55 protein-coding genes and 2 riboswitches (2 of these 57 only partly in view) are annotated in these 57,671 nt (G+C 33.1%); of the genes, 39 read left to right on the top strand and 16 right to left on the bottom strand.

Annotated features, from left to right (window positions below; genetic code table 11):
* The 8 genes from tcpF to mobT form a co-directional block, all read right to left on the bottom strand.
* Positions 1-586, bottom strand: the 5' end (the start) of a protein-coding gene (gene tcpF / locus AC4BB5_RS07380; protein WP_490458706.1) for a conjugal transfer ATPase TcpF. It extends 1,865 nt beyond the left edge of the window; only the first 586 of its 2,451 coding nucleotides appear in the window; its start codon is at positions 584-586; its stop codon lies off the left edge, out of view.
* Positions 570-962 (bottom strand): conjugal transfer protein, encoded by a 393-nt coding sequence (locus AC4BB5_RS07385; protein WP_490458707.1) that lies wholly within the window; start codon positions 960-962, stop codon positions 570-572. Before AC4BB5_RS07385 ends, tcpF begins: the two co-directional genes overlap by 17 nt.
* An 89-nt stretch (positions 963-1,051) precedes the next feature.
* Positions 1,052-2,884, bottom strand: coding sequence for an ATP-binding protein (locus AC4BB5_RS07390; RefSeq protein ID WP_490458708.1), 1,833 nt, complete (start codon positions 2,882-2,884; stop codon positions 1,052-1,054).
* A complete protein-coding gene (locus AC4BB5_RS07395) occupies positions 2,877-4,277 on the bottom strand; it encodes a hypothetical protein (protein ID WP_490458709.1) in 1,401 nt (466 codons plus the stop codon). The genes AC4BB5_RS07390 and AC4BB5_RS07395 overlap by 8 nt, the downstream gene beginning before the upstream one ends.
* A 90-nt stretch (positions 4,278-4,367) precedes the next feature.
* On the bottom strand, positions 4,368-4,868 hold the full coding sequence (locus AC4BB5_RS07400; protein WP_490458710.1) for an antirestriction protein ArdA: 501 nt from the start codon (positions 4,866-4,868) through the stop codon (positions 4,368-4,370).
* A 14-nt stretch (positions 4,869-4,882) separates the two neighbouring features.
* Positions 4,883-5,104, bottom strand: coding sequence for a hypothetical protein (locus AC4BB5_RS07405; protein ID WP_010818494.1), 222 nt, complete (start codon positions 5,102-5,104; stop codon positions 4,883-4,885).
* The gene (locus AC4BB5_RS07410; RefSeq protein WP_096922268.1) at positions 5,101-5,394 is read right to left on the bottom strand and encodes a hypothetical protein; all 294 of its coding nucleotides are present in this window, start codon (positions 5,392-5,394) and stop codon (positions 5,101-5,103) included. The genes AC4BB5_RS07405 and AC4BB5_RS07410 overlap by 4 nt, the downstream gene beginning before the upstream one ends.
* Positions 5,391-6,590: a MobT family relaxase gene (gene mobT / locus AC4BB5_RS07415; RefSeq protein WP_441007176.1), complete on the bottom strand. Its 1,200-nt coding sequence runs from the start codon at positions 6,588-6,590 to the stop codon at positions 5,391-5,393. Before mobT ends, AC4BB5_RS07410 begins: the two co-directional genes overlap by 4 nt.
* A gap of 304 nt (positions 6,591-6,894) precedes the next feature.
* Here mobT and AC4BB5_RS07420 point away from each other — a divergent pair, with 304 nt between their 5' ends.
* Positions 6,895-9,270, top strand: coding sequence for an ATP-dependent helicase (locus tag AC4BB5_RS07420; RefSeq protein ID WP_096922272.1), 2,376 nt, complete (start codon positions 6,895-6,897; stop codon positions 9,268-9,270).
* A gap of 19 nt (positions 9,271-9,289) precedes the next feature.
* Here the strand turns inward: AC4BB5_RS07420 and AC4BB5_RS07425 are convergent, their stop codons facing one another.
* The 5 genes from AC4BB5_RS07425 to AC4BB5_RS07445 form a co-directional block, all read right to left on the bottom strand.
* Complete coding sequence (locus AC4BB5_RS07425) at positions 9,290-10,642, bottom strand: FtsK/SpoIIIE domain-containing protein (RefSeq protein WP_096922273.1); 1,353 nt, start codon at positions 10,640-10,642, stop codon at positions 9,290-9,292.
* 18 nt (positions 10,643-10,660) lie between these two features.
* Positions 10,661-11,029, bottom strand: a complete 369-nt coding sequence (locus AC4BB5_RS07430; protein WP_490458711.1) for a YdcP family protein — start codon at positions 11,027-11,029, stop codon at positions 10,661-10,663.
* Between the two features lie 12 nt (positions 11,030-11,041).
* Positions 11,042-11,356 carry a YdcP family protein gene (locus AC4BB5_RS07435; RefSeq protein ID WP_490458712.1) on the bottom strand — a complete coding sequence of 105 codons (315 nt, stop codon included), beginning with the start codon at positions 11,354-11,356 and terminating at the stop codon, positions 11,042-11,044.
* Positions 11,357-11,508: 152 nt separating this feature from the next.
* A complete protein-coding gene (locus tag AC4BB5_RS07440) occupies positions 11,509-14,091 on the bottom strand; it encodes a SpaA isopeptide-forming pilin-related protein (protein WP_490458713.1) in 2,583 nt (860 codons plus the stop codon).
* A 102-nt stretch (positions 14,092-14,193) separates the two neighbouring features.
* Positions 14,194-15,885, bottom strand: a complete 1,692-nt coding sequence (locus AC4BB5_RS07445) for an AIPR family protein (RefSeq protein ID WP_490458714.1) — start codon at positions 15,883-15,885, stop codon at positions 14,194-14,196.
* A gap of 864 nt (positions 15,886-16,749) precedes the next feature.
* On the opposite strand from AC4BB5_RS07445, the gene AC4BB5_RS07450 reads away from it, so the two are divergent.
* The 9 genes from AC4BB5_RS07450 to AC4BB5_RS07490 all read left to right on the top strand — a co-directional run bounded on the left by AC4BB5_RS07450 (position 16,750) and on the right by AC4BB5_RS07490 (position 24,718).
* Positions 16,750-17,040: a TIGR04197 family type VII secretion effector gene (locus AC4BB5_RS07450; protein ID WP_490458715.1), complete on the top strand. Its 291-nt coding sequence runs from the start codon at positions 16,750-16,752 to the stop codon at positions 17,038-17,040.
* Positions 17,037-17,423, top strand: a complete 387-nt coding sequence (locus tag AC4BB5_RS07455) for a hypothetical protein (RefSeq protein WP_490458716.1) — start codon at positions 17,037-17,039, stop codon at positions 17,421-17,423. The genes AC4BB5_RS07450 and AC4BB5_RS07455 overlap by 4 nt, the downstream gene beginning before the upstream one ends.
* Positions 17,413-18,714, top strand: coding sequence for a T7SS effector LXG polymorphic toxin (locus AC4BB5_RS07460; protein ID WP_490458717.1), 1,302 nt, complete (start codon positions 17,413-17,415; stop codon positions 18,712-18,714). Before AC4BB5_RS07455 ends, AC4BB5_RS07460 begins: the two co-directional genes overlap by 11 nt.
* 14 nt (positions 18,715-18,728) lie before the next feature.
* On the top strand, positions 18,729-19,070 hold the full coding sequence (locus AC4BB5_RS07465) for a hypothetical protein (RefSeq protein ID WP_010765423.1): 342 nt from the start codon (positions 18,729-18,731) through the stop codon (positions 19,068-19,070).
* Positions 19,071-19,437: 367 nt separating this feature from the next.
* Positions 19,438-19,776, top strand: coding sequence for a hypothetical protein (locus AC4BB5_RS07470; protein ID WP_490458718.1), 339 nt, complete (start codon positions 19,438-19,440; stop codon positions 19,774-19,776).
* 514 nt (positions 19,777-20,290) lie between these two features.
* Positions 20,291-20,668, top strand: a complete 378-nt coding sequence (locus AC4BB5_RS07475) for a hypothetical protein (RefSeq protein WP_490458719.1) — start codon at positions 20,291-20,293, stop codon at positions 20,666-20,668.
* 425 nt (positions 20,669-21,093) lie between these two features.
* Positions 21,094-22,035, top strand: a complete 942-nt coding sequence (locus AC4BB5_RS07480; RefSeq protein ID WP_490458720.1) for a hypothetical protein — start codon at positions 21,094-21,096, stop codon at positions 22,033-22,035.
* Positions 22,036-22,488: 453 nt separating this feature from the next.
* Positions 22,489-23,502, top strand: coding sequence for a hypothetical protein (locus tag AC4BB5_RS07485; protein WP_490458721.1), 1,014 nt, complete (start codon positions 22,489-22,491; stop codon positions 23,500-23,502).
* The gene (locus AC4BB5_RS07490; RefSeq protein ID WP_490458722.1) at positions 23,495-24,718 is read left to right on the top strand and encodes a hypothetical protein; all 1,224 of its coding nucleotides are present in this window, start codon (positions 23,495-23,497) and stop codon (positions 24,716-24,718) included. The genes AC4BB5_RS07485 and AC4BB5_RS07490 overlap by 8 nt, the downstream gene beginning before the upstream one ends.
* Before the next feature lie 123 nt (positions 24,719-24,841).
* On the opposite strand, the gene AC4BB5_RS07495 is transcribed toward AC4BB5_RS07490, so the two are convergent.
* Positions 24,842-25,108, bottom strand: a complete 267-nt coding sequence (locus AC4BB5_RS07495) for a hypothetical protein (protein WP_490458723.1) — start codon at positions 25,106-25,108, stop codon at positions 24,842-24,844.
* Between the two features lie 891 nt (positions 25,109-25,999).
* Here AC4BB5_RS07495 and AC4BB5_RS07500 point away from each other — a divergent pair.
* The 23 genes from AC4BB5_RS07500 to AC4BB5_RS07610 all read left to right on the top strand — a co-directional run bounded on the left by AC4BB5_RS07500 (position 26,000) and on the right by AC4BB5_RS07610 (position 51,199).
* On the top strand, positions 26,000-26,539 hold the full coding sequence (locus tag AC4BB5_RS07500; RefSeq protein ID WP_490458724.1) for a hypothetical protein: 540 nt from the start codon (positions 26,000-26,002) through the stop codon (positions 26,537-26,539).
* Positions 26,536-26,943, top strand: coding sequence for a DUF2000 family protein (locus AC4BB5_RS07505; protein ID WP_490458725.1), 408 nt, complete (start codon positions 26,536-26,538; stop codon positions 26,941-26,943). Before AC4BB5_RS07500 ends, AC4BB5_RS07505 begins: the two co-directional genes overlap by 4 nt.
* Before the next feature lie 6 nt (positions 26,944-26,949).
* Positions 26,950-28,212 carry an ATP-grasp domain-containing protein gene (locus AC4BB5_RS07510; protein WP_490458726.1) on the top strand — a complete coding sequence of 421 codons (1,263 nt, stop codon included), beginning with the start codon at positions 26,950-26,952 and terminating at the stop codon, positions 28,210-28,212.
* Complete coding sequence (locus AC4BB5_RS07515; RefSeq protein WP_490458727.1) at positions 28,209-29,414, top strand: MFS transporter; 1,206 nt, start codon at positions 28,209-28,211, stop codon at positions 29,412-29,414. The genes AC4BB5_RS07510 and AC4BB5_RS07515 overlap by 4 nt, the downstream gene beginning before the upstream one ends.
* An 851-nt stretch (positions 29,415-30,265) precedes the next feature.
* Entirely contained in the window at positions 30,266-30,934 is a 669-nt protein-coding gene (locus tag AC4BB5_RS07520) for a TetR/AcrR family transcriptional regulator (protein WP_490458728.1), read from the top strand.
* Entirely contained in the window at positions 30,912-31,868 is a 957-nt protein-coding gene (locus tag AC4BB5_RS07525) for an alpha/beta fold hydrolase (RefSeq protein WP_490458729.1), read from the top strand. Before AC4BB5_RS07520 ends, AC4BB5_RS07525 begins: the two co-directional genes overlap by 23 nt.
* 152 nt (positions 31,869-32,020) lie before the next feature.
* Complete coding sequence (locus AC4BB5_RS07530) at positions 32,021-32,389, top strand: DUF2620 domain-containing protein (protein ID WP_490458730.1); 369 nt, start codon at positions 32,021-32,023, stop codon at positions 32,387-32,389.
* Between the two features lie 4 nt (positions 32,390-32,393).
* Positions 32,394-33,701, top strand: a complete 1,308-nt coding sequence (locus AC4BB5_RS07535; RefSeq protein ID WP_490458731.1) for a YhfT family protein — start codon at positions 32,394-32,396, stop codon at positions 33,699-33,701.
* A gap of 22 nt (positions 33,702-33,723) precedes the next feature.
* The gene (locus AC4BB5_RS07540) at positions 33,724-34,611 is read left to right on the top strand and encodes a phosphotriesterase family protein (protein WP_490458732.1); all 888 of its coding nucleotides are present in this window, start codon (positions 33,724-33,726) and stop codon (positions 34,609-34,611) included.
* A gap of 2 nt (positions 34,612-34,613) precedes the next feature.
* Positions 34,614-35,708 (top strand): aminotransferase class V-fold PLP-dependent enzyme, encoded by a 1,095-nt coding sequence (locus AC4BB5_RS07545; RefSeq protein ID WP_490458733.1) that lies wholly within the window; start codon positions 34,614-34,616, stop codon positions 35,706-35,708.
* A 5-nt stretch (positions 35,709-35,713) separates the two neighbouring features.
* Entirely contained in the window at positions 35,714-36,637 is a 924-nt protein-coding gene (gene yhfZ / locus AC4BB5_RS07550; RefSeq protein ID WP_490458734.1) for a GntR family transcriptional regulator YhfZ, read from the top strand.
* Positions 36,638-36,650: 13 nt separating this feature from the next.
* On the top strand, positions 36,651-37,004 hold the full coding sequence (locus tag AC4BB5_RS07555) for a PRD domain-containing protein (protein ID WP_490458735.1): 354 nt from the start codon (positions 36,651-36,653) through the stop codon (positions 37,002-37,004).
* A gap of 13 nt (positions 37,005-37,017) precedes the next feature.
* Complete coding sequence (locus AC4BB5_RS07560) at positions 37,018-38,169, top strand: YhfX family PLP-dependent enzyme (RefSeq protein ID WP_490458736.1); 1,152 nt, start codon at positions 37,018-37,020, stop codon at positions 38,167-38,169.
* Between the two features lie 3 nt (positions 38,170-38,172).
* Positions 38,173-39,384 (top strand): phosphopentomutase, encoded by a 1,212-nt coding sequence (locus tag AC4BB5_RS07565; protein WP_490458737.1) that lies wholly within the window; start codon positions 38,173-38,175, stop codon positions 39,382-39,384.
* A 443-nt stretch (positions 39,385-39,827) separates the two neighbouring features.
* Positions 39,828-41,525, top strand: a complete 1,698-nt coding sequence (locus AC4BB5_RS07570; RefSeq protein WP_490458738.1) for a metallophosphoesterase — start codon at positions 39,828-39,830, stop codon at positions 41,523-41,525.
* Between the two features lie 148 nt (positions 41,526-41,673).
* Positions 41,674-42,057 carry a DoxX family protein gene (locus tag AC4BB5_RS07575; protein ID WP_490458739.1) on the top strand — a complete coding sequence of 128 codons (384 nt, stop codon included), beginning with the start codon at positions 41,674-41,676 and terminating at the stop codon, positions 42,055-42,057.
* A gap of 291 nt (positions 42,058-42,348) precedes the next feature.
* The gene (locus tag AC4BB5_RS07580) at positions 42,349-42,795 is read left to right on the top strand and encodes a MarR family winged helix-turn-helix transcriptional regulator (protein WP_490458740.1); all 447 of its coding nucleotides are present in this window, start codon (positions 42,349-42,351) and stop codon (positions 42,793-42,795) included.
* On the top strand, positions 42,795-45,176 hold the full coding sequence (locus AC4BB5_RS07585; protein WP_490458741.1) for an ABC transporter ATP-binding protein: 2,382 nt from the start codon (positions 42,795-42,797) through the stop codon (positions 45,174-45,176). The genes AC4BB5_RS07580 and AC4BB5_RS07585 overlap by 1 nt, the downstream gene beginning before the upstream one ends.
* Before the next feature lie 16 nt (positions 45,177-45,192).
* Positions 45,193-47,034, top strand: a complete 1,842-nt coding sequence (locus AC4BB5_RS07590) for an ABC transporter ATP-binding protein (RefSeq protein WP_490458742.1) — start codon at positions 45,193-45,195, stop codon at positions 47,032-47,034.
* Positions 47,035-47,290: 256 nt separating this feature from the next.
* Positions 47,291-47,458, top strand: a riboswitch (M-box (ykoK) riboswitch).
* A 281-nt stretch (positions 47,459-47,739) separates the two neighbouring features.
* A complete protein-coding gene (locus AC4BB5_RS07595) occupies positions 47,740-49,314 on the top strand; it encodes a phosphatase PAP2/LCP family protein (protein WP_490458743.1) in 1,575 nt (524 codons plus the stop codon).
* A gap of 89 nt (positions 49,315-49,403) precedes the next feature.
* Positions 49,404-50,375 (top strand): diaminopimelate dehydrogenase, encoded by a 972-nt coding sequence (locus tag AC4BB5_RS07600; protein ID WP_490458744.1) that lies wholly within the window; start codon positions 49,404-49,406, stop codon positions 50,373-50,375.
* Positions 50,376-50,679: 304 nt separating this feature from the next.
* Positions 50,680-50,841, top strand: a complete 162-nt coding sequence (locus AC4BB5_RS07605) for a hypothetical protein (protein WP_490458745.1) — start codon at positions 50,680-50,682, stop codon at positions 50,839-50,841.
* Positions 50,831-51,199: a hypothetical protein gene (locus tag AC4BB5_RS07610; RefSeq protein WP_490458746.1), complete on the top strand. Its 369-nt coding sequence runs from the start codon at positions 50,831-50,833 to the stop codon at positions 51,197-51,199. The genes AC4BB5_RS07605 and AC4BB5_RS07610 overlap by 11 nt, the downstream gene beginning before the upstream one ends.
* Before the next feature lie 56 nt (positions 51,200-51,255).
* Here the strand turns inward: AC4BB5_RS07610 and nrdI are convergent, their stop codons facing one another.
* Positions 51,256-51,702, bottom strand: coding sequence for a class Ib ribonucleoside-diphosphate reductase assembly flavoprotein NrdI (gene nrdI / locus AC4BB5_RS07615; RefSeq protein ID WP_490458747.1), 447 nt, complete (start codon positions 51,700-51,702; stop codon positions 51,256-51,258).
* Between the two features lie 222 nt (positions 51,703-51,924).
* Between nrdI and AC4BB5_RS07620 the strand changes: the two genes are divergently transcribed.
* On the top strand, positions 51,925-52,386 hold the full coding sequence (locus AC4BB5_RS07620) for a DUF8821 family protein (RefSeq protein WP_490458748.1): 462 nt from the start codon (positions 51,925-51,927) through the stop codon (positions 52,384-52,386).
* Positions 52,387-52,525: 139 nt separating this feature from the next.
* On the opposite strand, the gene AC4BB5_RS07625 is transcribed toward AC4BB5_RS07620, so the two are convergent.
* The gene (locus AC4BB5_RS07625) at positions 52,526-53,605 is read right to left on the bottom strand and encodes a hypothetical protein (protein ID WP_490458749.1); all 1,080 of its coding nucleotides are present in this window, start codon (positions 53,603-53,605) and stop codon (positions 52,526-52,528) included.
* A 203-nt stretch (positions 53,606-53,808) separates the two neighbouring features.
* Positions 53,809-53,907: riboswitch (TPP riboswitch) on the top strand.
* Between the two features lie 54 nt (positions 53,908-53,961).
* Here AC4BB5_RS07625 and thiT point away from each other — a divergent pair.
* From thiT to AC4BB5_RS07650, 5 genes are all read left to right on the top strand, one after another.
* Positions 53,962-54,564, top strand: coding sequence for an energy-coupled thiamine transporter ThiT (gene thiT / locus AC4BB5_RS07630; RefSeq protein ID WP_490458750.1), 603 nt, complete (start codon positions 53,962-53,964; stop codon positions 54,562-54,564).
* A 141-nt stretch (positions 54,565-54,705) separates the two neighbouring features.
* Complete coding sequence (locus AC4BB5_RS07635) at positions 54,706-55,245, top strand: sigma-70 family RNA polymerase sigma factor (protein WP_490458751.1); 540 nt, start codon at positions 54,706-54,708, stop codon at positions 55,243-55,245.
* Positions 55,238-56,155 carry a hypothetical protein gene (locus AC4BB5_RS07640; protein WP_490458752.1) on the top strand — a complete coding sequence of 306 codons (918 nt, stop codon included), beginning with the start codon at positions 55,238-55,240 and terminating at the stop codon, positions 56,153-56,155. The genes AC4BB5_RS07635 and AC4BB5_RS07640 overlap by 8 nt, the downstream gene beginning before the upstream one ends.
* A gap of 44 nt (positions 56,156-56,199) precedes the next feature.
* Entirely contained in the window at positions 56,200-56,853 is a 654-nt protein-coding gene (locus AC4BB5_RS07645) for a hypothetical protein (protein WP_490458753.1), read from the top strand.
* 558 nt (positions 56,854-57,411) lie between these two features.
* Positions 57,412-57,671 carry the 5' end (the start) of an MFS transporter gene (locus AC4BB5_RS07650; RefSeq protein ID WP_490458754.1) on the top strand. The gene runs 1,048 nt beyond the window's last position, so the window shows 260 of its 1,308 coding nt (coding positions 1-260); its start codon is at positions 57,412-57,414; the stop codon falls past the right edge of the window.

Genomic DNA, 57,671 nt, shown 5'->3' on the forward strand with positions numbered 1-57,671 from the left:
TGTGTTCAATGATATAACCAAAATCATCTTTAGATGCGCGACGAATCTTAAAGCGTTTTGATATCTTATTTTCAAGAAGGTGTTCCATTTTTGAAAAACGATCAATCTCATCATTACTCATAGAGACAAAATCTCCCATAAGCTTATGATTCACATCGTGAAAAAAATCTTGTAAAGAAATCCAAAACTCGTTGGATACATTCTTAATTGTCACTTCTTGATCATTGAGGGATAATTTAAAGCCAATAAAAAAGCGATAGTCAACTTGATTGTCTCCAATCATTTCAACTAACGCATCGGTTTGTTCGTCTATTTTTTTAGTTGCGACTTCTTTTAATTTACCTGTGATTTCATTTTTAGATCGTTCCTGTGTGGCCCGAATACTGGATTCGGTACTAAGCTGCAAGGCATGAATTTTTCCATCACGATTTTGAGCAATCAATTGACGGAAGCTATCATGTACTTGAAACTTTTCTTCTGGACTCAGGAAACTGTAATTATAAGGGATCAATTCATAGTAGGCAAAACACTCACCATCATGATTGAATACCAGGTTATTTTCGACATATTTAATCGGATACTTCATAAAGTTCACTCCTTACAATTGTAATAGATTCATTTAGTTTTTGAGTATTTAATTTTATGGGCTTGTAGGCATACGTTAGTTTAGAACGGAAAAAATAAGAGAGGATGGATTTTAAGAATCCATAAGGTTTCTTTCCATCGAATGTCTTTTGGCTCATAAACCATGTAAAGGCAACGGGCAAGCCGAGATATTTTAGAAACGCCCCATCAATGAATGAGAGAGGGGGAATATGACTAAATAGAATGACAAATAGAATGGATACCACAAACCATGTCATTTGAGAAAAGGTAATAGGGAAGGGAAGTTGTAAATCGTTGATAGCATAGATAACTTTTTCTACATTCCAGATGCTGGTGTAGCTTTTTATTTTTTTCATCAAATCAAATCCTTTCTTAAAAAGCAAAAAAGAGCAATCTACACTATAAATATAGATTACTCTTCAATAACTTAATTATTTAAAATATTTTACTTCCAAGTGTCAGTTAGAGTAATAGTATCACTGTTTGGTCTTAAATTAATATCTTCAATAAAGTCTATTTTGACCGTAATCGGCATAGAAACTGCTGTCCCTGATATGATACATACTCCTTGAGATAGTATTGGCAGCATTGACTTTGAAATCTTATCTAGGGTAGAGATAGAGTTATCAATTATTTGTAAGTCTCTCTCATTAACCAATTTATGCAGAAAAAAGTTATGAACTTGAGAAAGAATAGTTGGTGATATATCAGCTGGTCGTTGACTGGATAATGTCAGGAAAAAAGAGAATTTACGTCCTTCTTTGATGATTTCCTCAAACATTTCTAATCGATAATCTTTCCAGCTATCATGTTCACTAGCAGATTGACCCGATAAAATATTATGAGCTTCGTCAATAATAAGATGAAAGCTCCTACCTTCATTAATGTTTTTATGATAATCGAAATACATTTTTGATATTATTAATGAACAAACTTTTTTTGCTTCCTGATTTAAATTTTTTAAAGAAATAATTTGTAAAAATGTTTGTTCAGGGAATGAATCCTTTAATTCGATATAGTTAGAGATAGATTTTAAGCGAGCTTCTATTCTTTTGATTAAAGGATCAATATGTTCTGAAACTACATTTCCATATAGTAGATCATTTAGCAATTGAAGTTTGCACCTTATCTCAAATTCTTCAAAAGCATCCAATTCTATGGAAATTAAAAAAACTCTAAGTTCTTTGATTTTAAGAGTGGATGAATATGTGTCGTTCCAATCACTGTTAAAGTAAATTGTTGTAAAACCTGCTCGTTCCATTATAAAACAATTTTTTACAGAATGTATTGAAGTTCTTTTTATTTCTTGTAGATAAAAATCAACATCCTCAAAATAATGCTCTAAAATCTCAACAAGTTTATTTCTAATATTTGCATCAGGGTTACCTTTATAAACTTGTTTTATTAAATATATAATCCAATTGCTAATAGGAATTATCCCAGTACCATATTTCTTTTGACCATTGACAACTCTAGATAAAAAAGGCTTCTGAGTCTGAGTTGTTGCTTGAAATAAAAGTGCTAACATTTCATCGTTATAGAAAACTGATTGTTTTACTGGGAATTTATCTGAATTACTTGACCTTGAGCTTAATTCATAGACTACTTTATCATGACCTACAGGAATTCCAAATGAATGATCTTGAATATATTCTCCATTGAAATCTAGTATCAAAAAATTACTCTGTTCTCTAATTTTTGTTAAACTTTCTATAGAAAATAACTCATAGTGTAATTTGTGAAGGGTATTTGATTTTCCACTACCGGTATTTCCAAATATTCCAATGTGAGAAGCGAAAAACGAATTTATAGGAAGAGCAATATTATTTTGCTCAATTAAACTTTCTCCAATATTTATAGTAACGTTATCAACTTCTTCTACATAGTTATTTATATATATTTTGTTAATGTCATCACTATTTGGTATTGAGCATATATTTCCAATCATTGGTAAAAAGGACGCTCCACTATGGAATTTGTTATTTTTTATATACCCAATTGTTTGAACTTCTAAAATTCGCTTAATATTATTTTTAGAAAACCTTCTATCTAATTTATAATCATTAATACCATTTTGAGTATCCCAAATAGACTCTGAGTTAATTCTTGCAACAATTTTTACAAATCCTTGTGAAATAACAATAAAACTATTAACACTTACATTTTTTATCAATTCTCCATTTTGAATAAAAGTAGCATGATTGGTGTTGTCAAATGTTGCAATTCTATTTATGAAGCCTTTAACCTCAACTACTACGCCTATTTCTAAATTATTCAATTTCTTCACCTTCTTCATTCAGAAAAATAGATTGATATTTATTAGTGAACTCTTCTTCCAATAAGGAATTAAAAGATGAAAAATTTAAAACTGGAACTTCAGTTTTATTGTAGAAAGATTTATTAACATCGTTACTAAATAATTTTACATTACCTTTATTTTTTATAATAGTATATAGAGAAAGGTCAGTATCTTCGTATTTTATGATAAATTCTTCTTCACTCATTTCTTCTTTAAGAAAATCTTTTGGCTCAATAAACACTATGTTACTAGGTATTGCTTGTGTTGAAAAATTGAATCTTGATATTATATCTTCTTTATTTCCATCTTGGTAGCACATGATTAAAATTAAAAGATTGGGATTATTTAAGGATCTTTGAACAATGTCAGAAATATGCTCATCATAGAATGAAAAGCCAAAAACTATAAGAGCTGATTGCTCTTTTTCCAGTTCATAACTTAATAAACGTAGCATATTAAAATAGTGTTCTTCAATTAAAGTTGTTTGAAACTTTCTTTTTGATGGTAATACTATTTGTAGTTTTTCTATTTCTGCAATGGTCTGTTCTATTTGTATTTTTGATAATTTAGCTAGTTCATTAATGTCTTCAATAAGATTTTCTGTAACTTCGGTATTTAGGAGATGTAAAAAGTCTTCAACTGTACTAAAATCATTATTCAGTAAAAATTCAGATTCAGCTATATCTAGTTTCAATTTATCTATAAAAGAGGAGAGTAGTTCATTTATTTTGGAAATTAACTTGGAATGTGGAGTAATTATTATCTTCGATTTTGAACTATTACTTTTATTATACTCTTCCCAGTTGATTGAACCATGGCATTTAATTAAATTAATTACAGGCATTTCACTAGAATAATTATCAAAAATACCTGAATATAGAAGCGTTTTATTGAAATTATCTGTGTTTAAAATTCTTTTCATGTATCCATTAGCACCATCGTTAAAAAAAATTCGAGGATTATTTTCTATATTTTTTTCTATCGCAGATTCAAGAAATAAATCATAATTTGTAGTAACTATATTCATTCTCTTAGGGGATACTCTGCTATTTCGTACTTTTAAAAACTCTAAAGAATTGTGCACAAAACGAATATACTCATCTAGTATTTGCTCCATTTGTTTTGCTTTCTCTCCACAATAACAAATATTTCCTAAATAATTTAATAAATAAGAGTTGTCAGCTATAGATTGTTCATAGAAAAATATTTTAATTAGGTTTTTGCCATTTGAACTAATTGAAGGATGTGATAGTATAAGTTCAAAATTTCCTAAAGATGAAAAAAAAGGAGCAGAAGCACCTGCTCCAAGAAGAAAAGTAGTGTTTTTTTCTAATAAGACATTGGTTAATAATTCTTTTTTTGTTATTTTCATGGATAAATTTTTCTCCTAAGGTTTTTCTTACATTATAACACCTTAAAAGAATATATTCTGTACATATTTTTTTATAGTACAAATGATAAATTATCCAATATATTCAAATATTCCATTAGAAGTAATTAAAAAACTCCCTTCAATTTCCAGGTCTCGTCCAAGAGCCTGATAGTCAATGTAGTTCTGTAAATTACTTGGAATCTCACCAAGGCTTCCTGTTTCTTCTACATAGTAACGAGCCACATCCTCCATACTATCGCAATCTGGATAACAAATAATATCATCTTTATTTTCTATTAATTCTTCAATATCATTAAACCAGTAATTCATAAATTCTGAGATGTTGTCATAAAATTCTGTTCCTTCTAGTTCTTCAATTAATGCGCATTTTCGATTGATTTCTGATATGGGTGTATATTCACCGACATCAAATGGAAGCTCATAATCGTGGATGGCGTATTCTTCATATTCATCGTTTAATCCAATTTGTTCTTTGACTGTATCGAAATCAATAGGAGGTGTGAACCAGTTGCCGACCAGTTCACCCTCGTTGTATTTGCCAAGATTGGCAATATAAACTTGCATTTCCATTGTACGAATTCCTCCTAGGCACCAATAATTTTATTAAAAATATTCAATAATACATCCTTGACGCCAGCTGCATTGAAAACCAATCCAACCGCAATCAGTGCGATGATTAAAAACCCAATGAGTTTTGAAAATTCACGTTTAAAGCCTAAATAAATCCCAATCACAACAATGGCCATTAAAACGAGCGATTGTGCATTGGATAAAAACCAGGTATATAAATTTTGTCCAAAGTTCATAATTCTATTTTGCTCCTTCCATTTAAATAAGTTGTTCTGTTCGATAAATAGATGCGCACACGTTCTAGTAATTTTGCAGGAGTTAATTGTTTTCCATAAGTTGTGACACTATTAGAGCGGTACTTATGAAAAGTTTGTTTGTAAAAGGTGTATCGATAGTAAATACTGTTTGGTTTCTTGTATCCTTCAATGACTAAAGAAGTGTACTTTCCTGTATCTAACATATATAGTTCATTTTCTTTGAAACAAAAAAATCCAAGTAGTTTTAATTCTTTTGTTAGACGATTCATAAAATGACGTCCTCCATACTATAAGATTGTTGTTCTATTATTTTTTCATGTCGCTCATTTAAACGAGCCTCACGAATAAGTTCATCCACAATATCTGTTTTATTTAAGGTATCCAACATTTTTGCTACTTTTAATGTCGGGGCAACTTGATGCCGTAACCAATTTAAGGTTCGTTCAAACGAGTACGGTTCAGGTTCTGTTGTTAATCTTAGCGCTCCACGATTTTTGCCAACAAACCATTCCCAACGTTCATTGGTTTTCCAATCTGTTCGCCGTTTTGTCTCGTCTTTATCTACAAAGCGTAAATAACGGTTAATGATATCAAAGGCTGTTTTTTCAGCATTGTTAAAAGCTAGTAAATCCTGAACGGCATGTATGGCTCTATCATTTTTTAAACGAATTTCAAAACGATTTTTGATAGCCGCTTCTTCAATAGGGACAGCGTTTTTGGCGTATTGTTCATAGTCTTTTTCGTAGATACAAAAATAGACTTCACTTTTCAGTGAGCCTATATATAAGGTGTTTCCCATATCTGCTTTTTCATCACGATGAACCAATTCTCCAGAACGATAATTTTTAAAGCTACGAAAAACTGAAATACATTCTTCTTGTTTACATTTTCGGGTCAGTTCAGGAATATCTAAGATGCCAACTTTGTCATTAATTGCTAGATCCAGTCGTTTAAAGACTGCTTTTTCTTCCAAGCAAGTCCGAAAAAAATCAAACCAACTACGATGTTGAGCCAATAAAAAGCTTTCGAATTGACGACAACCTTTTCCTTTGAGTTCAAGTAGTGTGCCTTTCGTAATATCATAAGAAATCATGACGACAATATCACCAAAACGAAAATGCTCTTGGTAACCGTAAAAAGCAAAATCTTCATGAAGCATATAATCTATGTTGATTCGTAAAATATGTTCAATTACATGATCTACCTTATCGGTGGGGAATCGAATTCGGACATAATCGAAAAGCATCTCCAAAGGATTATCTGGATTAAAACGTTCTAAAGCACTATTTAGAGTTTCTTTTAGATTAAGTGTAGGTAATGCTTTTCCAGTTTCTATATCACTTATATAAGAACGAGTAATGCCAGACGCTAGGGCGAGCTTATTTTGTGAGAGACCGTAAGTTAACCGTTTGTTTTTTAGTTCTTTTCTCCAAGTTTCATTTGTGTTCAATCGCAAACCTCCAATAAAAAATACAGATGTAAACTTTTGGTGCTTAGTTTACATCTGCATAGTATGTTAATAATCCTTGTGAGTAAGGGCTTTAGGATATTTTAGGAACTGTTTCCAGTTGCTTTTGTGCCCCCCTGTTAGGTATAGGGGGGCTAACGAGTTGTTGTGGCTAACGCCACAACAAACTCTACAAACAAAAGCAGCCGTCTTTCGCGTTGCACGACGGAAGCTTTTGTTTTCTTCATGTTTGGTTTATTTAAAAAGGGTTTAGCTTAAATTATATTTTCATTGTATAATGTGAAGTGAGAGGATGAGTTTAATGACATTTTTAGAAATTATGCAACGTATTAGTAATTATTTTTTCTCTTTTAGTGACAAAAAAAAGGATTTAGATAATAAATTAACTGAGAAAGACAATGCAATAAAAATGATAAATACTCAAAAAGTAGAATTACAGAATCTAATGTTTGAGAGAGATGCTGAATTAAAAAATTTAAATAGTAAGATGAATGAATTAAAAAATAAAAATATATACTTAGAGGCGACACTGAAAGAATATAGAATTCGTTTTGGTACTTTAGATGCTTTAAAAACAACTAATATTGAAGAGATATTGCCTACAGATGCCGATGCTAATATTTTTAATCAGTTAGTAAAATTAAATGGTGGTAATCCTTTTAGTTGGGATCAGATTAAAGCAATTCGTTTTGACATGCATAATCATTTAAGAATTATTGCAGGAGCTGGAAGTGGGAAAACACAAACAATTTGCGCGAAAGCTGCATATCTTGTCCTTAAAGAAAATGTAAAAGAATCCTCAATTATGATGTGTACTTTTTCAAAAAAAGCTAAATTAGAAATGCAAGATCGTGTAATTGAATATCTACAAGGGAAAAGCAAGATACCTGTGCAAACTTTTCATGGTTGGTTTTTAGCTGAGTACAACTTGCTTATAAAAGACTATCCACATATTGCTTCTATTGGCATACCTGGAATTATTGATAAAATAAAATATAAAAATATTGTTTGGAGTCTCATTAGGAAATATAATCTCTACAATTTTGATAAACATGGGGATAAAACAATAATTGAACGCCTGAGTTACTGGTTAAATATGGGGTTTGAAGATGAAGATATTATAGCCTTTGTTGAAAAACATTTTGATGATAATGATTTTTTGAAAAATACACAACTTAGTGAGGTTTTTGCTAACTTTATTCTGGATCTGAATAAGCAAAAGAAAGCTGAGGGCGTTATTACTTTTGATGATATGTTGTGTAATTTAAAATTAGTTTTACAAAATGATAATCAAGCACTGAACGATATCCAAAACAGATATAAATATATATTTATTGATGAGTTTCAGGATATAAATCCATTACAAAAACAAATTGTAGAACTAATTTGTCCCCCGGATAAGGATCAGGAATCTACTAATGAGTGTAAATTAATAATAGTTGGGGACGATGACCAAAGTATTTATTATTTCCGCGGTGCAGAGCCTAAATATATAAAAGAATTTGATAAACAATATCAACAAACTTCTATTGAATTAATGAAAAATTACCGATCAGATGCTCCAATTGTTCAAGCTGGAAATACAATAATTGTGAATAATTCTCATGATCGATTGGAAAAATCTATGGTCCCAAATAAAAACATTATGCATAACGACTGTTACGTTAAAGCTTTTGATAATGAAGAAGAAGAGGCAAATTGGATTACTTCTAAAGCTATTGAATTGGCTGTCAAAGAGAAACCTTTTCAGAAAAACGTTAATGAACCCAATTATACAGAGACACTAGTCCTTTATCCTACAAGGTTACAACTGCGATCACTTATTCGCTCATTAGAAGAGAAGTCTATTCCTTTTGTCACAAAACCTGATGATGATCTGTTAGGAATTTTTGGGTTACCATTCTTTAAGCAATTTTTCAAATTATTAATAGAAATTTCTGAAACAAAAGATAGAGCTAAACAATTAATAATATACAAACGACTTATTCAAAATTTTTGCTCTTATTATTATATTCCGTTCGCAGATAGCACCTCTTTTACTGAAATTAATAGTTCGTGTACCGCAGAAAAAATCGCTCAATTTGTTACAGATAGAAAATCGATTAAAGAAAAAGATCAAAAAAGCATTAAATTATTTTTTGATGAGCTCATGAATTTTATAAAAACAGATGAGCTTAATTTAACAACGTTTGTAGGATGTTTAATTTCTACACCTAAATTTGTAAAAGAACTTAGTGAAGAAGAAAGGACTTGGTTGGAAAGAGAGCTCAACTCTGCCGGAAAATGGGGTAAGCTTCTAAAACAATATGAAAAATCAATCACTCTAAAAATGACTATGGAAAAGAAATTAAAAGAGTATGATGAAAACAAATATAATGCACTGTACTTATTAACAATTCATGCAAGTAAAGGATTGGGAAAAAAGAATGTTTTTGTAAAGGGAGTATATAATAACTCTCTTCCAGACTACAGAGCTCAAAAGAAGTGTACTTTTGATGTAGATTCTCTTGTCGAACAAGCATCTCCCCCAACAACAATTGAGGAGCAAAGACGTTTAATGTATGTTGCTATTACTCGGGCTAAAGAAAATTTATATATAACATACCCTAGGATGGTTAATAATAAACCAACTATAATGTCTCCATTTGTTAAGGAATCTAATATAAAAATTGTTTAAAATAGCGAAAATGACTTTTTTAAAAGTTGTTTTCGCTATTATTTTTAATTGCTGTAAGAAAGTCATGTTCTTCTGGAACAAGAGGCGTATAAAATTCACTAATGATACTTGTTCCAACATCTACATAACCACGACCTTTGATAGGTTTTAAGAAAAAGTCTTTATCATTTTCACCGAACATCATGTTATAGCCAAGCTCTGACATTCTGCCTAAAGCTACTCTGAAATTAAAGTTATCACGGATGCCATCACCTAAATATTTTGCATCAGGTCTTTGGCAAGCCAAAATCAAGAAGAATCCAGATTGTCGTCCTAACATCACGATTTGTTTAAGCTTACTCATGACTTCTATACTGTCACGTCCAATCATTTCCATGAAAGAAGTATACTCATCGAAAACTAAAAAGTGAGCAGGTAAATTTAAATAGGCATAATTTTTACCAGTTTTATATCCATCCATTAATTTCATGTTTTCATTTCGTAGCATCATTTCATCATAAAATTGGTTTAGGCAGTCAATCATGTCTTCTTTCTTATAATAGACATTTGGCATAACCGTTTCTAAGTCAGCCAAGTCAGCATTCTTTGGATCAAGGACATAAATAGTGGCATTGGTTTGAAGAAGGGCTTCAATAATCGTTAGGATAAAATAAGTTTTTCCTCCGCCTGTTCCACCAGCAATTAACATATGAGGTAGAGAGTCATAAGCCCACCAAACATTATCCATTAATTTTAGTTGTCCATTTTGAGCTTGAACGTCATCAATGGTAATCCGACTGTTAATCGTATCGTAAAGAAGGATGTATTCCACATAAGAGTCTTTAAGAATCTTATCAGTAAGTTCACAATACAATCCTGTTTCTAATTTGTTTTCCAATCGTAAGAGTTGATCTTGATATTTCCCCATTGTAATCTCTACGTGAATATGAATTAAACCATCTTTCAAACGATAATAAACTTTTGGAAAATAACGGATTTTTTCTTTCGCTTTACTACTACCTAAATCTTTAAAAAAGCTGTCTGATTGTACTTGTTCGGATTCATACCAACCATTTTCTAGAATCATTCGTGCTAATTTTTGACGGTGCTGCAATTGTTTAATATGATCAATTTGGTAGTGATAGTAAAGATAAGTTACTAAAAGGCAAACAAAAAGAGCAGTGAAGAGACTGCTCATTAAATAGGGGATATTTAAGTGTATGTTTGCATTTATAAGACTTACATTTTCCCAGTTCGTTTGAAGAAGTTGTTTATGATAGAACAACAAGAGAACAGAAAGGAAAAGAGGAGGTAGTGTAGCGAGGATAAAATGATAAAGGAGATTTTTATCATTCGATCTAATCCGTTTTCCGCGATAAGTCCAATTCATCATTAAATCTCCTTTATAAGATTATTTTTTTAATGGGATCTCTGGCTTTGGTGAAGATGTTTTTTTATCTTTTAGAATCAAGTCATCAGCTTTAATATACCAGTCTACATCAGCACCTTGATAAGTGGCATTAGCGACTGTATCTGCAATTGGATTCATTAATTCCACTTCTGCGTTGTACTCAAATTCTTTTAGTGGAACAGAAGCAGGGATACTTACTTGAATCATACGACCTTGACTGGTTGATTTTAAATCGTAAGTGCGCTCTTTGATATCGTTTGAAGCAGTTCCATCTTCATTTTGGATACGAACTTCTCGACGCAAAGCCGAAAATTTTAATGTACCAAATGTTTCTTCTTTTTCAATGACAATTCCTTCAGCTAATCTCATATTTTTTTCCTCCTATAATTTCACAATATCATCAGCGTTCATGATGTAATTTGTGAATCCTCTCGTTCCAATTTTGTATCCTTCAGCTGTGATTTTGGGATTCACAAGCTTCACTTTATCGTCTACTTCAAAATGCTTTTCACCAGCATCCGCAGGTAAAATGACTTCAATATCATCTGCGCGTTGAATCGTTGAGTAAAGATTGTAACTACGAGAGAGTACAGTCGGTTTTCCATTGATTCGTCTTTGTTCGACTGTTCCTTCACCAGCATATTCCAGCTGACCGAATGTTTTTTCCATATTGGGGATAATGTGTTTTAATTCCATATTTAATTACCTCTTTCTTTTAGTTGATTTAATTACGTTTGATTTTCATGCTCTGTTGTTGGCGAGCGAATGGGATTCATATTAACCCTCCTAGAAGACATAAAAAACACAAGAATCTTTTAGAAAGTAGATTCTTGTGTTTAGTCGTCAGTTTATTTTGATTTTTTTACTTTCTTTACGCCAATAAAAGCTAGCGCACTAAGAGATAAGGCAATACCAATGCCAAGTAGAAGAGAACTGCGTGATTCTCCTGTTTGTGGCAATGGAGTTGATTCCGTTCTTTTATTCGTCATTTCACATTTCACCACCTTTCCGTGTTCTGTGATTTCAAATTGTATTGGTGTTTCATCTAATTGGTAGCCATGTGGCGCACCAAATTCTTGGAAGTAATAGATTCCTTTTGGTAACTCTTTAAAGGTGAAGGTTCCTTTTTCATCCGTTTTTCCTTCAATAATACAGTTTTTATCTTCATCAAGAATTCTAATATCTGTGTTTGGAAGAATTTCACCAGTAGAAACATCTTTCTTAGTTAGTTCAGCACTTCCTTTTATTAAATCATTTTTGATTTCTAATAGAATAGGAGTTTCTTCATTATCAGAAAGCTGTTCTCCTATCACTTTTCCATCCGTATCTGTCGCTTTAATGCCTTCTTTAGTAGAAGTTATTTGAATAATAGAATCAAGAGGGAGGTAATAATCGGAAGAAGGGGACTTTTCTTTCAGATAGAACGTCCCTACAGGAATGTTTGAAAAGGTTCCTATGGATTCCTTGTCGATAGAAACGGTTTGTAAAACTTTTCCATCTTCATCTTCAAGTGTAAATTCAGCACCTGTTCCTAGGCCGTCATAATTAAATTCATACCCATTTTTATTTTTTACTGTCGCTTGCTCATTGATTTTTTTGATACGAAATTCATTAAAATGTAGTTTGTTTAAGATTGGAATATCAGAACCTTCTTCGGTAGGAGACTCATAGATCGTAATTTCTTTCAGTGAATCATTGTCTTCAGTTTTAAAGCTAAAAGGGTACTTGTTGGGATTTAAGTCGTGATCAGTACCTGAATCTAGCTCTTTAAAGTGATAGTCGCCTTCTGGATATTGAAGCTCATCCAGCGTTAAAAGACCTTCTTCGACTGTTCCATAATTAATTAAAGAGTCTTGAGGGATTTCTTGATCAGCAAATTCCATTGATTGATCTGTGTACAAACCAAATACTTTATCATTTGCTTCTTGGACATCAAGAATAGGGAGGTTTTCTTTCCAATCTTTGATGATCTCTTCAGATTTGTGAAGGGTTAATTTTATTTTTTGAAATTCATTGGTAGCGGATAAGGATTCAGAGACTAACTCAATGGTTTGCCCTTGATAAGTGAATTCAAAAGGAATCGGAGTGGAATCAATAATGAATCCATCAGGTGCAGATTTTTCAATAGCTTGGTATTTACCAAGGTAGAGAAGAGGCATATTAATCAATTCTCCATCATCACCAGTTACAACAGTAGCAACTGTGTCACCTTTTTTAGCATGAGTGGTACTGCCTACTTTGATGTCTTCAGTCGTTTGAATATCGTAGGTCACACCTGCAAGAGGTTGATAATCAAATTTGAACTCATATAAATCACCGTATTTTGTTTCTTTCTTTTCAATTCCTTCAGGTACTTTTCCTTTTTTTATGAGGGAAAGTTGTCCTTTTTGAGGTGCATTATCTAAAGTTACTTCAATGGTTTTATTTGGTTCTACTACCACTTTTTTTAGTTCGCCTTGATTGAAGAAACCATCTGGTGCAGTCACTTCACTAATCGTTACAGTTGTACCTTGAGTAATATCATTTATTTGAGCAAGTCCGTTAGAATCTGTCATCACTTCTTTGCTTTGATTATTGTACTCAAATTTCAATTTAGCATTTGGTAGAGGTTTTCCAGTATCTTTATCGATTTTCTTTACTTTGATATTGCCATTTAGTTTCACTTTGACATTCAGATTGAATTCACCCGCATTTGAAAGTTTAAAAGTGGCCACTTTTTGTTCATTAGGCTTTGCATAAACAAAGCTTTGACCCACTGAATTGGAATCAGCAATACCATATTTAATAGTTCCAGATTCCTTAGAATCTTTGGTAGCAGTCAATGTTAATTTATTTCCGTTTTTCTCAATTTTGAGGTTAGCAGAATTACTAAGTTGCTTAACATATTTGGATAAGACATTGTTTTTGTCTTCTAAAGTAACGGACTCACCAACTTTTAGAGTGATGGTTTGGTTATTAAAAGTCGGTTTAGTATTATGATTTTTGACTTGATTTAATATCTCATTTCTTCGCTTCTCAAAATTTGGAATATTTGTGGTTAGTAATTCATCACCAAATTCAAGCCAAACTAAGTTTTGAGTAATCCCATAATTATCAATAGTGGGGTTTATTTGGTAACCATAGTACGCAATTAATGAAAGTCGTTCTTTTTCTGCAATAGTCAGTTCTGAGGGAGTGAACCCAGAACCACCAGTAAGAAGTGTTCCATGTTCAATGCAAAATGCAGGTTGATTGTCCGCTTTAATCATATGGATGCCTTCATCGGTCCAGTGTAAGCCACCTAATGATTTGACGTGCCATGTGGAAATATAGTTCGCTACTTTTTCATAATTTACTGTAGCTGCGAATGTAGTAATAGGGGAAATAAAAAAAGCGATTAGGACTGTTAGTAGACTAAACAGTGTAATCGCTTGGATTCTTATTTTATTCATTTGTTTTTTCTCCATTCTTTATTGAATAAAAAAATAGAGGCTCCTAATTTTAGGAACCTCATTAAATTAATTTATTTAATTAAAATTTATAAAAGTAATTGATTAAAGTTTTAAATCTCGATCATGTTTAAGTTTTTTTGATTCAAGTAACTTATCTTTAAAACCTTTTTGTATTAGTTTCCTTGCTGGTGAAAGATCTTCGCCTTTTCTATATTTGGTAATTGTTTCATTCAAAAGCTTATAAGAATCTTCAAAGCTTATACCGAAATTATTATTTAGGTATAATAGATATAGGTTTTCTTGTTTTGTACAATTAAATTTTTCTTCATTATTAAAGAAATCTTGAGCAAGGCTCAATGCATCTTCTAATTTTAAATTTTTTTCTGAAAAAATATTATCATATTCTTTATCAAAAATTCTGCTTTTCTGATTGGTAACTTTTTCAGGATTACCTTGTACAGAGTATAATATTTGTCCCATTGTTTCCATAGGCATCCGCTTCATGTCAGTAGAGAAGGTCCTACCAGTATCGCCAACTTTTCGGATATAATTAATACCTGCTGATTCAAAATATCTTTCTAAGGCTAATTGCATAGGATCTACAGATCTTAGAACAATTGGTGAAATACTATTTTGGCTATTTGTGAATTGGGCGATTTTATTATTAGTACTATTGTCTACTCCTGTAGTAAACAAACGAACTAATGTAAACACCTCTTCTAATCTTTCGTCATCAAAATATTCTTTATTAGCTTTAAACATACTTCTAACTGTTTGACCACCATTAACAATTTGAAATCCATCTAAATGGAGTATACATTTTTTCTTCCCATTGGTCATTTCACTATCAATTTTATCAGAGACGATAGTAATTCCATTATTATAAAAGAAAAATTTTGTTGGTTCATTTGTAATTGTTTTAATTATTTCATCATTATATTTGCTTCGCTCAATAAAGCCTCTTACATTTTCAAATAATAGCGATAAGTCCAAATTAGCATCTTGTAATTTATCAAAATCAATTAAGGTGTAATCTTCTTTTAGTGACATACTGTCAGAACAAATTCTTAGAATATCAGCCATCGACATTTTTGCTATATATGATGTATCTGACGACAACCCTTGTTCTCTAAAAGATAGCACAGAGTCTGCATCTAATATAACCTTGGCTTTGGAAGGTTTTGGGGTTCCCTTTAGTATATCTGATAAATCTTTTAAAATTATTGATTCTACCTCAAAATCAAATTTTTCTAAAACAAATGAAATTTTTTCGATACTTGAAGTTTTAAGTTCGTGACATTCGTTAGATACCATGTACAACTTAGATTTCCAATTCCCTTTTGAGTCATATTTTTCAAGTATCTGTTGTATAAATTCATTTGTTTTACCTGTAGTTGAATTTCCACCAGCATTTATAGCTCCAATAAATTTTGCACTGGTAGTTGCATCATTTTCTGAAAGCCTAGATTCTCTTTTATACTTATTTCGATATTTAAAGTTAAAAAGTTGAATCTCTTGATTTTCTTCATCAATATTAATTGCGTCTATTCCATGGTCATCATTTGAGACGTCTTCAACTAAGGATAGATATTCTGTGTCATTCATCATTTTTGATAGCTCTTTTAAATCAGAGTTTCCTGTAATACATTCGAGAGATAAAAAATAAAATCCTAAACGACTTTTCATGTCATCTGCTATTGTTTTTTTTGGTGAGATGATATTTTGTTCTATACAAATTTCGTAGTAATATTTAGAAATTTTTTCTATTAAATCAAAATCACTTTGTTTACCCACATGATCCCTCTTCTCATCTTTTAATTGATAGTTTTATTACTGAAATTCTAGACATATATGCTTATTTAGTTTTAGAATGGTAAAATTAAGCTATAAAATTTGTTCTTTTCAAGAAGAGTTAATATTCGGTATTATATATATATAAATCAAACCCCCTAAATGACAAATAATGAAGATATATTTAATTATATCATAAAGATCGTTAAGTTAGACATGTAAAATGAATAGTGTGTACACAATACTTACTAGATAATATCTGCTATGAATGAAATATGATGACTGTCCTTCTAAGTTCCTACTTATTAATAAATTGTAAATTTGAGATCAGTGGAATGATTCAGTCACTCTAAATGTAAAGCGATAAAAAATGTGTACCTTGATCCTAATTAATTATAGTATTCTATTCTGCTCGCAATAATATTTTTTTCTGAAAATCAAAAATATCCTTATTTTTCTTATTAAAATAATTTGAAACTAACTCAAAACTAACTACAATTGATAAAAATTAACGGGATACAACAGTATTCACTAGAAAAACAGAATGCTGTTATATCAACGTTTAGAACCCATTAGAGCCTTCAGAAAAAGCTAACTTTCTGCTGGAAGGGTCTGTGGGTTAATCCTTTAATATGTGCTAGGAACACTGTTAAATCAGTATTCCTAGCCTTTTTAATTTTAGGCGAATCATTAGAGGGTCTGTATTTTCACTCATTCAATATTTTATGTACATTATTATTTATAATTTCTTTATATTTATATATAAGTATTCATTTATAGTTCCTTTTTAATCCATTTTTCATATTTATAATTTGTCTGTTATATGATAAACTAAATTAGACAATATGATAAATAAGGAGGGACAAAATGGCTATTAATAGTAATTCAAGTATTGCCGGTGGTATTTCGGCTTCTTTTAGTCAATCTGCTAGCGCATTAAATAGTATAAGTGTTTCTGTATCATCTTCTAGCACCAATGTTTCAGGCAACGCCCCAGCTGTACAATCGCTCAATAACTACCAACAAGGATTAGCAGCTTTATCTACAAGTGTTGTTTCAGCTGGTGACAATATACATTCTGTCGCGAAAGAGTTTGAACGAATCGATCAGAATATTGCACAATTGACGAAATTTAATTTTCCAGGAGGTTTGTCATGAGTGAAGTCCAGAAACAACAAGAATTTGATCAAAAAAATTATCAGTTCAGGATTCGTTTGGAACAACTTCAAGAGGATCAGTTAGCGATTAGAAAAGAGCAACGTTACATAGAAGAGCAACAAGAAGAATTTTTTCAGCTACAACAACAAGAACAGGCTGCTTATGATTTTGTCTTAGGAAACTGTGAAGCAGACGAGCGAGCTTTCTTTGAAGAAAGAGGAGATGAGAGTCTTTATCTTGCTAAAAAAGCCCAACGAGAATTTGATGAACAACTCATTCAGCTAAAAAAAGACGAACGGACGTTGTTTGATCAAGAAGAAAATCTAAAGGCGGAACTACAAGCTTTTTGGAAGAAGCCGGAGGCAAAAGAAAATGGGGCTTAAATTTTACGTTAGTGAAGCACAGGCACGATCATCACAAGCTTCTCAATTGACCAATCAAGCGAATCAGGCAATCACGTCGTTACAAGCGAGTATCCAACTGTTTTTATCTGCACCACTTTCTAGTAAGGCCTATGATTCGGCGAAAAGCTATTTTATGGTCGCTTATACACCGTTATGTCAATCTGCTATAATGACAGGTGAAGCGTTGGAAAGTGCGCATAAAAAGTTTCTTAGTGAATATCAAGGAACTGTTAGTGGGATTGATACGGATGAGGACTTGATCTTGGAAGAAATCAATCAGTTTGAGCAGTTGAAACAACGTTTAGACCACCAAATGAGTACCGCTAAAACATCGCGACCAGATTTGGAACGGAGATATATCAATGCCTGCGAAAGTATTGATAAACGTCGGGAAAAATTAGAAAAGTTTCATGCCTACGATGGTCAATCAGCAAGTTTCTTTTCAGATTATGAAGCGAGTCAACAAGAATTTAATGCAGGTTTGGCGCAAGTAGCCAATTCTAAAGCGTGGAATCCAGCAACAGGTACTTTTGATTTGAAAGGTTTAGACATGACATGGGCAAAACCTATTCATACACGTTGGAAGCAACGTGAAAAAATGAAACAACAAGTGAAAGATGCACGAGTAAAACAAGCAATTGGTCAATTAGATGGGTATGAAATCGTAAAAAATGAATTAGGTCACTGGTATCTAATGAAAAATGGCAAAATTGTTTCCCCAGATAAATATCCAGAACTATATGCACAATTGGAAATATGTAAGGATTCTTTAAAGGAAGACCAGTACAGAATCCAACAAATAAAAATAATGAAAAATGAAATGCCCCTTGCTCCTGGATTTGGAGGAATATTAGGAAATCTTGGAAAAGTTGGAAAAATAGCGGATGCTATTAAAAAAGGGACTGGGGTACTCAAAGCTGGACAGTCCATTTCGGATATAATAAATAATGCACCTAGCATTTCATTGAGTGGTTCTAGTACTGATGAAGTAGAGATTGAAATACCTAAAAATGTGCAAAGAAAAATTAAAAAGCTTTCTCCAGAACAAAAAAAAGCATTAGATGATGCTTTAGATAAATTGAAAAAGGGAGAACTTGATGGTTCTGGTTTGAATGATCACGCTTTAGGACACAACAGAAGTGGTGAAAGAGCTATTGATTTAAAAGGTGTGGGGAAAGGAAGAGGTCAAGGCAGAATAACATACGAACGAGATAGCAATGGAAATATTAAAATTACTGATATTACGACGAAACATGATTATAAAAAATAAGGATGGATTATAAAATGAAGATGGAACATATATTAATAGAACTCTTTTTGGACGATGATGTGGACTTGAATCAAGATTTGGAAAAAGGCGCAAAACTTAAAGATCTAATTGAATCAAGTAAAGGATGCACTATTGTAGAACATGAAATAGCATACGCTGGAAGAAATGGCTTTGTCCATGGTGTGGAAGATTGTATAGGATTTGGAGGAGAGATGGATATCGATTCAAATGTTGAGAATGCTAGTGAAAAGAGGAAATTCTTAGTCAGCTTATGGGAGAAAATATGTAAAGAAAAAATAGATGAAGCTTATGAAGAATATATGGATTTGAAAAGTAAGTATCTTAAGGAAAATTGATTTTGTAAAGGATGTTTTTTATTATTTTATCATTAAATTTATTAATGACTCTGAGCCTGAAATTACAATTTTGAATAAATAATGAAAGTTAACCAAGCTAAAATAGAAAAAACCAGAAATCTTAAGTTAACAAGATTTCTGGTTTTTACATATATGGCGTTAAGTATTCAGATTTGTATTAGATACGATAATGTGTGTTCAAAAGTGAGCCATAAAGCAACGGAGATTTGAGCTTGTTGCGCAGGGAATAAGGTATCGGACAGACAAAATGAAAGGACAGTTCTAAGAAAATAGATATTTTATAAAAAAATCAATATAGCTATTTTTTCTTACTCTTGGTATGATTAGGTAAAAAGGAGAATTAAAATTGATTGAACCCATTTTAACTGCAATAAGCGCAATCATAACTTTAGTTACAACAATTTTAGGCATTTTTGAAGAAAAGAAAGTCATAGAAAAGACAGAAAAATCAATAAATAATCAAGATCAAAAATTCAACAATATAACAACTCATGGTGATAATTCAGCTATAAATATTAATGCAACTCAAATTCAACAATCAGTAGTTGTAAAAAATCATCAAGAATATAAAATAAAAGATGAAAAATTTAAGGAAAACCTTACAAGATTAAAAGGGTATAACAAATTCTTTTTAATAATGTTTCCGGTAGTGATGTTTGGTTTAGCTTATCTTAAGAAAATTTAATCAATTGATTATGCTATTCGTATCAGTATAATAGTTGTTTGCTCGTATTCAATTTCACTTTATTTGAGATATGTATACCAAAAATATGTAAGAAAAATAAAAAATAGAGGTCATGAAGAAGATGTTCTAAGTAAAATAATAAGAGGGATTGAATTCTTTTTATTTCCTTTAGCTATTTTTGTGATATCTGTAATAAATGTAGGAGGCTCTATACTCCAAAGTTCTACAGAGACAAGTAATTTGGATTCTATTTGTATTTTCATAATTTTGTATTTAATTTCAGCTTATGTGGAATCTTTAATATTTCAATTTGTAATAGGCAATAATATTTGGAAAATTTCATTTTTTATAAGAAGAATGCTTGTGGTCGTATTACTATTATTTTTTAGTTTTTTAATGTTGCTTCAACTGTTAATCCAGGCTCTTTGATATGTAATTTTAACTCAACATTTCCACATAGGCATCAGTGGGATTGGAATAAAAAACCACCTAGACAAAAAGGAGAGTAGTAGATATGAACAATGTGCATGATTATATAATAAAAAGTTATACTGTAAACTTCGAAGAAAAAAAGATAACTTTAGAAGTAAGTAATGACATAAAGGAAAAACAAGTAGTATTTCATAATATTTTTACTTATAAATTTTATGATGAAATGCCATATAGTGTGATTTTAGATTTAGAGGAAAGACCACTCGATGATTTTTTTACAGAAAATGAAGAGTTATTACAGCAAGGAGAAAAAAGTGCGTGGCCCATAATGTATGATTCCTTCGACGAATTGGAAAATGAAATCAGAAATGCAAATGTAGCTTATCAAGTTTTATATTCTTCATATGGAATGAATGGATGGGTTTTAGCAGAGCGAGTAGAACTTATTGATGTTAAGTAATTTTTATTAGCAGCTCTGGCAATACGATAGAACATAATTTAAATAGAAAAAACCAGAAATCTTATATTAACAATATTTCTGGTTTTTACATAAATAGTGCTAAATATTCATAATTGTATATATACGATGACGAGAGTGCAAAAGTACGCCGCCAACTAGCGAAGATTTTCGCTTGCTGAGTGCACCTTACTATATAGAATGTTTTAGAGAGAAAGAGCGTGGGGTATCTACGCAGAAAACTCCTTTTATTCAGACTTTTAGATAGTCAAAAATGATGCACAAGACTAACTAGTTTATTTCTATTCAGCTTGAAAAGATAATAGACAGACAATTTAAAGGGATGTTCTAAGGAAAGAGATATCTATAAAAAAATCTAAACGAGATTTATACTTACTTTTAGTATTATTTAGAAAAAGGAGTATTTGATGATGAAAAAAATAAGAAATAGGATAGGAATTTGTTTATCAATATTTATGTACGGAATATTGATAAGCTTCAAATTGTTCTTTAAAAATATGAATGATATTATACAAAACATTCTAGTAATAGTTCTTTCAATTATTGTGATATTGTACTTGATATGGTATTTGACCTATTTAAAGAACACTAATAAAGAAAAATATAGAGACAGTAAGAAATTAAAGATTTATAGATTGTTTTATAATTTTATATTGGTTAGTGCAATTAACTTTATAATACCGTTATTAACTTTAGTGTTTTATAGATTTTTTTCTGTCCGATTATCGGACGTCATTACAGATTCTCTATATCAAATTATTTTAATGTGTAGTGTTATGCTTTTTTATATAAGCGTAATAAACATTGGCATGAAGATAGCAGGAATGAAATGGTACTTTATAATTATAAGTACCACTATAATAATCTTTATGGGTTTTTTTGATACACAGTGGTGGACTGTTTTTCCTCTTCTAACTGCTATTACACTGTACTATAGTTCAGAAGATGTTTATTTCAATCTCAGTAATGGTAATGATTCAGGAGAAAATATTCAAAAGAGTGTAAAACTAAAATGGAATAGTAACAAAGAATTGATTTTTAGTGGTAGTTTTTACTTATATCTATCATTAATAATAGGTTCTCTTATAAAAGAGACACCTCTATTTTTAAAATTGATGTACGCAATGTTTAATAATTCAAATGAAAATTCATATATAGAACCAATATTTACTTTGGGAATAATCAGAGTTATTGTTTTTAGTATGTTATTTATGGTTGGTACATTAGGTATATATTTTTTAAGAGAAAAGACTAGATATTTTCAACTATATAAAGAAGGAATAGCAATGAATAAGAGGAAAAGAAAATCTGTTTTAAAATATAAGCAGTATAGAAAAAGGAAACATTGATATATATAGCGCCCCAAACTAATGTCTGTATTTATAAATAGAAGTATCTAAGTTTGTTACTATATCTTTTAATTGAAAAACTAGAATTCTTTAGTAAAATGAACCTAATTCAATCTATATAAATGTAATAATTTAAATGGACGGGTCTATGGGTTAATCCTACAAATATAATTAGGAAAGTTATCAGATTCATTTTGATCTAAAAGTATTTTTATAATGATATGTTTATAGAGAAAAGAATATTATTCTTAATGTTCTTTTCTTTATTTTTAGCTAAATTTAGTTCAGGAGATTTTTTTAGCTATGTATTATCTTTTGTCATATCTGATATTTTTGAATATTGAAAATTATATGTAATATTTTTTCTAAAATTATAGTTTTTCTTATTTTTAAATCGATATATCGTTTATTTTGTAGTATAATGATTATAAAATGTTTGTCGGGGAGGTTTTTATGAAGGTTTATAAGGCATACGATATTGCTGATGAAGTTTCAAGTAGACCTGCATTAAGTAATGATCAAATTGAAAATATAGAATTAGTGATTAAAATGATTCTTGATAATCTAGCTTCAAATAAAATATATTATCAAGTTCCTAATGAAAGAGTCAGTGATAAAAAACATCCTGTTATTGGATATAATCAAAAGGTATTTGAGAAAAGAAACGTAAAGGAAAGTGATATCAACAAAGAACTAGATAATTTGGCTAAAAAATTATTATTTGAAGAACAAATAGAAGAAAATGATGGAACAAGACGTAGAAATAGAAAGATAAAAGAAGGGTTACTTTTTGCAAAGCACACTTCAGAAAATCTAATTTTATTAAAATTTGAAGAAATTAAAATCATGGATAGAATAACATTTAAACCTATTGAGGGGCTCAGTGTTGATAAACAGTATTACAAAATTGTAGTATTCAATAAGAATTCTTTTGATGGTATTACTGTTGTTGATAGGAATAAAGTAATAGCCAAATATTGGGCTTCTGGATTCTTGGAATTGGAGAGACAAAGAGATTCTTATGTGAATACAACGGATTTAGTGAACTATTTAGAAGATGATAGATTAATTAATCCTGATATTGGTTTTACTTATGAAGATTATCAAGATATTAAAGGACAGGTTAAAGATTTTATTTTTGATAATAAAACATTTGATAGAGAAGAAGTTTTTTCTACTTTAAAATTTGATTCAAAAAAATATGTGATAGATTCTAATGATTTATTTTCTAAAGATTTATTCAATGTATTAGATGCAGAATTTAGCATTAGCGCAGATGCATTATTGGAAAAATACAGAAGAACAATAAAAATTTCAAGTTCTGCTAAAGTTATGGTAGATAATTTGTATAAGGAATTAAAGCGAAAAAACATTGAACTTAAAGGCAATAAATTAACCTTAACTGTAGATAAGGATTACAAAGAAAAAGTCAGAAAGATGCTAGAAATTGAGGCAGAAAATGGATAAGAATATTTTTGACAATTGTGATTGGCAAGGAACTTCTGCTATTATTAGTATAGATGAAATAGGAAAAAGTCAACTAGTAAAACTTTTAAAAATATCAAATAGTGATTATGATTATAATAATAATGAACTAGAAATATATAATCATAAGAATATTTTATTCTTAGATAGGCAATTCATATATTCTGAAATAGAGTTTGAAGATTTTTTAAAATATTATATTGATAAAGATTTTAGTAATTTAAGGTATTTTTCAAGAAATCGATTTGCTATATATAAGTTAAATACGGATCTTGGAAAAGATAAAAAAATCTATTCTAGTATTATTGAAAATAACAATATTGTTACAGATGGTATTGTTGAAGAAAAAATAATTATTCCGCCTACCCTTTTTGATGAACTTAATAATTTTTATAAGGAATATGAAGCAGAGTCGGTAGAATCGTTAAATTACTTAAGAGAACTATTCTCTCTCTTTTTAATTGCGGAAAAGAGTAAAATATTTGTCGGTGAAGAGTCTACATATTTTGAGTTCACCTTTTTTTGTGAAAATTCAAAAAATCATGTTCTAAAAATTTTATGGAATGAATGGGACTCTTTTGAAAACAATATATTTTTTGAATGCTATAAGTGGATTTTATCTAAACATGAAGAGAGTTTTAAAATAGAAACTGTTTTAAAAGTAGTTAGACAATATTTAGGCTCCTTAAATGATATTGAAAGTATTGAAGATCCAGTTGCAAGCCTAGATTCCATACTCAACAGAATAATGTTAAATGAAACAAAATTGTATTTTGAACAGCAAAATAAATTGAAAGATGAGTTTATTGATTATCATAAAATGGAATTGGATTCCAAAAGTACTTTGATGAAGAGTTTATTGGGCTTAATAACAACAGTTGGCTTGGCTTATTATGGAAAAGTAATTCTCATAAAAAATTTTGATTTTACTGATAAAAATAAAGGAATAGCAATTATTTTTATTTTTGCGCTATTTGCAATTATATTCTTTATTTTCATATTCTTGGTAAATTACTTTGAAAGAAAAAGGTATTTTTTGTCATTAAAAAAGATATATGTAGAAAAATTTGGATTTTCTGATAAAGACTTTAAAAGCATTGTAACAAAGCCTTCATTATATAGAGATCAGTGGATATATTGGCTAACACTAATAATTTTTCTGGTTATTATTATAATTCTCATTAAAATATATTGGTAATTCTTTTGTTTAAATGGTTTAAATAAACAACAGAGGAATGACTCAATAATCTTACTTTACTGGAAATGTGTAACCACAAAGAAAGAGCTGAGAATTTGTTTTCAGCTCCTCTTATGACTATTGTTAAATTTTCCCTCTCTGAACCATCCTCGCTATAATCTCCTCACTCTCCTTCAAAACCCCCTCAAAATCCCCAGAAAATACCTGATACAACTGCTGACAAGAATAATACCGCATCCGCATATCCTTCTTATTCCTCGTAACATTCCCATCAAAAAACTCATCCAAATAAGCCAACGACTTCTGCCAAGACCGAAGCTTGATCAACTCACTCCGCACATCCAAAATATCCTGATAAGGTACCGCCTTCAAATTCTGTTCTTTACTCATCACTACACATCCATTCCTATTTTTTTGAAAAACCAACAGGAAAATAAAAAACGATCAGACCTATCTGTGCCTCATCGTGTGCAATAGTTCGCCAAAGAACACATGAAATCGCCAAAAAGATGAAAGAATCCAGTAAAGAGACTAGTAAAATCAATCAAAATTAAGTACAATAAAACATGCGAGTACTTCGGTACGCGCTATCGGCAACTCGGATAAGCAGCGTGAGGCTGTTTATTCGGGGCCTTGCAACATGATTCCAGTCAGGTTGTAAGGTGCCGTTTTTTATTTTTCTATTTTTTAACTTGTACATCGTTACGTTTCATTATCACCACCATCGATAAAAATCAGACCTAGAATAGAAACAAAAAAGGCATTGACGCAATGTCCAATACCTGAATAAGTCAATAGTACCTTAAAGAAACCTAGCAATCCTTTCTAGTGGTGGCTCAAAAAGAGACACGACAAATAAGCTAGTGATTCATTTACTATTGGCAAACTTGTGAGGACAGTTTTTGAAGATTTCAAGACCATTTCCGTTCGGTTCCAGCCAAACAAAAAGGTGCCAAGGATTAAATTGTCATAAAGTTGAGTGATGTTCTGAATCAGGACTTACTCAGCTTTTTTATTTCCATTCTATACACTAAGTATAAATAAATCGACAGAGAGAATCAAGGCGAACAGAGAAAAAAACGAACAAAAATTCGGTTTATTCAGAAAGTTTTAAACAGAAAGTAACTTTGATTAAATAGCTTATTCAAGAAAGGCTATACTTATCTTGGGAAAAGCAGAAAGTTATTGACTTATTAGAATTAAATTGTTATATTTAGTGAAAAATAAAAATTTGATGTGAATATGCAGAATTTTCTGTAATAAAAGGGGAGTTAAAGAATAATGATTTTAGGAACGTTGGGAAATGAAATGAGTCAATTGACATGTAGTATGCATATCGCTAAAGAATTAAGTACACGTGATGAATTAAAAGGATTTTCAAGCTTTGAACGAGCAATTGAATCGTTAAAGAAAAATACAATTCAAAAGGTTTTGATTCCAGGCGCATATCCAGACATTAATAAATTTATTATGGATAATGATTTAGAAGTACACAAAAGTTTTGTCGAAAAAATACCCAGCTTAGTATTTGCAAGCAATTCCAAGAAACCAAAAGAGTGTAGCGAGTTATTTTTGCATAAAGCAACTAAAAACTTAGTGACAGATATTACAAGTATTTCATCTGTCGCAAAGTTAACGTATGTGGATTCAAATGAGGAAGCATGTGAAAAACTTATTAAGAATAATCAAGACCAAAGCTTTACAGCGTGTATTACAAACTCGTTATGTGCCGAGTATTTTAATTTAAAAATCCATGCAATTCTTAGAGAAGGAATTTCCATGCCCTGGGTAATTTTTAAAAAAAAGGAGAATAATAAATGAAGCGAACAGCAATAATAATTAATAAAAATCTTCCATTTGGAGAACAAGCCAATGTGATTGCTATTGTATCAGCCGCATTAGCAAATGTTACTGAAGATATGATTGATTCAGAAAAAATAATTGATTTAAATGGTAACAAGCATGCAGCTATAAAGAACAGTTTAGTTATTTTAAAATCTAATCCAACAGCACTGTTGACACTTACTGAGACAGTGAATGAGCTAGACTCGGTTGAATCTGTCGTGTTTACAAGTAAGGGACAACGTTTAAACAATCAATTTTCTGACTATAAAATAGAAATCTCTACTAATGAATTGAAGGACTTAGAGCCAGTCGTTGTTGCATTGTATGGAGAAGATGAACAGATCAGAACGTTAACCAAAAAATTTAGTTTATTGAGGTGAGAATATATGGAGCAAGCTATTGTTTATCTGAGTGATATTCCAATCAGTGATAAAAACGGGACTAGGTGGGTACAAAAGCTAAACGATTATAACTATAAAAAAATACTAATTTCCAGCGTAGAAGAATTTGATGATCAAGTAGGAAGTTATTTTGACAGTTGTATAAGAGTAAAGGACATACTCGATTTTGAAAACTTATCTGAAATTATCGCTGATGTTAAAAGTAAGTACGAGATTGTTGCATTGTATGCCCCAAAGGAAAATTTGATTGCAATTGGTGGGGATTTGAGAAGTAAGTTTGGAATACCTGGTATTCAAAAAAATCAAGCGTTAGCGGTAAGAGATAAATGGATAATGAAAGAAATGCTTCACCAAAGAGAACTAAACACAAGTAAAAATGCAATTGCTGTATCTGAAAATGAAGCAATATTGTTTGCTAAGAAAGTCGGTTTTCCAATCGTAGCGAAACCACTAAATGGATTTGCTACATTGAATACTCAAAAACTTTTATCAAATAAGGATATTTCAGAATATTTTTCTAATTTAGCAATAGAAAATGAATTATTATTAGCAATTTCGGATAATAGAATTCTATTAGAGAGTTTTATAGATGGAGAAGAATATCATTGTGATTGTGTTGTCCAAAATGGACAAGTCGTTTTTTCTTCTGTAAGTAAATATTTATATAACTGCATGGATATTGCAACGAAAGGTAGTCCTCCTGCTAGCATCATATTTCCAAAAGCAGAGAGTGAAAAAAATGTTGCTACTAGAAAAATAAGTGAATTAAATGAAAAAGTAATTTCTGCGTTAGGAATAAATAATACAGTTACCCATGGAGAATATTTTGTTACAAAAGATGGGGATGTGTATTTTGGTGAAATAGGTGCCCGCATTGGCGGTGCAGATGTTATGCCCCCAATTATCAAGAATACATTTAATGTAGATATGTTTGAAGCGATGATTGATGTTGAGTTACAAAAATTTGTTTCTCCAAAACAGTCAAAAGATATCTTTACCGGCATGATTTGTCTACCACAAAAAGCAGGAGAAATAGTTGCTCTTGCGACTTTAAAAGATTTTGAGGACATTGATGGGATTATTACCTTTGAAGTTCAAAGATCAATTGGAGACCGTTTATTAGATGTTAAGGATACGATGACTAGATCAGGCTTTGCCATTATTGAAGATGCAAACCATGATTCGTTAAGAGAAAAACTGTTGACTGTGTATCATCGTTTTTTTGATTTAATGGTGGTAGAAGAATGATCATAAAAAAGTATTTATCTGTATATAAAGGACTACCTCAAAATGTTTATCTCATATGTTTAGCGAGATTTGTTTCGAGTTTGATAATATTTGTTTATCCGTTACTAACTAATTATATAACGTTAAAGCTTAATAAAACAGACATAGAAGCTGCCTCTTTTGTATCAATTGCTTTATTAGTAAACCTAGCGTGTATCTTTTTAGGCGGGTATTTGAGTGATAAGTTTTCAAAGAGAACGCTATTTTTATTTAGTCAATATTTATTAGTTGTTTGTTCCTTTTTATGTGCTTTGTTTTTAGGATCATTTGTGGTTGTTTATTTGTTGGTTATAATCAGTGGTATTTTTGGGTTTACTAATCCAATATACAATGTGTTTATTTTAGAAAATTCCAATGATAACTTAAACACAAAGAAAAGTGGTTTTTCTTTACTATATCTATTTTTAAATTTAGGTGTTGCGATCGGTCCTTTTTTAAACGGGCTTTGGTTTGATCAATATCTTGCCTTGTATTTTTTATTGGTCGCAGGACTTAATTTAATAGCCACGGTTTGTATTCAACTAAAGTATAAGGAAGAGCGGATGATTTATCCTAAACAGAAAGATAAAAAAGTTAAGTTTTCATTGGCTGAGCTATGGGGACAAAATCATTTAGCAATAAAAGCGATTGTCTTTTCAATTTTAAACTTTATGATTTATATACAAGTTTCATTTAGTGTACCGTTACAATTTAATACATGGTTTACCAATGGGCCAAAAGTATATGGAACAATGATGTTAATAAATGCTTCGATGGTGTTGCTAATCACCCCAGTGATCTTACGATTCACTAAAAGTACAAATCCAATTCTATTGATTATAATAGGTAGTTTTTTCTATTTGGCTAGCTTTTTGTGTCTGTTGCTTTTTTCAAATTTAGTTGGAATGATTTTATTTATATTCTTTTTGACGATAGGTGAAATTGTTGTTCAAACAAATATTAGTGTCGTTGTATCTATGCTGGCAGGCAAAGAGTATGAAGGACGAATGAATTCTTTTCTACTATTGATTGGTGCTTTTGGGAATATTTTAGGGACAAGTATCGTTGGTGGTTTAATTGTTAATTATTCATTTTCATTGGTTTGGCTTGTCATTATGACGTTATCTTTGACCTATGCTATTTTAATGTTCTTAGTTTATCGAAAATATAGATTGGATAAATAAAAAAACGTCGTAAAGAGGATATCGGTCTTTGAATTAGCTAGCAATTCTATTTTAGATTTCTCAAAAAGATTGTTGATTCTAAAGATTGACATAAAAATCTTATGAACTATCATTCTTCGGTAATAAATTAATCTGACTATTATATTTAAAAAAAGTTGAGTAACGTTCTAAACCAGAACTTACTCAGCTTTTTTTCTTATCCATCAAAAAAATTACGTATTAGCATTTTTGGTTTAATCCATAATAATTTTTGCTAATATATTATGTGATTTAATTGGTAATGAATAATCTAACAAAAAATAAAGCACTTCAAATTTCTTTTCAAGACGATCTTTCATGGGCTGTTAAAGAGTTAGAATGTGAGACAATAGATCACTTATTTTAAGATAATGAGGAAAAAATTTAAGTTTTTCTGTTTTCAATTCAAATGCAATCTAGATCTGGTAAATCTAAAAAGAGATTGAACCCTTCAATTATACTAGCAAGTCTGTCCAAAAATGAAGAGCTGAAATAAAATACTTATGGTATTCCTTGGATATCATCAAGAATATTGATTGTATCGTTGAAGAATTCAAAGTTATCTGTAATTGAAGAGAAAACTGTAGGAGTGGCACGAATATAATGATCGTGAATATCCTATTTCATGTTTTGAGTGATTCAGTTAGCTAAATGAAAATTAGATACATAATTAATGGTAAATTAATGTATTTTAAAAGACAAGGTGAATTTGTATATGATATAAAACCCAACGAAATCAGAGTATAAAATCAATATAATTTGACATTCCCTCAAAAAAGCGTATGATAAAAACATACCGATTGAATGTTTTTTTATTAGAAGGAGAGATCACGATGGCTAAAAAATATACAGCAGAGGAAGCTAAATCATTAATTCTAGATGTTTCAACACAACTATTTATAAAAAAAGGCTACGAAAAAACGTCTATTTCCGATATCGTCAAAGGTTTAGACGGTTTAACCAAAGGAGCCGTTTATCACCACTTTGCATCTAAAGATGAGATCATAGATGCCGTCGTCAGACGATTTATTCCTAATGAAGCTGCCTTAACAGCAATCATGGAAAAAGATAAATTAAATGGATTAGAAAAAATTCAGGCTCTGTTATTTGAAGGAATGTTCAATAGCGAGGCCAGTCAATCTCGAATCCTTAGTTTTACGTTATTAGATAATCCTAAATTCTTTTCAATGTATATTCGGACGACGAATGAAATTATGGCACCATTGGTAGAAACCTGTTTGATCGAAGGAAATAGTGATGGATCAGTCACAGTTGAGCAACCGAAGCAAATGGCTGAATTAGCGATCTTGATTTTAAGTACGTGGTTTATTCAAGCCTTGTTTCCAAATACAGTAGAGACCTTTTTTGAAAAATTGATGGCTGCCAAAACGATGCTTGAAAATGCTGGAATGCCAATTATCAGTGATGCATTTTTAGAGAAACTTGATCAACAAATTATGATAAAGGCGGCAGAAATAAATGACCAAACAACTGAAAACTAAATCACTAGGCGTCAGACTATTAAAAGGACTGGGTAAAGTAATCTTAGGTATAATCACTATCCTAATTGTGTCCTTAGTGATTACCTTTACGATTCACCAGATAAGTTTGAAAAGTGAAGCAAAACGAATTGAGTCGTATGGGGAGAAATTAAAAGTCTTTGATGGTGAGATGAATGTTGTCGATGAAGGTGAAGGAAAGAAAACTATTTTACTTTTACCAGGGCAGGGAACAGCTAGTCCTTATTTAGATTTTAAACCGATGATCGAGGAGTTGAAGAAAGAGTATCGTGTGGTTACGATTGAGCCATTTGGCTATGGATTAAGTAGCCAAACGAATCGACGTCGTAGCGTTGAAAACATCGTGGAAGAAATCCATCAAGTAGCCAAAGAATTGAATATTTCTAAATACACATTGATGGGACACTCGATTGCAGGTCTTTATGCGGTGAATTATGCCCAAGTTTACCCAAGTGAAATGGAAGGCTTTGTGGGAATTGATTCTAGCACACCAGAACAACCTTGGCCTGGCATTGATATGTCAGTCTTTGACTTCTTAAAGACATCGGGTGTTTTTCGAGCGTTGATCAAAGTGAATCCAGAAACGGGTTTAGGCGTGAGTCAAGATAACCCTGACTTTGAACAGATTAAGTTATTGACGATGAAGAACATGAGTAGTCTTGCGATGAAAGATGAGCTTCAAGAATTAAGCAATAGCTTCGCTGATTCTCGTGGCTTAACGTATCCAAAAGATATGCCGGTTTTATTATTTGTTGCAGATAATGATATGAATCAAAAAAATTGGCTTGAGATGCATCAAGATCAGGTAAGCGGGTTAGATAAAGGAAAATTTATTCAATTGCCAGGCGCCCATTATTTACACCATACACAAATGGAAACGATCGTAAAAGAAACAACCAATTTTTTGAAAAACTGAAATTAAAATAATATCGGCATAACCTACGTTAAAGAAAGGGTTTACATCCAAAACCAAAGATGCTATAATAACCGTGAAAATAAAAATACATTTTTTTGTATTTTTATTTTTCGACCTAAATATACAAAATTTTGTACGAAAGGGGATTTATCATGAAAAAGATCGTTATAGGTGGGCAAATCGAAAAAGCAACAATCGAAGAATTGCTACAAAAGTATGGAAAGGGGAACTACGAAATCACCGTAAAAACCGACATTGATGCAGCAATGGCATTAAAAAACGGGACAGCAGACTACTATTTTGGTGCCTGCAACACAGGAGGCGGCGGAGCATTAGCAATGGCAATTGCTTTGTTAGGTGGAGATAAAACGGCAACATTAGGCATGCCAGGTAAGACTGCTTCTGAAGAAGAAATCAATCAAAGTGTTGCTGCTGGGAAAATTGCTTTTGGTTTTACTTCACAAGATATGGAGTTTATTATTTCAACTGTGATGGAAGCGCTTGAGAATAAGGGGGAGTAATGAAATGGCTTTAAACATAGTAATCATGGCAGCATTATGTGCTGTTACAACGATTATGGCGAATACGAAAATTGCTGTTTTTAACGATGCACTAAGACCGATTGTTTTAGAATATCGTGAAAAACGAGTGACAAAATCAGCATTGGGAACCACAGCGTTAGCTTTTGGTATTGGATATATTGTTGGGTTTATTCCACAGTCTATTGCATCTAGTGTTATCATCATTCATGTTGTTTTATTAGGAACAGATATTATAGGTAGTTATTTGCCAGATAATAAAAAATACTCTATCTGGATAGCAGGAGTAGTCGGCGGAGTTTATGGTGTTGTGATGGGAGCTGGTCTAGGAACGATTCAAAAAGTTTTTGAAATTCTTCCTTATAATTTCCTAGATAGTCTTGGTCAAGTATCGTCTGTTGTTTTAGTGGCTTTTGCGGTTTTCCCAGCGTTGGTCGTGGCCCTTCAATATGGCTGGAAAAAAGGAATGATCACTTTTTCAGCAACAGTGTTGGCTCAAGTAGTGACGACACAATTTGGTTCGTTTAATTTAGCAAACGGCAATACGATCGTCATTAATGCCAATGCGATTGCGTTACTTGTTGGGATGATCTTTATGATTAGTTATGCGATGAATGATAAAAGAGAAAGAACAGATTCTCAGGCACAATTGGCAAATATCTTTGCGGAACGAGTAAAACAAATTAAGAAGTATTGGTACTTATTTGCTTTATCAGGCGCATTGATTGCTTTGGCGGCTTCGATGTCAATTGTAACGGAATCTGCACTCTCAGCTCCATTATACCAAGAAGGTCAATTTAATTCAGCTGCTTTGACCGAATTAGCACGAGTTGTTGGTTTTATTCCATTAGTTGTAACGACAGGAATTGCTACAGGAACCTATTCTCCAGCTGGAATCAAGATGGTTTTTGTCATCGGCTCGATCGGAGCGGCAATGGGACAACCGCTTTTAGCGTTTGTTGCAGGCGGTATTTGGATGTCGATAGAAGTCTTACTATTAACGAAATTCTCTGTATTACTAGATCGATTCCCAGGAATGCGTGATGCTGGAGATAATATTCGAACAGCGATTACAAAAGTTTTGGAAATTGCTTTACTCGTTGGTGGTGTGATTGCAGCAACAGCGATTGCTCCAGCTTGGGGTGGTTTATTCGTTGTCGGACTATACGTATTAAATGGCACATTTAAAAAGAAAATGGTCGATCTAGCTATTGGACCAGTTGGTGCCTTATTAGTTGGTGTGATTTCAAATATTTTAGTATTGCTTAATCTAATGACACCACCAGGACTTTAAAAATTTTAGGAGACGACAACTAATGAGCTTAGTAAATGGAATAACCTATATGCATGAACATACGACAATTGATTTGTCTCGCATAAAAAATATCGATGATACAAACCTAAATTGTTTTGAGGAAACAGTCAAAGAATTTAAAGAACTTTATGATAAAGGCGTTCGTAATATTGTGGACGTCACAAATTTAGATATGAAAAGAAATCCATTATATGTTCAAAAAGTGGCAGAAGCATCGGGCATCAATATTGTCCAAGCAACAGGTTTTTACACTGAAAAATTTTTACCTGATATTGTAGCAGATTGGTCAGTTGCAGATTTAGGAAAATTAATGATCAAGGAAATTCAACATGGTATCGCAGATACAACTATTAAAGCTGAAATCATCGGTGAAATCGGTTCAAGTAAAGATGGTTGGACGCCAAATGAGAAGAAAGTCTTCGAGGCATCTGTGATTGCCCATCAAGAAACGGGTGTTCCAATTACCACACATACGACCCTTGGCACGAATGGTCATGAACAAGTTCAATTCTTTAAAGAAAATAGCGTTGATTTGGCATCTGTTGTCATTGGACATGTTGATTTAAGTGGAAATCTTGATTACATTTTAAAAATGTTAGACCAAGGTGTCTATGTAGAATTTGATACAATTGGAAAAGAAAACTATCAACCCGATGCACTCCGTGTGTCGATGTTAAAAGAAATAGAAAAAAGAGGGTTCGCTGATCAAGTCTTTTTATCAATGGATATTACTCGGAAATCAAATATGAAATTTAAGAATGGGATTGGTTATTCGTATTTACTGGATACGTTTGTGCCGATGATGACAGAAGCAGGAATTGCGAATAATACAGTTGAAAAAATGCTGATTCATAATCCATTGAATTTTTTTAGACAAGGAGCGAGATGAACATGAAAACATTTCCTTTAGAAACGATGAATCTAGAAGAAGCGACGAAGAAACAATTTCAAATCGTTGATTGTGTTACGAGAAATTTTGAAGGTTCAGAAATCTTAACACGTGGGGATTTAGGTGTTGTACCCGGGTATAATCAGCCAGTAACAACCAATAAAGTAGAGCATGTGTTGAAAGAATTATTTGCCGCTGAAGCAGCAATGTTAGTACGTGGTGCTGGAACCATGGCGATTCGTCTGTCATTACATGCGGCGAGTAAAAAATATGGAAAAACAGTGCTCGTTCATGATGCGCCTGTTTATCCAACAACACAAACATCGATTGAGATGCTTGGGTTAAATACAGTTGTTGCTGATTTTAATCAACCAGAAGCGATTAGAAATGCGATCACTGAAAATGATATTCAATTGGCAATCGTTCAATTTACAAGACAAAAGCCAGATGACGCCTATCAACCAGAAGCCGTTATTCAACAAATAAAAAAACAAAACAAAAGTATAGTGATCATCACGGACGACAACTATTCTACCTTAAAAGTACCCAAAATCGGTGTAGAATGCGGTGCAGATCTCTCTTGTTTTTCAACCTTTAAATTATTAGGTCCAGAAGGAGTAGGCTGTATTGTAGGCAACGCTGAATTGATCAAAGAGTTACGAAAAGAAAATTATTCTGGTGGGTTGCAGGTACAAGGATTTGAAGCAATCGCAGTGTTGCAAGGTTTGATTTACGCTCCTGTCGCTTTAGCGATTTCATCGCAAGTTTCTGAAGAAGTGAAAACACGTTTAAATGCTGGTGAAGTGAGTGGTGTAAAACAGGCGTTTATTGCCAATGCTCAGTCAAAAGTGATTATTGTAGAATTTGATCAGCCGATAGCAGCTGACGTGTTAAAACAAGCAGAAAAACGAGGAGCAGCCCCTAATCCAGTGGGAGCTGAATCAAAATATGAATTTGTACCGATGTTTTATCGACTTTCAGGAACTTTTAGAGCAGCGTCGCCAGAAAGTACAAAAACGATGATTCGGATCAATCCCATGAGAGCGGGTGCAGATACGATCATTAGAATGATAAAAGAGTCAATAGAGGGGAATTAAAGCCAATGCAAGAGGAATTTCTAAATAAAACGGGAAAAGCAATTCAACAACTATCGGGTGATTTGATTTTACTAGCTGAAGGTAGCCGTATGCCTGTGATTTCAGAGTTTCAAGAAAAATATGGGATGTCTCGTGGAACAGTTCAGAACGCTCTTAATTATTTAAAAGAGGAAAAAATGATTCACACAGTTAGTCAAGGGCGTCAAGGAACGATTTTGACCACAATTGATTATCAACGATTACAAAAAATTGTAATTGAAGGACCGATTCGAGGGACAATGCCTTTACCATATTCTAAGACGTATGAAGGCTTTGCTACCGGTTTGTATGAAGTGTTTCATCGTTCAGAAATTCCTTTAAGCATGGCTTATGTAAGAGGATCTAAAGATCGGATGGATTTGACAAGTGAAAAAACAATGCATTTTTCGATTGTCTCAAAACTAGCTGCCTTACAGGCGATAGAATCTGGTAGCGAGTTGGAGATTTTTAAAGATTTTGGCCCTCGTAGCTATTTGTCTAACCACGTAATGATCTTTTCAAATCCAAAAAGTGCGAAAATCGAAGATCATATGCGTGTGGGAATTGACCATAATTCGTACGATCAACAGATTTTAACTGAAAATGCGACTGCTGGAAAAAAAGTTGAATTTATCGAAGTTCCAAGTCATCAATTGATTTATTCTTTGGAGCAAGGAATGATCGATGTGGGGATTTGGAACTATGATGAAATCAAAGATCGAAAATTAGATCATTTGAACTATCAATTTCTTGAAGGCAGTGTGGAAGATGATTTAGCAAGTACAGCAGTTTGTGTGTTGCACAAAGATAATCTGCTATTAAAAAAAATATTGATGAGTGTGATAGATGAACCAAAAATTTTATCTGTTCAAAAGCAAGTGATAGAAGGTAAAATGATCCCTCATTATTAAAAGGACGTTTGAAATGATTGGAAAAAAACTAGGAATTTTAAAAGACTCAAACTTGATAGATGAAGAGACAGAACAGTTTGTCTTGGCCGTGAATAACTATTTACTGGAACAAAAGGTCATTGAGAAAGAAGAACATCTCGATATGTTTTTAACGCATATTGCTATGGCAGATGCTAGACAGAAAAAGAATGAACCTGTAATCGGTATGGATGAATTGATTTTATCTGAGATTCAGCAAGATGAGAAGTTAGCAGAATCAAAAGCATTATGGGAAGAATTATCAGGGTATTCCTCTACAGAATTTAGTTCAGAGGAATTATGGTTTATTTACATGCATATTATTAATCTATTGAAGAAAGAGCTGTAAGGGAGGGATTCATTTGTTTCTACCAATGATGAAACAAGAAAATCCTGCGTTGATTGACGCAGGAATTTATTTACACCAGACCGGACAAATTCTTCCCGATACTTACATTTTAGATTTGGATACGATTCGGACGAATGGGGCAGTGATGTTAGAACGTGCCAAGAAAATCGGAATCGAACTGTTTTTTATGCTAAAACAAATTGGACGAAACCCACTGATTGCAAAAGAATTAATGGGACTGGGTTACCGCGGTGCGGTAGTGGTTGATTTTAAAGAGGCATTAATCATGATGGAAAATCAGATTCCTCTATGTAACGTTGGTCACTTAGTTCAGATTCCAGATCAACTCTTAGAAAAAATCATGGTTTACGGTGCGGAGTATATCACGGTCTTTTCTGTTGAAAAATTGGAGCAAGTCAATGTTATAGCCCAAAAAATTGGAATCAAGCAAAAGGTTTTATTAAAAGTGGTTGCAGAAAATGATCAACTATATGAAGGGCAGTTCGGCGGATTTTTATTAGAGGATCTTGCTGAAACAAGTAACATTTTTCATGAATTCAGTGGCATTGAATTTAGTGGCATTACTTCTTTTCCCTGTTTTTTATTCGATGAGACATATACCACATTATCGCAAACAAACAATGTAGAAACAATCGAAAAAGCCAGAGCTATTATGCGGCAAGCAGGGTTTGAAGTCCCTGAATTAAATGTTCCTTCTGCATCGTGTAGCGAAACTTTTCCCTTTATTAAAGAAATTGGCGGAACGCAAGCTGAACCGGGACATGCGCTGACGGGAACAACGCCGTTGCATGCTTATAAGGTGCAACCAGAAAAACCAGCCTTGATTTATGTAAGTGAAATATCTCATAACTTTAAAGGGAGAGCTTATTTTTATGGTGGTGGTTATTATCGTAGGGGGCATTTAAAGTCAGTGCTGATCAATGATTTAATCACGAACACAGAGGATCAGGTGGAGTCATTTTCAGATGAGAGTATCGATTATTATCTTTCCACCTCAACGGAACATACTGTTGGGGCAACCGTGATTGCCGCTTTTCGAACACAAATCTTTGTTACGAGAAGTGATGTGGCAGTGGTGCAAGGAATTAGTAAAGGAAAACCTGAAATAGTCGGGATTTTTGATAGTCAAGGAAGAAGGATTTAAAAAATGAGTCGATTTATTATAAATGTTTTAGACAGTTTTGGTGTAGGAGCAATGAAGGATGTGCCAATTGTCAGGCCAGCAGATAACGGATCAAATACAGCAAAACATATTATAGAAAAAGTTCCTAACATGGCAATCCCTACATTAGAAAAACTTGGATTGATGAATATTCTAGAATTTGAAACAGAAAAACTAAAATTTTCAGCCAAAGCAAATGAAGGAAAAGCGAATTTGACTCACCATGGTGCTGATTCATTTTTAGGTCATCAGGAGATTTCTGGAACGACACCAAAGGAGCCATTAAACCAAGCATTCAATGAAGTGATTGATGAAGTTTTTGAGCATTTAAAAGCGAAAGGCTATCGGGTTCGTTATGTAGGAGAAATCGATGAACCTAAGATTTTAGTCGTGAACGAAGTGGCGACCATTGGCGATAATTTAGAAACGGATTTAGGGCAGGTTTTTAATGTGTCGGCAGCACTGGATGATATATCATTTGAAGAGGTGACTACTTTAGGAAAAGCCGTTCGAGAAGTGGTTAAAGTATCTAGAGTGATTACATTTGGCGGACATGGGATTCATTTAGCTGATTTATTAGCAGCTAGAACAGTGATTGGAACATTTGCTGGAGTAGACGCACCAAAATCAGGTGTTTACAATAATGATTACCATGTCATTCATCTTGGATACGGGATCGATCCCAATGTCCAAATTCCTACGATATTAGATCAAGCAGGGATTCCTGTATTCTTATTTGGAAAAGCCGCTGATATTATTCAAACATCAAGCGAAAAACTTTTTCCAGGTGTAGATACAAAAGAATTATACGACAAACTGATTTCAGAAGTAAAAGCAAATGAAGATGGTTTATTCTTTATCAATATCCAAGAAACGGATTTGGCTGGACATGCCGAAGATGTTGAGCGTTATGCGGATCGTTTAGAAGTCAGTGATAAGAAACTAGCGGAATTGATTCCGCTTTTAAATCAAGGAGATTTATTAGTCGTGATGGCCGACCATGGAAATGATCCGACAATTGGTCATAGCCAACATACACGAGAATTTGTTCCATTATTGGTTTATAGTCCAGGGATTGAAGGAAAAGCGATTGGTGAAAGAGAAACGATGGCGGATGTTGCAGCTACAGCAGCAGAATTTTTTGAGGTTGGCATGCCGCAAAACGGAAAATCGTTTCTTCATAAATTGAACCGTTGATTTTTGAATGAAGCTGAGTGTGTTCTGAATCAGAACTCACTCAGCTTTTTTATACTTTGTGCTAGGATATGGTGAAAACAGAGAGAATCAGCCCAAAAATTCGTTGGACAATAGTACATAAAAAGGAATTGCTTTGTTTTAGATAGCATAATACAATTAAGGTGGTGAATAATCGATAGCCTTTTGCGTATTACTTATATTGTGGAACATTGAGCTTTTGTTTATAAGTCTAATAAAGGTTTTGTTCTATTATTAAGTTATTAAAAATAACATTTTTTGATTCTGTTTACATAAATTACAAATAAAACGATAAATTCGCAGCATTTACAAGAAGTACACATATTCACTATATGTTGCGTTCACTATCATTATCTAATTGAAGCGGATAAAGAGCAATTATTATAGAAAAGAGCAACAGAATTAATAAAGTAGGTGAGCCAATCGTGAAATCAAACAAGCATAAAAATTCCTTATCTGTCGAAGAACCCAATCCAATTTCGTCTTCTATATCTGAGCGTAGCTTACCTTCAGAACTTGTGACTCGTATTGAGTTGTACCCAGAAAACAAACGGCGACCAGTCAATAAAACAGTCTTTAAAAATGATTATTTCCAATTAACTTATAATATGAAGGAAAATGCGCTAAATATAGCCTCTAGAGGGGATCTTGTCTATTCAGCAATCCCATATGATACCGCTAGAAACTATATCCAACGCGCAGCAATTCAATATTTGCTACATCCGGAAGAAGTTCGTCAATATATTGAATCGCATAAAACTAATCTAGAAACCTATCTTAAGCTAAGTATTTTTCAAGTGACCAATAACCGAGTGAACAAGAACTCTTCTAAAGTCGTTCAAGCATATAATGCCATATTTGAAGATCCTCTACTTGAGATTCAGGTTCTGGGACGCTTAATGCAACACGATGAAACTGGGGCGCTTTCGGCTAATCTTGCAGGGAAGTTTTTATATAGTGAGAATATGAAGACAGGAATATCTGGCTATGTTTCAGAATACCTTAATTTTGTTGTTCAGCTAACACAGGCATTACCTATAATGACGGATGGAAAAAATATCCGATTATTAGAATCGGTTATACATGGTAGTGCTATTTCGGATGGACATTTAACGTTTAAATCAGATATTAACCCAGCGCTAGAGCTATTACCTCAGAACGTAAAACAATCAATAGAAAATTCAATTGTTATTGGGAAACGATCTGTACCTACAACGAATAAGTTACTTTTACGATCAGAGTTTGGTCAAGAACTATCTGAGGTCAGGAAAAATTACGTTGCTCATAGTGTTGATCCTAGAGAATTGGAACAATATTTTGAAAATGTTCATCCAACAGAAAATACAAATTTAGTAAATGTTGTTTCTGACGTTCATGCGATAGATGGAAAACTGCCATTCAGAAATAAAAATTTTAATATCATAGTCGGGGATTTGGCAGACTCTTCTATACTAGATGAAAATATCGAAGGGGTCTATGTCATAGGAAATCATGAATTAGTCAACGTATTGCCAAAGAGCCCTGTCAAAGAAAACACGGAATGGGAAAAGTGGCAGCCATTTTTCAAAGATAAGTGGTTTCAAGAACTTATGCGAAATCCAGATGATTCTTGGAGTAAGCTGCCTACAGGAAACCATATCTACTATGAATGTGTAAAAGCCGAACTCGAAAAACGATTTCCTAAAATGAACGTGTTAAATAATAGCAGTATTGTTCATAATGGTATTCGCTATATAGGACTGACCATCCCAGTAGCACTTGTGAAACGAAAAAAAGAACAACAAACGTTTATTCTCAAGGCATTGGAATATATATTAAATAAAGAGTATCACATGCCTACAGTAATTGTTTCACATGCGCCGTTGTTTAATGAACTGAGTATGCTTTCACCTACTAGTCAAGCGTATAAAAGAGCCTATGTTTGCTCAGAACCGAAAATTGAAAAATTATTTGAAGAGTATAACATAATTGGTGCTATTCATGGTCACCATCATATACCGGCATCTTCTGGACGATACAAAATGGTAACATTTGGAGGAAAAGAGTTATTTGTCGTTTGCTCGATTTATTCTAAAATGAACACCGGATTTGAACTCACAAGTTTACTAAATAGTGAGAATTAGATAATAAGATGAATAGTAGTATTAAGCACTTAGCGATGCAGCTAGGTGTTTTTCTTATGAAAAAAGTGAAGTTTTTTAAACTTACTTATTGTAAGTGAATTTTTTGTATGATATAATTAACCATCAATTAAAGGAGGAAACAAAATCAATGCAGTTAAAAAACGCAACAAGCACGAGTCTTTTATTACTCAGAATAACGTTAGGTGTTACTATGGCAATACATGGTATAGCAAAGTTTTCAGATCTCAAAGGAACGACTGATTTCTTTGTTAGCTTAGGTCTACCAAGTTTCATGCCTGTAATTATCGCACTGATCGAAGTTGGCGGAGGTATTTTTATGATTATTGGCCTTCTAGTCCCTTTGGTTTCATTAGGTTTTATTGCTATTCTGGGCTCAGCCATGTTTATGTTAAAATCAGGCAGTGGTTTTATTGGTGGATATGAATTAGAGTTGCTACTCATTATTATGTCGATAGCTTGTGGTTACTCACATTTCAATAAAAAAATTATCCAATTCATTCCACCAGCTTAATTTAAATAAATTGAATATGTTGATAATAAAACAAGCAGTAAATCAGTATCCACTTTGATTTACTGTTTGTTTTTGCATATGTGCTACAGCCCATTTTTTTGTCAATTATGTTTTAAAGCGTTTCATTTAAACTACTTTTTAAGATTTCTAAATAAAACCGTATTCATTTAATTTTTTAAACAAATTCTATTGACATCAAAAGCTATTTGCGTTAATATCAAACAGCATTAGTTACTAATACTATTAGCTATTAATGGTAGAAGTAATTATTTTGAAAAAAGGAGGAGTCATATGTCATTCGCAGAAGAGGCCGAACAAGAACTTATGCGTCTAATGGTTCAAAATCGACATAGCGCATTTAGCAGACTTGAAAAGAGCAATCAAGGTGAAAGTATTGTAATTAAGTTTCTTTATCGTTATGGTGGACCAACAAGTCCCAAACATCTTGCTGAATCACTAAATCTATCCAGCGCACGTATTGCAGTGGTTTTAGGGAGTTTAGAAAAAAAGGGACAAATCGAACGTAAGATGCATCCTGATGATCGTCGTCGTATCCATGTTACGCTAACTGAATGCGGTAAAAAAGCTGCAAAGCTTCAAAAGAAAGAAATGCGTGATAAGATTGTTCAAGTTTTTAAACTAATGGGAGAACCAGACACAAAGCAGTTCATCGAGCTAACGGCAAAATTCGTAGACTACTCCCAAAAAATTTCCCAGAAAGAGGAAGGTGACCAATAGTGAAGATTTTCAAATATCTCGGCAAATACTGGTATGCGGTCATCGCAGTTCTTGTGCTTTTAGTCGTACAGGCAAATAGTGATTTAAGCTTACCAAAATTAACATCGGGTATCGTCGATGTCGGTATCCAACAAGGAGGGCTTGAATATTCCACACCTGAAAAAATCAGGAAAACAACTCTTCAGGGAATTGAAATGTTCATGACAGATGATGAGAAAAAAATAATTGAAGACAATTATAAACAAACAACTGAAAAAATCGATGGGAAAGAAGTTGAAGTTTATAAATTAAATCTTCAGGAAGGCATGACAGAAGCCAAATTGGCAGATATCTTTAATCTGCCAATGATGATGCTTGCTTCTGCTCAATCTAAAGATTCATCTAGTGGTAGTGAAGCCAAAACAATTATTGATGAGTACAAAACGGTTGGAGAAAATGCTGCTAAAGCGAAACAACTTGGCGAAGAAGCAACTAACTTAGGAGAACAAGCGAAAGCAGCAGGTGCTGCGGCAGCTTCAGCGACGGATGTCGCTACAGCAACTGAACAAGGTGAGAAAGCTCAAGAACTAGCTGCACAAGCCCAAGCAAAGGGCGACGAAGCGAAAGCGTTAGCTGAATCAATTAAAACAACAACCGACGCTATGCCTGCAAAAGTCGAAGCTGCTCGTAAAGAGACTAAAAAGGGCTTAGGCGATTTAGGTGCGGATTCCATGAAAACAGTGGGGATTCAATTAACACTAGCTGAATATAAAGCACTAGATATGAATACACAACAAATTCAAACAGATTACATGGTCAAAACAGGGACAAAAATGGTTCTCTTAACCCTTGTTTCCGCTGTAGCTGCAATTATCGTTGGGCTGATTGCCTCATTAGTAGCAGCATCTGTTGGTCGAAACTTGCGTGTGGGACAATATGAACGTACGCTACAATTTTCAAATACTGAAATGGAGAAATTTTCTCCTGCTTCATTGATCACACGTAATACCAATGACATTCAACAAATGCAAATGGGGATCGTGATGATCATGCGTATCGTGTTATACGCACCGATCTTAGGTATTGGCGGGATTTATAATGTTTATCAAACAGGAACAGGCATGGGCTGGATTGTCGGTGTGGCTGTTGCAGCTGTTTTAGTTTTAGTCTTAAGCCTACTTTTAACAACGATGCCTAAGTTTAAAGCCTTACAAAACTTAGTTGATAGAGTAAACTTGGTTTCTCGTGAGATCATTACTGGTTTACCTGTTATCCGTGCATTTTCTCGTGAAAAATTTGAAGAAAAACGTTTTGATGGTGCTAATACTGATTTAATGAAAACTCAATTATTCGTTAACCGTGCAATGTCTATTATGATGCCGGTCATGATGTTATTGATGAATGGTATTTCTGTTCTTATCGTTTGGGTCGGCGGACATAATATGAACAACGGCCAACTACAAGTTGGGGATATGATGGCCTTTATCACATATACAATGCAAATCGTTATGGCCTTTATGATGTTATCAATGGTTTCAATCATTCTACCTCGTGCCAATGTAGCTGCTGGTCGTGTGGAAGAGGTTCTTGAAACAGAACCTACAATCAAAGATCCAGAGCATCCTAAAGATGACCACGACTTCAAAGGTGAAGTGAAATTTGAAGCGGTGGAATTCCGTTATGGAGATGCTGATGAAGATGTGTTACATCACATCAACTTTATTGCTAAGCCTGGTCAAACAACAGCTTTGATTGGTTCAACTGGTTCAGGTAAATCAACAATCGTTAACTTGATTCCACGTTTGTTTGATGTAACGGGCGGACGAATCACAATCGATGGCATCGATATTCGTGAAATGAGCTTACACAAGTTACACGAAATCATTGGATTTGTACCGCAAAAAGGAATCTTATTCTCAGGTGATATTGCTTCAAATATCAAGTTTGGCGATGCAAATATCTCAGATGCACAAATGAAAAAAGCCGCTGAAATTGCACAAGCTGAAGAATTCATTGATTCAAATGAAAAAGGCTATGATCGTGAAATTTCGCAAGGTGGAACGAACGTTTCTGGCGGACAAAAACAACGTCTATCAATTGCCCGTGCCTTAGCGAAAAATCCTAAAATCTTGATCTTTGATGACTCATTCTCAGCACTTGATAATAAAACGGATGTAGCCTTGCGTAAAGCTTTATCTGAAAATATCAAAGGGGCTACACAAATCATCGTCGCACAAAAAATCTCTACGATCCTGCATGCCGATAATATTATCGTATTGAACGAAGGTCGCGTTGTAGATCATGGAACACATGATGAGTTAATGAAATCATCCACTGTCTATCAAGAAATTGCCCAATCACAATTGAGCAATGCTGAATTAGGCATAGAAGAAGCTGAGTAGGGAGGAGCGAATAATAATGGCAGAACAAAAACAAAATCGCCCTCGTGGCGGACGCGGACCTGGACATGGCGCTCCAGTGGAAAAAGCCAAAGATTTTAAAGGAACACTCAAAAAATTAATCTCCTATATTGGTGCTTATAAAATACCCGTTTTCTTTGTAATGATCTTTGCAATTGCTTCAACCGTGTTTAATATTTGGGGTCCAAAAATTTTATCACAAGCAATCACAGAATTATTCAATGGTTTAATCAAAAAATATCAAGGAACTGGCGGCATTGATTTTAACAAAATCGGTGGGATCTTGCTATTTATGCTAGGACTTTACTTAGTTGCATCTGCTTTTGGGATCATACAAGGTTGGATCATGTCAACAATTTCACAAAAAATCACGTATCGTATGCGTAAAGAAATTTCAGAAAAAATCAATCGCATGCCGATGAACTATTTTGAAAGCCGTACAACTGGTGAAGTATTATCACGTATTACCAATGACGTAGATACATTAGGTCAATCTCTAAACCAATCAATCACTCAGTTGATTACATCTGTTTTCACAATCATTGGTGTTATCATAATGATGCTATCGATTTCTGTGCAAATGACAGGTATTGCGATTTTGATCGTACCAATTTCAATGATTTTGATTTTGATTGTTGTAAAAAATTCGCAAAAATACTTTAAAACACAACAAGAATATCTTGGTGTAATCAATGGTAAAGTAGAAGAAACAATCGGTGGCTATAACATTGTGCGCCTATTCAACGATGAAGAAAATTCACTTAAAGAATTTAAAACACAAAATGATGTCTTATTCAAATCAGCTTGGAAATCACAATTTCTTTCTGGTTTGATGCAACCAATCATGAACTTTGTCGGAAATTTAGGGTACGTTGCAGTAGCGATTTTTGGTGGGATTTTAGCTTATAATGGTACGATTACAGTCGGAGATATTCAAGCGTTCATCCAATACGTTCGTAACTTGACGCAACCTATAGCTCAATTGGCTCAAGTATCGAATTTACTTCAATCAATGGCAGCAGCAGCAGAACGTGTCTTTGAATTCCTTGAAGAAGACGAAGAAGCTCAAACCGTTCCAAATCCAGTTAAAATCGATAAAGCTAAAGGAATGGTCGACTTTGAACATGTTCGTTTTGGTTATACACCAGACAAAATCATTATCAATGATTTCAGTTCTCATGTTGATCCAGGGCAAACTGTAGCAATCGTTGGTCCTACTGGTGCAGGTAAAACAACAATGGTTAAACTATTGATGCGTTTTTACGATGTAACATCTGGTGCAATTAAAATCGACGGTCATAATATCAAAGACTTTAACCGCGCAGACTTACGTAAAAATATCGGGATGGTTTTACAAGATACTTGGTTATTTAAAGGAACCATCATGGAAAATCTTCGTTATGGACGTCTAGATGCGACGGATGAAGAGGTTTACGCAGCAGCAAAAGCGGCTCATGTTAATCATTTTATCCAAACATTGCCTGGTGGCTACAATATGGAATTAAATGAGGAGTCTTCAAATATTTCCCAAGGGCAAAAACAACTATTAACGATTGCTCGTGCAATCTTGGCAGATAAACCAATATTGATTCTTGATGAAGCGACGTCATCTGTTGATACAAGAACAGAAGGGTTGATCCAAGGAGCTATGAATAACTTAATGTCTGGTCGTACATCATTTGTTATTGCGCACCGTTTATCAACGATCAAAGATGCGGATAAGATTCTGTATATGCAAGATGGTGACATCAAAGAACAAGGAACACATGAAGAATTACTTGCGCAAGGTGGCTATTATGCGTCACTTTATAACTCACAATTTGAAGAGTTAGACGAGTAAAAAAGTTTAGAAAGAAGAGGATGGGACAGAAGTGTTTAACTCCGAGAATTAAGAAGGAGTTGCTTCTGCGCCCACCGTTTATTCGGATTCCTTGAGGCTGAGATGTAACTCATAGAGTTATGTTCCAGCTTTTTTTTTATCTAGACACAAATTAGTGTTATAAAATCGTGGACGTAAAGTTAAGAAAAACTAAAGAGTCTTAAAACAACTTGAAAAAATTTTTTTTCAAGGGTATTATTGTGAAAATTAAATAGATAAATAACCTTGTTAGGTGAGGCTCCTATACAAACATAGGCTATTGCGCAGAAACGTCGAAAGACGCCAATGTGTAAAACAGGAATTGTCGAATTAAGGCTTTTCATAAAATAGCTAAGAATGTTTCTTTACGTTGTATAGTGCTAAAACTCAGACGATGAGATTGATTGAAAGTCAAACGTCTTAGGAAAAAAATGTTTGGCTTTTTTCTTTTGGTGTATAAAAAACTATTTTGTGTACCGACTGTAGGTCGTCTTAATACCTGTTTGTGTTATTTTTGGAACGTGGTTAGATGGTGGACGAGATGACTGCTAGATGAGCCACTCCCATCAATTAGGAATTATAATCATTTAGCGTTTTTTTAGTTGAATGACATCCCTGTGAGAAGGGCTTATAAAATGCCTTTAAAGTAACTGCTTTACTGAATATATGAATGAAGGGATCTATCGCATGTATACGTTAAAAGAAAAGAAATTTACCCCAGCCATTTTAAGTGTCGTATTTTTTTCATTACTAACCTTTTTAGTTGTAAAAAAAGTCCCATGGTTTATTCAATTAGATTCTGCGATTTATCGCTTTAGTTGGAAACCTAATGAATTGTTAACTAATATTGTGGAGTTAATTGCCAAAAGTGCTACGATCGTACCGATTTTTATTGTGTGCCTTATAGTTTCATTTATACTTTGGCGAAATAAACATAAAGTATTGGCGGTTTGGCTGATCAGCAATGTTTTAGTAGTCAGTGTTTTTGGGTTTATTTTGAAGCAGCTTGTTGCGAGACAGCGACCAAATGTGGAGCAGTTAGCTGAACGAACTTCATATAGTTTTCCTAGTGGTCATTCGCTTTTAGCCATGTGTTTAGCTTGTTCGATGATTTTGATTATACAAACTGTTTATTTAAAGAAAACGTCTTTAAAAAATACTTTAATTGGTTATGTTCTTTTGATTGGCTTGAGTCGAATTTACTTACGAGTTCATTTTCCGAGTGATGTGATTGCAGGTTTTCTTTTAAGTTATGCTTGGGTAAATATTTCTTTTGCCTTCTTACAAAGAGTGTATCTTAATAGGGAATTTTCGACCTCTAATGCTAAAAAAAGGTTCATCCAGAGAACTATTTTAGGTGCCCTATCATTGCTTTTATTGCTCGTTGCTGGAGCTTCCGTTTATGGTGCTACGGTATATCAAAAAGTCCAAAAAACTGCTGATAAAATGTATCAACCACTAAATCGAAAAACAAAACCAGCAGAGTTAGGAAATAGTGAGCCGGTTAGTTTCTTACTTTTAGGCATCGCAAATGATTCTAAGCGTAAAACAGATTTTCGTGCAAATACAATCATGGTTGTGACCGTCAATAATCAACTAAAGAAAACGACGATCACCAGTATTCCTAGAGATGCTTATGTCGAAATTGTTGGAAAAGATGGTGTATATGACAAAATCAATCATGCCCATTCATTTGGTGGTGACGAGATGATGATCAATACAGTTGAGCATTACTTAGATATCCCAATCAATCATTATTTTGTGATCAATATGGATGGATTAGCTGCTTTAAGTGATGCAGTTGGCGGCGTTACGGTCAACAATGATTTTGAGTTTGATGCAGAAGGAATTCATTATCCAAAAGGTGAACAGCATCTAGGGGGTTGGGAAACATTACAGTATGCGAGAATGCGCTATGAAGACCCTTTAGGCGATTATGGCAGACAAAAAAGACAACGAGAAGTAACGATTCAACTTACTAAAGAATTAACTTCGATGAAAAGTGTGTTTCGCTATCAAGAGTTACTGAATGTCATAGGTGAAAATGGTCAAACGGATATGACACTAGATCAAATGACGCTCTTGATGAAAAATTATCAGAAAGCCTTAGAGAACATTGAAAGTTATCAAATGCAAGGTGAAGGATTTACTGGAGATGGTTTTACTGGAGAAGAAGGGATTTCATATCAGAGTATTTCCGATGAGGAGAAACAAAAAATCATGACTGAATTAAAGAAACAATTGAATATAGTAGAGCAGTAAAGAAACCAGCTCATTTTTTTCAACTTCCAATTGTCAGATGTCTTTTTCTTTTGGTATAATCTGATTTATAGAAGTGGAGGAATGTTAGTATGATAAAAGTAGCAATCATCGGATACGGAAACCTTGGACGCGGGGTTGAACGTTCGATAAAACAAAATAAAGATATGGAATTAGTGGGGGTTTTTACAAGAAGAGCTCCTAAAACCGTGGAAACAGAAGGTGCTGAAACATTTACGATGGACCAGCTGAAACGGAAAAAAGGCGAAATTGATGTCTGTATTCTTTGTGGTGGGTCAGCGACAGATTTACCTACACAAACACCAGAATGGGCTCATTTATTCAACACGATCGATAGTTTTGATACGCACGCTAAAATCCCGGAACATTTTGCTAAAGTAGATCAAGTAGCCAAAGAAAATCAAACAACATCAATTATTTCAACGGGATGGGATCCAGGGTTGTTTAGTTTGAATCGCTTGTATGCTCAAAGTATTTTGCCAGTTGGGCAGACGAATACCTTTTGGGGTAAAGGGGTCAGTCAAGGGCACTCTGATGCACTAAGAAGAATCGACGGCGTGATAGATGCCGTTCAATATACAATTCCAAATAATGATGTTATTGAAAAGCTTAAAGCAGGGGAACAATTGGATTTGACTACTCGGGATAAACATTTTAGAGAATGTTTTGTCGTACTTGAAGATGAATCGAGAGCAGGAAAAATTCGTGAAGAAATCATTGCAATGCCGAATTACTTTGTGGATTATGATACGGAGGTTCATTTCATTTCTCAGTCTGAATTGGATCAAAACCATAAAGCGATGCCCCATGGTGGGACTGTCCTGCATACAGGAACAACACACGAAAATACCAAACAAGTCATTGAATATAATTTACAGCTGGAAAGTAATCCTGAATTTACTGCAAGTGTTTTAGTTGCTTATGCAAGAGCGTGTGTTCGTTTGGCTAAGGAAAAACAATTTGGGGCATATACTGTTTTAGATATTGCACCTAAATATTTGTCTACTCGAACAGATGAGGAATTGAGAAAAGAGTTATTGTAAAAAAACTGAATTAAAACAAAAAGAGAATGTTGATTGCAGCATTCTCTTTTTATTGTTGAACAACTGATCAAAATAATCCTTCGACTTAACAATAATGACTAGAGTTTTGAGGAATTTAGAGGAGCTGAGAATGTATTGTGATTGTATGAGGCTTAAAAAAAGTTTATTGAAAGATTTTATAGATGATTTAAAGAAGGCGGTCATTTTTGTGTTTTGTAAAAACGAATATGATCTATTTTTTTTAATCAACTAACTTATGATTAACTTGTGAAATTACTTTCAATAAAAGATAAGGTGGTAGAAAATGAAAAGGATAGTAAAAAACTTAAGACTCAAAAAAGGAATAGCAATAGTCGTATTGCTTAGCAGTTTGATTGGTGCAAGTTTATATTTTGGAGTAACTGGGTACGCAGCACTACCAACTGGAAAAAAAAGTGAAGATGAGTGCCTACACAATGAATGGTGATTTTAAAGGGAATTTTAGAGGAACGCCTGAAGTTGGCAATTGGGAATATGCTGTTTTAGGGACTAGTAGTGATGGCGTTTATTTAGATCACAAAGGGTTCAATATCTATACAATCAGATCTGCCAATCCCTATACAAGCGGTTATGATTATTGGAACTTTTCTTCTAGAGGCTATATTTATTTGGATGCTAAAAGTAATGCACAACGATTTGTAATTGTTGACAAAGGCGATGGCTACTATAAAATTTTTCATAACGGTGTTCCAATCAACACTTATTTCTGGGGTGGAGGCATACTGAATTATATCAGTGTTGGTGAAGCGAGCGGTTATGATGAAACAAAGTGGAAATTTCATTGAAAAAATCTCTCCATCACATTAATGAAGAGATAGAGGAGTCTTGCTTGTGATTGAGTTTATGTTTTTTTAATGTTAATAACAGACGCCGCTAAAATGGTAAAGACACGTTCTAAATCTTCTTGGGTACCTCGGAGTTCATAGTCAGCTAAAAAAGGAAAATCAAATTTCTGAGCATATTGTTTAGCTGTTAAACAATATTGATGGTTAAAGTTTTTATTCCCACTACCAACAACACCTAAACAATAACGAAAATTCCCATGATACTCCAGGTATTCCCTCATTGTTTCCGTAAGAATCTCTGTATCGCCATTGTCGACTCCATTTCCTCCGTCTAAATAGGTCGGAACAAAAGTGAAAAAAGGAGTAGTCTCGTCATCAAGAGTTGAGTTTTCCTGAATTTCTTTCGCTTCTATTTGGGTGTTATGTTCTGTAGCAGCATATGAAACAAGGCGTTTTACAAATGAACGTGTATTACCAGATATGGATATATAAAGGATTTTCAATGTTGGAACCTCCTAAAATTGTTAAGACATACAAATTATTGTTCACTTTATCGCAAACTAACTATTCTAACTATAGTAAATGATCGATAAATTTACAACTTATTTTATCAATTGTATTCAGAGTAAAGACAACTTCAAGAAGATGCATTCAATTATATTATTTGTCATTCATGTATTCTTTACATATAATATTCCTATACAAAAAAGAAAAGAGGAGCCAATATGTCATATAAAGTAGATTTTAAAAATGTCTCAACAATTGGTTTTGAAACATCTCCCGTAGCAGATGCATTAGCTGGATTACGTGCGAATGAAGCCCGTTATTATTGGAATAAATACAAACATGAATTTGTGACTGACCCTGCAAGTGAAGATCCTGACACTTTGGCTTGGATCGAAAAAGTTTTAGCGGAACGAGAAATGACATTTCCATATAAACCCTTAGAAGTTTCAAGTTTTGAAGTAGATGGTATCAAGATGGCCTATGTTTTTTATGAGAATGGTCTGGCTGTCAATGTAATGTATACGCTTGAAGAAGGTGGCAAACGAGCTGTCGGTTTTAAGCTGTCGGATGGGATGGATGTTCCAGCAGAATTTGATGGTAAGTTTAAATTCGCTCGACAAAAATCAAAACTAGCAGGCACGATTAGAGGTTCCTTCTTTGTTATTAAAGGTGAGTACTAAGCTGAGTACATGCTAGGAATAAGCTTCTTACTGAGAAAAAGTATACTGTTTACTTTATCAAGAAAGCATGAGATTTTAGATAAATAATAAAAAGTGATTAGGGTAATATTTTTAAATATCCCAGATCACTTTTTTATATTTAAAGATCATCATTTATAGTAATTGTTTCATAAAGCCAGTTATTCAATTTCATTTCAGCTTTTGCGTCTCCAAGATTTGGTGCTTTGTCTACTAACATTCTTCCTTTTTCTAAACGATCTAAGGCAGTCTTGGTATCATGTTTAACAAAATAATAATAAGCTGCTTCTATTCGTTTATTTCCCATTAGAGGCTGTATTAAGCTCGCTGTTACCTTTTTATCCGACCATAGTTCAAGGAGTCTGAGATCTTTGGGGTTAGTGATTGCTAAAGAGAAGATCAATTCTTTTTTTACTTCTGTTTGATACAACTCGATCAAGTCATCTAATCGACTCCAGAGTGATTCCATTAGATCATGTAAGCCAGTCCAATCGAAGGATTCCGCCAGTCGAGCGATTTGTAAAAATTGTTGATAATCGTTGAAATAGGATTGTTTAGAACCTGTTGGCACTGACTCAAAATATCGCTCAGGAAGTTCTAGGTAAGTCAAGCCTTGATTCAATTGATAGTTTACTTCAAATTGTATATACAATAAGCGTTGTTGTTCTTCGCTAGAAGAGGCAATTTTTACACTCATCCCGTCATTAAAACCCATAGGAATGGCATTCGTGAAAGCTATAAAAATTCCTGTAAGGACAAAAGTATCAGCTATTAATGAATGAGGAACAAATAAGATTCCAACGACAATGCTAGCTACTATATTTGCGAAAATTCCTCCTAATAAATACATCCGAAATGGAAATTTTCCTTTTTGATACGGCGGAGGCGCCATCAAACATTGTCCTAGAGTTCCAGGTACTTTTAGGCGACGAAATTGGATTGATCCGTTTTGTTGCCAGACCCACATAAATGAAAAAATCCGATAACTCACCATTTTATATCCAGTTAATTGCCCAAAAAAACCATGCCCAGCTTCATGGATGGCAATATGGAGAATGAATGTAATAACTAGCGCAAAGAAAAAGCCCACGATATCAAGCCCAGATAATGTATGATCTGCTAAAAGATAACCAGCAACATAACCGATGACTCCTCCAACTACTAGCATTGCCAAAATAGAACCCACTTTTTTTAGTTTCATATTACTCCTCCTTTTTATAGTTCTATTCTACCTTAAAAGTAAAGGTAAAACGAAGCAAGTTAAAGGATTAGCTGATTCAGTGAAAAAATCACTCAAATTAGATGGTATTGGCAAAGAAGCTGTTTAATCCCTTTACTTTTAAAGAGTAGCATGTTACGATTCTGTTGTTGTTTATAATGACAACCACTAAAAATTAAATAGAACCCATCGCAAAGGGGAGCTCCGGCTGAGAATGAGTAACCACTCTAAACCCTTCGAACCTGTTCGTTAGTACGAGCGTAGGAATTGTGATGGAGTAAATAGAAACTTTTACTCCTCCTTTGTGAATTGGTTGTTCTACAAGGAGGAGTATTTTTATGCAAAGAAAAGTAACATTACAAGTTTGGATCGAAGGAACGATCGTGGCTGCGATCGCGATGGTCTTGTCTTTTATTCCAACAAATATTGGCAGCAGTTTTTCAATATCTTTAGGTATGATTCCAATCACTCTTTTCGCTTTACGCAGAGGGGCTAAAGCTGGATTCTTTTCTGCTTTTATTTGGGGCTTGCTACATTTTCCTACAGCTCAAGTCTATTATTTGATGCCTGTTCAAGTGATCATCGAGTATATCTTGGCTTTTGGATTTGCAGGATTTGCAGGAGTTTATAGTAATAAATTGCAGCAAGCGATTCGAAATGGAGAATTTGGAAAGAGTAGCCGAATTATTGTGTATGCTTCATTTTTTGGCACACTTATGCGCTATTTCTGGCACTTTATCGCAGGGGTGATTTTCTGGGGAAGCTTTGCGTTATGGGGAATGAATCCATGGTTATTTTCATTTGTCATGAATGGATTGAGCGGTTTGGCTACAGCGATCGCAACGTCAATTGTTTTATTGCTATTACTTAAAATCAATTCTAGTCTGTTTCTTCCCACAACTCTGACACAGGTTGGTCAAGATAATAATAAAATGCAATAAAAATAGTCATAAAATGATAATCGCTTAATAATCTGAGCTAAAACTGATAAAGTTTTGGCTCTTTTTTAGTATGGCTAATTAAAAAAATAATTGAAACCTAACAGCAGTTTTTTTACACTATTAGGGTGAAGAGGTGAGGAAATGGGGAAGTTTACTTATTCAGAACTTTTATTAATCAAGAAAGCAATTAAAGGAGATATACATTCATTTGAGAAAATCTTGCGTAAAAACTATGAGTATATATATAAAATGGCCTATATATACGTTGGTAACAAAGAAGATGCTTTAGATATTATGCAAGAAGCAACAATTCAATCGATAAAATCTATCCATACTTTAAAAGAGCCTAACTACTTTTTAACATGGTTTTGTACAATCATGGCCAGACAGGCAAGTAAAGTAATCAATCAAAAGATTCAAATCCGTGAATTACAAAATAATCCAGAATTTGAAGAACCAATTGATCCATCAAAAAACGAAAATCAAGCAATTGATGTGTTGAAAGCAATTATGAGTTTAGAAGATAAATACCGTTTGATTTTACAATTATTCTATTATCAAGATTATACAGTGAAAGAAATCAGTGAAGTATTAACAATGCCAGAAGGGACTGTCAAAACGAATTTGAAGCGAGGACGTGAAGCACTTAAGAAAACATTAGGGGAGGATTACTATGTCTGATAACGAGAAAAAAATTTTACAAAAAGCCATGAACCAAATCGAAGTACCAGAAGAAGAATCATTAGCAGCACTAACAACTGAGAAGAATCAAAGCAAAGTTAGATATCTCACGTCTAGATATAGATGGGGAGAAATCATTTTATCCAGCTTGGTGATCTTTTGTTTACTTTTCCTTGGTAGCTTAATGTGGCCAAGACATCAAGAAATCAATAAACCAAGTTCTGTTGATTCAACTACAACCGAACCAACAAAAAAAGTTTCAGTAAATTTTTTACAATCAACGAAATATTGGAAAGTTCAAAATGAAGAGAACTTTTATCAGTTTAATAAAGATGAAGTCCGTATGATCATAAAATATTTTACGCTTATCGAGCCTAAATATACCCTTGAAGGGAATCAATTAACCATTTTTACTGGTGTATTTAATGATAAAGATGAATTAGTCGAAGACGTTCAATCTTATCTGGTGAAAATGGAAGGAGTAAATTTGATTTTAGAACCTAAATCATCTGAGCTTAAGCGTATTGTCCTAGAACCTCATAACGAAGAGATTTTTCCATATACAGAAGAAACAATCAAGAAACTGAAACCCGCAACCAATCCAGATTTGACAGCTTATTCGTCATGGAAATCAGTCGTCAAGGGAAACAATGGATCAAATAGCACTGTTACATTTGACGGATTTTTGAGAAAAGAGAAAATCGATGGCGAGGATAGATGGTTGACAATGACGTATGAAGTGAATGGAAATCATATTTTAGTAAATTATGGAGGTTATACAGTTGGCGAGGATATGTATTGGGATGGAGAGAATATTATTTTATGGACAGTGTCTAACTCACTGCCAAAATCGGAAGATCAAAAAGAGCATAAAGAAGAATCTGTCACAGTAATGAAACCAAATAAATAAACACTTAAAACTGTTTTTTTTAAGGCGTTGAAAGGATGAATAAGATGATAAATAAAAAAATGCTATCTTTGTTCAGTATTATTATAGTAATACTAGGATGTGTTGTATTTGGTTATTTTGCCTATGAATTGATTAGAGCAACACAAGAAGTACAAGCCGAGGATTCAGATGGAGCTAAAGCAAATAAAATTTCTGATAAGCCAACAGAACGATTAGATGGTGTTAAAAATAATAAAAAGATACCTGAATTTAAAGGCAATGATTTAGTGAGACCAATCGATATAACACATAATGATGCTGTGACGAAAGAAGATTTGATGAAATATAATTGGGTACTATTAGAGCAAGGAATGAGTGAAGTCGATGAGCAAGAATCAGAAGTACAGCTAGTGCATAGTTTTACAGAGAAGAAAAGAATCATTACAACATTTGATAAACGAACAGGTAAAGTATTAAATGAAATAAACCGTGAAACAGGAGAAGAATTAGAGCCAAGCGATAATCCTTATTTAGTAGGTTATACGATGACAGCTAATGAATTTTGTGAACAAATTAAGCTACATGGGAAAATATTGAACACAACGTCAAAAATATACTGGGATGGTAATAAGATTATCTTTAGTCCGTTTGACGAATTTGATCATAAAGAAGAGCGAGAAACTGTTTTTCAGCCAGTAGAATTCGTGCAAGAAAATTAGTAGAAAAAAATAAATTGTTGAAACCTAATTTGTTTTTTTACACACTATTACAGTGAAGTACCAAATCGTTACTTCAACTATTAAACAGAGAGGAGAAAATCTACAACTGGGTTATTTTGTTAGACTAGCCAATCAAAAAGCTGGTATTAGGTAGTGGATTGGTGGTCAGTGAAGTAAGCGAAAGTTCTTAACGATTGACAACGTATCAAAAAGAATACTCAGTTACAGCGTGGAAAAGGTGTTTTAGTGTGAAGAGAAAAAGGAATACTTGTTGGTTGAACCAATCACTTAAAAAGTGATTGGTTTTTTCAGTGTTGATCAATCTCAAATACTAAATCAATTACTTGTTTGAAAAGCGCACGTCAAGTAAAATCAATTTAGAGCATAACCATATAAAGAAAGGATGTAGCCATATGATTTATATAATGAAAGCTACTATCGATTCAATACGATTGAAAAAAGGATAGGCTGTTCTGATTTTGGACAAACGCTTCAAAATTAGGAGAGATTATTATGACTTAAATTAAATAATAATGAATCAATCGAGGAGTGTTTTTTATGTCTAAAAATTTAGCTTCACTTAAGCCTATTAAATGGAAACGAAACTTTTATCTATTTTTGACAGGGCAATTTTTATCTGGAATCACAAGTATGGCAGTACAATATTCCATTATTTGGTATTTAACAAAAACAACAGGTTCAGCCACTATTTTGAGTTTTGCGATGTTATTGGGAATGTTACCAATGGTGTTATTAAGCCCATTTGCAGGGCCGTTGATTGATCGTTGGAATAAAAAAATACTGCTGATTGTGTCTGA

The sequence above is a fragment of the Enterococcus sp. AMC1252 genome, from assembly GCF_058216515.1.

What these genes read in the sequence shown, in the direction of transcription:
- AC4BB5_RS07385 (WP_490458707.1), bottom strand. Translation starts at nt 962, where the DNA reads ATGAAAAAAATAAAAAGCTACACCAGCATCTGGAATGTAGAAAAAGTT.
- AC4BB5_RS07395 (WP_490458709.1), bottom strand. Translation starts at nt 4,277, where the DNA reads ATGAAAATAACAAAAAAAGAATTATTAACCAATGTCTTATTAGAAAAA.
- AC4BB5_RS07400 (WP_490458710.1), bottom strand. Translation starts at nt 4,868, where the DNA reads ATGGAAATGCAAGTTTATATTGCCAATCTTGGCAAATACAACGAGGGT.
- AC4BB5_RS07405 (WP_010818494.1), bottom strand. Translation starts at nt 5,104, where the DNA reads ATGAACTTTGGACAAAATTTATATACCTGGTTTTTATCCAATGCACAA.
- AC4BB5_RS07410 (WP_096922268.1), bottom strand. Translation starts at nt 5,394, where the DNA reads ATGAATCGTCTAACAAAAGAATTAAAACTACTTGGATTTTTTTGTTTC.
- AC4BB5_RS07420 (WP_096922272.1), top strand. Translation starts at nt 6,895, where the DNA reads ATGACATTTTTAGAAATTATGCAACGTATTAGTAATTATTTTTTCTCT.
- AC4BB5_RS07425 (WP_096922273.1), bottom strand. Translation starts at nt 10,642, where the DNA reads ATGATGAATTGGACTTATCGCGGAAAACGGATTAGATCGAATGATAAA.
- AC4BB5_RS07430 (WP_490458711.1), bottom strand. Translation starts at nt 11,029, where the DNA reads ATGAGATTAGCTGAAGGAATTGTCATTGAAAAAGAAGAAACATTTGGT.
- AC4BB5_RS07435 (WP_490458712.1), bottom strand. Translation starts at nt 11,356, where the DNA reads ATGGAATTAAAACACATTATCCCCAATATGGAAAAAACATTCGGTCAG.
- AC4BB5_RS07440 (WP_490458713.1), bottom strand. Translation starts at nt 14,091, where the DNA reads ATGAATAAAATAAGAATCCAAGCGATTACACTGTTTAGTCTACTAACA.
- AC4BB5_RS07450 (WP_490458715.1), top strand. Translation starts at nt 16,750, where the DNA reads ATGGCTATTAATAGTAATTCAAGTATTGCCGGTGGTATTTCGGCTTCT.
- AC4BB5_RS07455 (WP_490458716.1), top strand. Translation starts at nt 17,037, where the DNA reads ATGAGTGAAGTCCAGAAACAACAAGAATTTGATCAAAAAAATTATCAG.
- AC4BB5_RS07460 (WP_490458717.1), top strand. Translation starts at nt 17,413, where the DNA reads ATGGGGCTTAAATTTTACGTTAGTGAAGCACAGGCACGATCATCACAA.
- AC4BB5_RS07465 (WP_010765423.1), top strand. Translation starts at nt 18,729, where the DNA reads ATGAAGATGGAACATATATTAATAGAACTCTTTTTGGACGATGATGTG.
- AC4BB5_RS07475 (WP_490458719.1), top strand. Translation starts at nt 20,291, where the DNA reads ATGAACAATGTGCATGATTATATAATAAAAAGTTATACTGTAAACTTC.
- AC4BB5_RS07480 (WP_490458720.1), top strand. Translation starts at nt 21,094, where the DNA reads ATGATGAAAAAAATAAGAAATAGGATAGGAATTTGTTTATCAATATTT.
- AC4BB5_RS07485 (WP_490458721.1), top strand. Translation starts at nt 22,489, where the DNA reads ATGAAGGTTTATAAGGCATACGATATTGCTGATGAAGTTTCAAGTAGA.
- AC4BB5_RS07490 (WP_490458722.1), top strand. Translation starts at nt 23,495, where the DNA reads ATGGATAAGAATATTTTTGACAATTGTGATTGGCAAGGAACTTCTGCT.
- AC4BB5_RS07495 (WP_490458723.1), bottom strand. Translation starts at nt 25,108, where the DNA reads ATGAGTAAAGAACAGAATTTGAAGGCGGTACCTTATCAGGATATTTTG.
- AC4BB5_RS07500 (WP_490458724.1), top strand. Translation starts at nt 26,000, where the DNA reads ATGATTTTAGGAACGTTGGGAAATGAAATGAGTCAATTGACATGTAGT.
- AC4BB5_RS07505 (WP_490458725.1), top strand. Translation starts at nt 26,536, where the DNA reads ATGAAGCGAACAGCAATAATAATTAATAAAAATCTTCCATTTGGAGAA.
- AC4BB5_RS07510 (WP_490458726.1), top strand. Translation starts at nt 26,950, where the DNA reads ATGGAGCAAGCTATTGTTTATCTGAGTGATATTCCAATCAGTGATAAA.
- AC4BB5_RS07515 (WP_490458727.1), top strand. Translation starts at nt 28,209, where the DNA reads ATGATCATAAAAAAGTATTTATCTGTATATAAAGGACTACCTCAAAAT.
- AC4BB5_RS07520 (WP_490458728.1), top strand. Translation starts at nt 30,266, where the DNA reads ATGGCTAAAAAATATACAGCAGAGGAAGCTAAATCATTAATTCTAGAT.
- AC4BB5_RS07525 (WP_490458729.1), top strand. Translation starts at nt 30,912, where the DNA reads ATGACCAAACAACTGAAAACTAAATCACTAGGCGTCAGACTATTAAAA.
- AC4BB5_RS07530 (WP_490458730.1), top strand. Translation starts at nt 32,021, where the DNA reads ATGAAAAAGATCGTTATAGGTGGGCAAATCGAAAAAGCAACAATCGAA.
- AC4BB5_RS07535 (WP_490458731.1), top strand. Translation starts at nt 32,394, where the DNA reads ATGGCTTTAAACATAGTAATCATGGCAGCATTATGTGCTGTTACAACG.
- AC4BB5_RS07540 (WP_490458732.1), top strand. Translation starts at nt 33,724, where the DNA reads ATGAGCTTAGTAAATGGAATAACCTATATGCATGAACATACGACAATT.
- AC4BB5_RS07545 (WP_490458733.1), top strand. Translation starts at nt 34,614, where the DNA reads ATGAAAACATTTCCTTTAGAAACGATGAATCTAGAAGAAGCGACGAAG.
- yhfZ (WP_490458734.1), top strand. Translation starts at nt 35,714, where the DNA reads ATGCAAGAGGAATTTCTAAATAAAACGGGAAAAGCAATTCAACAACTA.
- AC4BB5_RS07555 (WP_490458735.1), top strand. Translation starts at nt 36,651, where the DNA reads ATGATTGGAAAAAAACTAGGAATTTTAAAAGACTCAAACTTGATAGAT.
- AC4BB5_RS07565 (WP_490458737.1), top strand. Translation starts at nt 38,173, where the DNA reads ATGAGTCGATTTATTATAAATGTTTTAGACAGTTTTGGTGTAGGAGCA.
- AC4BB5_RS07575 (WP_490458739.1), top strand. Translation starts at nt 41,674, where the DNA reads ATGCAGTTAAAAAACGCAACAAGCACGAGTCTTTTATTACTCAGAATA.
- AC4BB5_RS07580 (WP_490458740.1), top strand. Translation starts at nt 42,349, where the DNA reads ATGTCATTCGCAGAAGAGGCCGAACAAGAACTTATGCGTCTAATGGTT.
- AC4BB5_RS07590 (WP_490458742.1), top strand. Translation starts at nt 45,193, where the DNA reads ATGGCAGAACAAAAACAAAATCGCCCTCGTGGCGGACGCGGACCTGGA.
- AC4BB5_RS07595 (WP_490458743.1), top strand. Translation starts at nt 47,740, where the DNA reads ATGTATACGTTAAAAGAAAAGAAATTTACCCCAGCCATTTTAAGTGTC.
- AC4BB5_RS07600 (WP_490458744.1), top strand. Translation starts at nt 49,404, where the DNA reads ATGATAAAAGTAGCAATCATCGGATACGGAAACCTTGGACGCGGGGTT.
- AC4BB5_RS07605 (WP_490458745.1), top strand. Translation starts at nt 50,680, where the DNA reads ATGAAAAGGATAGTAAAAAACTTAAGACTCAAAAAAGGAATAGCAATA.
- AC4BB5_RS07610 (WP_490458746.1), top strand. Translation starts at nt 50,831, where the DNA reads ATGAATGGTGATTTTAAAGGGAATTTTAGAGGAACGCCTGAAGTTGGC.
- AC4BB5_RS07620 (WP_490458748.1), top strand. Translation starts at nt 51,925, where the DNA reads ATGTCATATAAAGTAGATTTTAAAAATGTCTCAACAATTGGTTTTGAA.
- AC4BB5_RS07625 (WP_490458749.1), bottom strand. Translation starts at nt 53,605, where the DNA reads ATGAAACTAAAAAAAGTGGGTTCTATTTTGGCAATGCTAGTAGTTGGA.
- thiT (WP_490458750.1), top strand. Translation starts at nt 53,962, where the DNA reads ATGCAAAGAAAAGTAACATTACAAGTTTGGATCGAAGGAACGATCGTG.
- AC4BB5_RS07635 (WP_490458751.1), top strand. Translation starts at nt 54,706, where the DNA reads ATGGGGAAGTTTACTTATTCAGAACTTTTATTAATCAAGAAAGCAATT.
- AC4BB5_RS07640 (WP_490458752.1), top strand. Translation starts at nt 55,238, where the DNA reads ATGTCTGATAACGAGAAAAAAATTTTACAAAAAGCCATGAACCAAATC.
- AC4BB5_RS07645 (WP_490458753.1), top strand. Translation starts at nt 56,200, where the DNA reads ATGATAAATAAAAAAATGCTATCTTTGTTCAGTATTATTATAGTAATA.